The organism is Maribellus maritimus (assembly GCF_022267315.1).
GTDB lineage: Bacteria > Bacteroidota > Bacteroidia > Bacteroidales > Prolixibacteraceae > Draconibacterium > Draconibacterium maritimum.
The window spans coordinates 57,672-115,342 of record NZ_JAIKLE010000008.1; the positions used below are offsets into that span (position 1 = coordinate 57,672).

At 38.5% G+C, this 57,671-nt stretch carries 40 protein-coding genes (2 of these 40 cut by a window edge); 9 read left to right on the forward strand and 31 right to left on the reverse strand.

Annotation, left to right across the window (positions count from 1 at the left end; translation table 11 throughout):
* Positions 1-293, forward strand: partial view of a M14 family metallopeptidase gene (locus K5G00_RS09160; RefSeq protein ID WP_238765844.1) — the final stretch only. Its footprint begins 1,447 nt before the window's first position; the window shows 293 of its 1,740 coding nt (coding positions 1,448-1,740); its start codon lies beyond the left edge, outside the window; it ends in the stop codon at positions 291-293.
* A 130-nt stretch (positions 294-423) separates the two neighbouring features.
* On the opposite strand, the gene K5G00_RS09165 is transcribed toward K5G00_RS09160, so the two are convergent.
* Positions 424-561, reverse strand: a complete 138-nt coding sequence (locus K5G00_RS09165) for a hypothetical protein (protein WP_238765845.1) — start codon at positions 559-561, stop codon at positions 424-426.
* Between the two features lie 147 nt (positions 562-708).
* Between K5G00_RS09165 and K5G00_RS09170 the strand changes: the two genes are divergently transcribed.
* Positions 709-1,677 (forward strand): DUF4861 family protein, encoded by a 969-nt coding sequence (locus K5G00_RS09170; RefSeq protein ID WP_238765846.1) that lies wholly within the window; start codon positions 709-711, stop codon positions 1,675-1,677.
* 60 nt (positions 1,678-1,737) lie between these two features.
* On the opposite strand, the gene K5G00_RS09175 is transcribed toward K5G00_RS09170, so the two are convergent.
* The 10 genes from K5G00_RS09175 to K5G00_RS09220 all read right to left on the reverse strand — a co-directional run bounded on the left by K5G00_RS09175 (position 1,738) and on the right by K5G00_RS09220 (position 12,407).
* Entirely contained in the window at positions 1,738-2,199 is a 462-nt protein-coding gene (locus K5G00_RS09175; protein ID WP_238765847.1) for a magnesium-dependent phosphatase-1, read from the reverse strand.
* Between the two features lie 67 nt (positions 2,200-2,266).
* A complete protein-coding gene (locus K5G00_RS09180) occupies positions 2,267-3,730 on the reverse strand; it encodes a TRAP transporter large permease (RefSeq protein WP_238765849.1) in 1,464 nt (487 codons plus the stop codon).
* A gap of 5 nt (positions 3,731-3,735) precedes the next feature.
* Entirely contained in the window at positions 3,736-4,215 is a 480-nt protein-coding gene (locus K5G00_RS09185; RefSeq protein WP_238765850.1) for a TRAP transporter small permease, read from the reverse strand.
* An 11-nt stretch (positions 4,216-4,226) separates the two neighbouring features.
* Complete coding sequence (locus tag K5G00_RS09190) at positions 4,227-5,210, reverse strand: TRAP transporter substrate-binding protein (protein ID WP_238765851.1); 984 nt, start codon at positions 5,208-5,210, stop codon at positions 4,227-4,229.
* 10 nt (positions 5,211-5,220) lie between these two features.
* Positions 5,221-5,895 (reverse strand): bifunctional 4-hydroxy-2-oxoglutarate aldolase/2-dehydro-3-deoxy-phosphogluconate aldolase, encoded by a 675-nt coding sequence (locus K5G00_RS09195; RefSeq protein WP_238765852.1) that lies wholly within the window; start codon positions 5,893-5,895, stop codon positions 5,221-5,223.
* A 107-nt stretch (positions 5,896-6,002) separates the two neighbouring features.
* The gene (locus tag K5G00_RS09200) at positions 6,003-7,040 is read right to left on the reverse strand and encodes a sugar kinase (RefSeq protein WP_238765853.1); all 1,038 of its coding nucleotides are present in this window, start codon (positions 7,038-7,040) and stop codon (positions 6,003-6,005) included.
* A 97-nt stretch (positions 7,041-7,137) separates the two neighbouring features.
* A complete protein-coding gene (gene uxaC, locus K5G00_RS09205; protein WP_238765854.1) occupies positions 7,138-8,541 on the reverse strand; it encodes a glucuronate isomerase in 1,404 nt (467 codons plus the stop codon).
* 52 nt (positions 8,542-8,593) lie between these two features.
* Positions 8,594-9,916 carry a tagaturonate epimerase family protein gene (locus tag K5G00_RS09210; protein ID WP_317235537.1) on the reverse strand — a complete coding sequence of 441 codons (1,323 nt, stop codon included), beginning with the start codon at positions 9,914-9,916 and terminating at the stop codon, positions 8,594-8,596.
* Positions 9,917-9,964: 48 nt separating this feature from the next.
* Positions 9,965-11,320 carry an Nramp family divalent metal transporter gene (locus tag K5G00_RS09215; RefSeq protein ID WP_238765856.1) on the reverse strand — a complete coding sequence of 452 codons (1,356 nt, stop codon included), beginning with the start codon at positions 11,318-11,320 and terminating at the stop codon, positions 9,965-9,967.
* Positions 11,321-11,357: 37 nt separating this feature from the next.
* Entirely contained in the window at positions 11,358-12,407 is a 1,050-nt protein-coding gene (locus K5G00_RS09220; RefSeq protein ID WP_238765857.1) for a zinc-dependent alcohol dehydrogenase, read from the reverse strand.
* Between the two features lie 191 nt (positions 12,408-12,598).
* On the opposite strand from K5G00_RS09220, the gene K5G00_RS09225 reads away from it, so the two are divergent.
* On the forward strand, positions 12,599-15,763 hold the full coding sequence (locus tag K5G00_RS09225; protein WP_238765859.1) for a glycoside hydrolase family 2 TIM barrel-domain containing protein: 3,165 nt from the start codon (positions 12,599-12,601) through the stop codon (positions 15,761-15,763).
* A 77-nt stretch (positions 15,764-15,840) separates the two neighbouring features.
* Here K5G00_RS09225 and K5G00_RS09230 read toward each other — a convergent pair whose 3' ends face one another.
* Complete coding sequence (locus K5G00_RS09230) at positions 15,841-17,838, reverse strand: FG-GAP repeat domain-containing protein (RefSeq protein WP_238765860.1); 1,998 nt, start codon at positions 17,836-17,838, stop codon at positions 15,841-15,843.
* Between the two features lie 147 nt (positions 17,839-17,985).
* Positions 17,986-19,842 (reverse strand): right-handed parallel beta-helix repeat-containing protein, encoded by a 1,857-nt coding sequence (locus K5G00_RS09235; RefSeq protein WP_238765861.1) that lies wholly within the window; start codon positions 19,840-19,842, stop codon positions 17,986-17,988.
* A gap of 124 nt (positions 19,843-19,966) precedes the next feature.
* On the opposite strand from K5G00_RS09235, the gene K5G00_RS09240 reads away from it, so the two are divergent.
* Entirely contained in the window at positions 19,967-22,378 is a 2,412-nt protein-coding gene (locus K5G00_RS09240) for an alpha-ketoacid dehydrogenase subunit alpha/beta (protein WP_238765862.1), read from the forward strand.
* 254 nt (positions 22,379-22,632) lie between these two features.
* Here K5G00_RS09240 and K5G00_RS09245 read toward each other — a convergent pair whose 3' ends face one another.
* The 18 genes from K5G00_RS09245 to K5G00_RS09330 form a co-directional block, all read right to left on the reverse strand.
* Positions 22,633-24,615, reverse strand: a complete 1,983-nt coding sequence (locus K5G00_RS09245; protein WP_238765864.1) for a right-handed parallel beta-helix repeat-containing protein — start codon at positions 24,613-24,615, stop codon at positions 22,633-22,635.
* Between the two features lie 12 nt (positions 24,616-24,627).
* The gene (locus tag K5G00_RS09250; RefSeq protein ID WP_238765865.1) at positions 24,628-25,380 is read right to left on the reverse strand and encodes a glycoside hydrolase family protein; all 753 of its coding nucleotides are present in this window, start codon (positions 25,378-25,380) and stop codon (positions 24,628-24,630) included.
* Complete coding sequence (locus tag K5G00_RS09255) at positions 25,367-25,705, reverse strand: glycoside hydrolase family protein (RefSeq protein WP_238765867.1); 339 nt, start codon at positions 25,703-25,705, stop codon at positions 25,367-25,369. The genes K5G00_RS09250 and K5G00_RS09255 overlap by 14 nt, the downstream gene beginning before the upstream one ends.
* 55 nt (positions 25,706-25,760) lie before the next feature.
* Positions 25,761-27,209 (reverse strand): glycoside hydrolase family protein, encoded by a 1,449-nt coding sequence (locus K5G00_RS09260; protein WP_238765868.1) that lies wholly within the window; start codon positions 27,207-27,209, stop codon positions 25,761-25,763.
* Positions 27,210-27,223: 14 nt separating this feature from the next.
* A complete protein-coding gene (locus K5G00_RS09265) occupies positions 27,224-29,365 on the reverse strand; it encodes a right-handed parallel beta-helix repeat-containing protein (RefSeq protein ID WP_238765870.1) in 2,142 nt (713 codons plus the stop codon).
* A 24-nt stretch (positions 29,366-29,389) separates the two neighbouring features.
* Complete coding sequence (locus K5G00_RS09270; RefSeq protein WP_238765872.1) at positions 29,390-30,421, reverse strand: LamG-like jellyroll fold domain-containing protein; 1,032 nt, start codon at positions 30,419-30,421, stop codon at positions 29,390-29,392.
* Positions 30,422-30,871: 450 nt separating this feature from the next.
* On the reverse strand, positions 30,872-32,587 hold the full coding sequence (locus K5G00_RS09275) for a RagB/SusD family nutrient uptake outer membrane protein (protein ID WP_238765873.1): 1,716 nt from the start codon (positions 32,585-32,587) through the stop codon (positions 30,872-30,874).
* 11 nt (positions 32,588-32,598) lie between these two features.
* Positions 32,599-35,913 carry a SusC/RagA family TonB-linked outer membrane protein gene (locus K5G00_RS09280; protein WP_238765874.1) on the reverse strand — a complete coding sequence of 1,105 codons (3,315 nt, stop codon included), beginning with the start codon at positions 35,911-35,913 and terminating at the stop codon, positions 32,599-32,601.
* A gap of 140 nt (positions 35,914-36,053) precedes the next feature.
* Positions 36,054-37,001, reverse strand: a complete 948-nt coding sequence (locus K5G00_RS09285; RefSeq protein WP_238765875.1) for a FecR family protein — start codon at positions 36,999-37,001, stop codon at positions 36,054-36,056.
* A 92-nt stretch (positions 37,002-37,093) separates the two neighbouring features.
* Entirely contained in the window at positions 37,094-37,660 is a 567-nt protein-coding gene (locus tag K5G00_RS09290; RefSeq protein ID WP_238765877.1) for an RNA polymerase sigma-70 factor, read from the reverse strand.
* 511 nt (positions 37,661-38,171) lie between these two features.
* The gene (locus K5G00_RS09295) at positions 38,172-41,192 is read right to left on the reverse strand and encodes a glycosyl hydrolase (RefSeq protein WP_238765878.1); all 3,021 of its coding nucleotides are present in this window, start codon (positions 41,190-41,192) and stop codon (positions 38,172-38,174) included.
* A 48-nt stretch (positions 41,193-41,240) separates the two neighbouring features.
* Positions 41,241-43,034 carry a RagB/SusD family nutrient uptake outer membrane protein gene (locus K5G00_RS09300; protein WP_238765880.1) on the reverse strand — a complete coding sequence of 598 codons (1,794 nt, stop codon included), beginning with the start codon at positions 43,032-43,034 and terminating at the stop codon, positions 41,241-41,243.
* Positions 43,035-43,058: 24 nt separating this feature from the next.
* Positions 43,059-46,388, reverse strand: a complete 3,330-nt coding sequence (locus tag K5G00_RS09305) for a SusC/RagA family TonB-linked outer membrane protein (protein WP_238765881.1) — start codon at positions 46,386-46,388, stop codon at positions 43,059-43,061.
* A 208-nt stretch (positions 46,389-46,596) separates the two neighbouring features.
* A complete protein-coding gene (locus tag K5G00_RS09310) occupies positions 46,597-47,592 on the reverse strand; it encodes a FecR family protein (protein WP_238765883.1) in 996 nt (331 codons plus the stop codon).
* A gap of 54 nt (positions 47,593-47,646) precedes the next feature.
* On the reverse strand, positions 47,647-48,234 hold the full coding sequence (locus K5G00_RS09315) for an RNA polymerase sigma-70 factor (protein WP_238765884.1): 588 nt from the start codon (positions 48,232-48,234) through the stop codon (positions 47,647-47,649).
* 192 nt (positions 48,235-48,426) lie between these two features.
* Positions 48,427-49,482, reverse strand: a complete 1,056-nt coding sequence (locus K5G00_RS09320; protein WP_238765886.1) for a DUF6807 domain-containing protein — start codon at positions 49,480-49,482, stop codon at positions 48,427-48,429.
* 15 nt (positions 49,483-49,497) lie between these two features.
* Positions 49,498-50,655, reverse strand: a complete 1,158-nt coding sequence (locus K5G00_RS09325; RefSeq protein ID WP_238765888.1) for a uroporphyrinogen decarboxylase family protein — start codon at positions 50,653-50,655, stop codon at positions 49,498-49,500.
* On the reverse strand, positions 50,652-51,935 hold the full coding sequence (locus K5G00_RS09330; RefSeq protein ID WP_238765890.1) for an MFS transporter: 1,284 nt from the start codon (positions 51,933-51,935) through the stop codon (positions 50,652-50,654). Before K5G00_RS09330 ends, K5G00_RS09325 begins: the two co-directional genes overlap by 4 nt.
* A 396-nt stretch (positions 51,936-52,331) precedes the next feature.
* Here K5G00_RS09330 and K5G00_RS09335 point away from each other — a divergent pair, with 396 nt between their 5' ends.
* From K5G00_RS09335 to K5G00_RS09355, 5 genes are all read left to right on the forward strand, one after another.
* Positions 52,332-53,138: a 2-oxo acid dehydrogenase subunit E2 gene (locus tag K5G00_RS09335; RefSeq protein WP_238765891.1), complete on the forward strand. Its 807-nt coding sequence runs from the start codon at positions 52,332-52,334 to the stop codon at positions 53,136-53,138.
* Positions 53,139-53,306: 168 nt separating this feature from the next.
* Positions 53,307-54,335: a LacI family DNA-binding transcriptional regulator gene (locus tag K5G00_RS09340; RefSeq protein WP_317235538.1), complete on the forward strand. Its 1,029-nt coding sequence runs from the start codon at positions 53,307-53,309 to the stop codon at positions 54,333-54,335.
* Positions 54,336-54,340: 5 nt separating this feature from the next.
* Positions 54,341-55,192 (forward strand): SDR family oxidoreductase, encoded by an 852-nt coding sequence (locus K5G00_RS09345; protein ID WP_238765895.1) that lies wholly within the window; start codon positions 54,341-54,343, stop codon positions 55,190-55,192.
* Positions 55,193-55,220: 28 nt separating this feature from the next.
* Positions 55,221-56,294, forward strand: a complete 1,074-nt coding sequence (locus K5G00_RS09350) for a sugar kinase (protein WP_238765897.1) — start codon at positions 55,221-55,223, stop codon at positions 56,292-56,294.
* Between the two features lie 121 nt (positions 56,295-56,415).
* Positions 56,416-57,671: the 5' portion of a lactate racemase domain-containing protein gene (locus tag K5G00_RS09355; RefSeq protein WP_238765899.1), read on the forward strand. 31 nt of this gene lie beyond the right edge of the window; 1,256 of the gene's 1,287 nt are visible here — the first part of the coding sequence; its start codon is at positions 56,416-56,418; the stop codon falls past the right edge of the window.

Below are 57,671 nucleotides of genomic sequence, written 5' to 3' on the forward strand. Positions count from 1 at the left end.
GGCTAGTTAACAAAAACGGGCTACCATCGATGGCCAAAGAATCAGAAATTAACAAAACACACCGTCAGGATATTTTGAAAATAACTGGTGGAAAAGTTGTTGCGGGAGGAAAAATTAACGATATTCGTCTGGATAAAGTAAGTTATAAAGAGAAAAAACCAGAGATTCAATTCCTTTCTATTCCAAGTTACGGGAATGTTGAATATCAATTTTTGGTTGAAGGAAAAGGCGAGATAAAAATTAACTATGAATCGTTAAAGGCAAACAACCTGGAAACGTCTGTTAAACTATAAATGCTGTTTAATTATTATTTAAAAGAGATGCAAGGTTTTGTATCTCTTTTTTTATCTCTGAATAAAACGGACAAAACGATACGTGGCTGGAAGTCAGCAAAAAAGCCGGAACAGTTCTGAAACCGGGTATTCAAAATACTTCCGGAGCAGGGCCTAAAGTTGGTATATAATGGTGCTGGCTGACGTATTGGAAGTACTTTCTGAAATCATCAAAAAACCGAGCTACTCCCAGAGAAGGAAAATACATTGAAGCGTCGGAAAGTGTCATGATTATTTGTACTTTTACCAAAGCAGTAAAGACCGGGAAGGTAATTATTACGATTCCCCATGCGATAAACGATTAACAATGATTCCAAAGATGTTGCTTCGTTTGTTTTTTGCAGCCATTGAACTGGAAAAATAAAATAACAAAATAATGAAAAACCTGATTTTATCTTTTTTGCTTCTTCTTGCGATTTCCGTTCATGTAAACAGCCAAAATTCAAAAAATTTCAATACACAAGCCTATCTTGGAATTAAAGAAGGCGGCGAATGGACATGGGTTACTAAAAGTAGTGGAAAACAGCAATACGAATATCAGGGCGGAAAATTTAAAGCCGTTACTGAACTTACGGTTGATGAAAAACACACCGACCATTCTTTTGATATTCAATTTGAAGGTCCCGGATGGGAATCAGATAAAATCGGTTACCGGCTTTATCTCGACTGGCGAAATGCCATCGATATATTTGGAAAAAAAACTAATAAGATGGTTTTACACCATGTTGGTCTTGACGGATTTGATTCGTATCACGAAATGCAGGACTGGGGTGTTGATGTACTAAAAGTGGGAGATGCGCTGGGAATAGGCTCCATTGCATTTTGGGACGGCAAAAAAGCCATCCGCGTTGAAAAAACCGATAATATTTTTTGTGCGGTAAAATCAGGAAAAAAAAGCTCGGAAGTAAAGATAAACTATCAGGGATGGGAAATCGATAATAAAAAAACGGATTTAACAACCACCCTGAAAATAGAGGCAGGAAGTTATCTTACTCAATACTCCATTGATTTAACAAATGAGCTTTCCAACCTGGCAACGGGAATTGTTAAACTTCCTGATACGGAAATCAAAATTATCAACGAAATTAAACCGGGATGGAGTTGCATGATAACTTTTGGCAGGCAAACGTTACAAAACGACAACCTGGGAATGTGTATATTCTACAAAACCAACCAGCTACTCAAACAAACTGAAGACCCAAACAGCCATGTCCTGGTTTTAAAACCCAAAAATAACAAACTGACCTACTATTTTGGAGCTGCATGGGAACAAGATGCTTCCGGGATAAAAACGATGGACGATTTTGTAGTTTTACTTCAATCTCAAATAAAATATTTAAAATAAAGTATTGGAAAATTGCAGTTGCCTTAAACTCTGGCAATTTCATATAGAGCAGGATTATCTTCAAAGAAATTTATCAACTATTTTCAAATCTATTCCATTTCTTACAAAAATGGCTTCTACTCCCAACCCCGAAACATCTTGAATATTTCTGTACTCATCATCAAAAAACACCATGTGTTGATAGGGAACATCAAAAAAACGCCGGATTTTTTTGAAATGCGAAATTTTTGACGCCGGGTAAATTTCTTTTGTATCAAAATATTTATCGATGTCAAATAGTTTCAATAAATCCTGCGCCCATTCCGGCTCATAAGTCCGCGAAGCAGCTGCAATGAACTTATTCTGTTTTTTCAACTCTTCCAAAACCGCAATTACATCCGGATACAAACGTATCCATCTTCCGGATCGATCCAATAATTTGTTATTCCTCCAAACATAGGGTGGATTTGTGGCATCGCACCAGGTTCCGCCGGCATCCCAAAGTGTAAAATCCAAATCGAAAACAAAAACGTCAAAACTCATCTTCAAAAATTTCAAAAAAATAAGGGAGTAAGAATTACTCCCTTAAATATGTAATTAATTTATCAGGTTAGAATCCTAAACTTTTGGGTAACCAAAGCGAAATGTCCGGAATATAAGTTACCAACAACAAAACGATTACCATTGCAATAAACATTGGCAAAAGTGGTTTGATTACCTTGTCTATACTTAAACCGGCGACACTACAACCAATAAACAATACTGAACCAACCGGTGGAGTACAAAGACCAACGCTCAGGTTCAATACCATAATAATCCCGAAATGAATCGGGTCAACTCCCATTGCTGTAACAATTGGAAGAAATATTGGAGTAAAAATCAAAACTGCCGGAGTCATATCCATAAACACTCCCACAAAAAGCAAAATCATGTTAATGATAAGCAAAATCATAAACGGATTGCTTGTAACTGAAAGTAAACCTTCACTAACATTTTGCGGAATATTTTCATACGCCATAATCCACGACAAGCCCAAACAGGTAGCAACTAAAAGCATTACAACACCTGTAGTTTTTACAGAACGAAGAAAAATATCAGGCAAATCTTTGATTTTTATCTGACGATAGATAAACGACAAGACTAAGGCATATAAAACTGCAATTGCCGAAGCTTCAGTTGCTGTAAAAAATCCGGCAACAATACCACCGATCACAATTACCAACATCAACAAACTTGGTATAGCGTCGAGGAATTTTTTCGTGCCAACCTTTGCTTTTTCCTTGTTCCGAATGGTTTTTATAACGGCCCAAACTGCAAAAGCAGCCACTACCAAATACAGTAAAACCCGGTTTAACCCTACTGAGAAATTAGCACGTGAAAATGAAACGCCTTTATATACAGCGACGATCCCAACAGCAATTAAAGTAACAATCCCCAAAGCCCTCATTGCTGCTTTTGTTCCACTTCTTTTATAAATCAGCATGGTAATGGCAGTAATTATAATTCCCAGTCCGGTAAGAATTCCAGGTAAATAACCAGCCAGGAAAAGTGCGGTAATTGAAACCCCTCCACTGGCCAAAGAATATACAATGAGAATATTACTCGGCGGAATTGATAAACCTGTAGTTGCAGAAGTAATATTTACTGCAGCGCTAAAATTGTCAGGGTAACCTTCTTTTTTCATTTCCGGTTGCATGATACTTCCGATTGCAGAAGCAGACGCAGCCGCAGAACCGGAAATTGCACCAAACAACATATTGGCCAAAACGTTAACCATGGCAACACCTCCGGGAATTCCACCCACTAAAATACGCGCAAAATCAATCAGACGAATCGCTATTCCTCCACTGTTCATTATGTTCCCCGCGAGTATAAAAAACGGAATGGCAAGTAGTGCAAAACTGTCAAGCCCGGTGGCCATTCGTTGCGAAAAAGTAGTAAGTGCAGGAATCATGTCGATGCTTACCAACATGGTTAAGATTCCGGATATACCAATACTAAATGCAATCGGAACTCCAATTACAAGTAAAATTATAAAGCTAAATACAAGTACAAATATTTCAAAAAATTCCATAGCAGTTAGTTTTTCCGGTTAGCTTTAACCATGTTATACATATTGTCAATATCAAAGTAAGCGATTAAAATTCCGCTCAAAGGCAACACCAGATAAACGGCTCCCAGCGGCATTCCCAAAGCAGCTGATTTTACTGAAAGATAAAAGCGTGTATAAACCAGCCAGCTTCCGCCAACTATCATCACGGTAATGGCAAAAAGAATAACCACAACGCTGATAAAAATTTCAAGCTTGAACTTCCTTTTAGGTGAGCTTTTCTGAAGAAGTAAATCAATTGCCAGGTGCTCTCTTTTCCCCGCAACATAAGCAGCTCCGAGAAGTCCAACCCAAATAAGGAGATATCCGGCCAACTCATCAGTATAACTACTTGGTGAATTTAGAATGTATCTGCTGGCCACCTGCCAGAGTACATCCAGAACAAGGACACTGAGTAAAAATACCAGCACCCATTCCAAAGCTTTATCAATAGTTTTTCGTATACTCATAATGTTAGGTTTTATTTAACGGCCTGAATTCTTTTTATATAAGAATAGATAACTTCATTGTCTTTATAACTCTCCAAAAGCGGCTGAACTTTTTCAATAAAAGGCTCTTTGTCGGGATAAATCACTTCAACTCCTGCTTTTTGCACTTCTTCCAACGACTCTTTTTCTGAATCTGCCCAAAGTTTACGTTCCAACACAGCAGACTCATCAGCAGCTTGTTGCAACCATTTTTGTTCCTGTTCACTCAATTTATCCCAAATAATTTTACTTACTACCAGTACATCAGGAATCGTTGTGTGTTCATCCAAAGAATAGTATTTACAAACTTCGTAATGGCGGGATGTATAAAGACTTGGCGGATTATTTTCAGCTCCGTCAACCACGCCACTTTGCAACGCGGTGTATAATTCTCCCCATGAAATTGGTGTAGCTGAACCTCCAAGTGCCCGAATCATTTCCACAGCAGTAATACTTCGCATCACTCTGATCTTCAACCCCGCCAAATCGTCCGGTGTATGAATGGGTTTATCGATAGTATAAAAACTGCGTGAACCTGCATCGTAATAAGTTAATCCGCGAATCCATTTATCTTCCGTACTCAACAACAAATCCTTCCCAATTTCTCCGTCCATAATTTTGAAGGAGTGTTCTTTTGATTTAAAAATATAGGGAAGCCCAAACACTTTGTACGCGTCAGTAAAACTTTCCATAACCGCGGCAGAGACCTTGGTTATTGCCAGACTTCCAATTTGCACCAGTTCCACACATTGCTGTTCCGAACCAAGTTGTTCCGCCGGATAAACTTCAATGGTTAATTGTCCGTCAGACAGTTCTGAGCATCGCTGAGCCATAAACATCATGGCCTTGTGTACCGGATGATCTGTTGGCAGGCCATGTGCAAGCTTTAGTTCTGTTTTTTCTGAATGTGTACTGCAGGAAGTCACAAAAAACAATAAAACGACTCCCGCAACAAGTACTATTCTGTTGTATTTCATCAGCTTATGATTAATTAGTTTTATATTTTTTTATAATTTGTAATGCTTCCTTACATTTATCGGTAATATAGTTATAATTTTTCTCTGCCAAAATTTCTTTTGGAAAAAGCTGAGAGCCCATTCCAACACATGTTGAGCCGGCTTCAATCCATGCCTTCAAATTGTCTTCAGTCGGGGTTACGCCGCCTGTTGGCATTATACTTGTCCACGGCATCGGGCCTTTTACTGCTTTTACAAACGAAGGTCCTCCAACTTGAGAACCAGGAAATATTTTTACAACTTCAGCACCCAATTCGTGGGCTTTGCCAATTTCTGTAACCGAACCACAACCAGGGCTCCAGGCAATTTTGCGTTTATTACAAACTTTCGCTGTTCCTTCATCAATGAGCGGAGAAACAATAAAATTAGTTCCGAGTGCAATATACATTGCAGCGGTTGCTTCATCAACAACTGATCCCACACCCATAATCATCTCGGGGCAATTTTCTATTGCCCATTTGTTCAGTTCGGCAAAAACCAGAGTCGCAAAATCTCCACGATTGGTAAATTCAAAAACACGCACTCCCCCATCGTAACATGCTTTTACAACTGCTTTACAAACTTCAGGGTCTTTATTATAGAAAACCGGAACCATACCGGTTTCATTCATTTTTAATGCTACTTCTATTCTGGAAAATCTGGCCATAACTTAGTTTAAAGTTCAATATTCAAAGTTAAAAGCTACCCAATATTCTTAAAGATCTGGCAGCTCCAATATATTTTATCTATTTTTTTGAGGCGAGCAAAAATTATCTACCTCGCAACTCTTCCTGATGCGTCTCCGCCCATTAATTTTTCGACTTCATCAACAGTAACCTGGTTAAAATCGCCGTAAATGGTATGTTTCAAACAAGAAGCGGCAACCGCAAAATTCAATGCTTTTTGGTCGTCATCAGTATATGTCAACAATCCGTAAATGAGACCTCCCATAAAAGAATCGCCACCACCTACGCGATCGACAATGTGTGTAATCTGATAAGTTGGTGCTTCATACAATTTCTCTCCATCCCAAAGTACGCCCGACCAACTGTTGTGATTCGCATTAACAGAACCTCGCAGGGTTGTGATTACCTTTTTACATCTCGGAAACTGCGCCATAATCTGTTTTGAAACCGATTCGTAAGCAGCTCCTTCCACATGACCCCCGGTTACGTCAATTCCTTCCGGTTTTATTCCAAGAACTTTCTCGGCATCTTCTTCATTTCCTAAAATAACATCTGTTCCGGCAACCAGTTCCGGCATAATTTCGCCTGCAGATTTACCATATTTCCAAAGATTTTTGCGATAATTCAAATCACAGGAAACGGTTACTCCCAATTCATTTGCTTTTTTAATGGCTTCCAAACAAACATCGGCAGCACTTTGTGAAATAGCAGGTGTAATCCCTGTCCAGTGAAACCAATTTGCTCCGTCAAAAACCTGCTCCCAGTCAATCATTCCTGATTGAACCTCAGAAACAGCTGAATGCGCACGGTCGTAAACCACTTTGCTACCACGACTTACAGCACCGGTTTCCAAAAAATAAATTCCGAGACGTTCACCGCCCCAAACAATTTTATCGGTTCCTACTCCGTATTTTCTTAAATCCATCATACAGGCCCGACCAATATCATTTTTTGGGAGACGGGTTACAAAATCAACAGGAATACCATAGTTTGCCAGAGAAACAGCAACATTCGCTTCTCCTCCTCCAAAAGTGGCTGTCAGCTGAGGGCTTTGTGAAAAACGCAGATAATCAGGTGTTGCCAAACGCAACATAATTTCGCCAAAGGTTATTACTTTATTACTCATTCTTTAGTTTTTTGACTTGGATAATTAATGCAATCGATTGCAAAGATACATTTATCCAAATAAAAAGGAACACCGTTTCCTATAAGTCAATATGTTCTTATTCAAATTTAAAATACTCTTTTGCATTATTGAAACAAATATTTTCAACCATTTGTCCTAACAATTCCATATCGTGAGGAATTTCACCATTTTCGACATCGTTGCCCAACAAATTACACAGAGTTCTCCTGAAATATTCGTGGCGGGTGTACGACAAAAAGCTTCTTGAATCGGTTAACATTCCAACAAAGCGACTTAACAAACCAAGGTTGGAAAGCGCATTTATTTGTTTTTCCATTCCGTCTTTTTGGTCGAGGAACCACCAGCCGGAACCAAATTGCATTTTCCCCGGAACTGAACCATCCTGAAAGTTTCCAATCATCGTACCGATAAGTTCATTATCACGCGGGTTTAAATTATACAACACTGTTTTCGAAAGTTTATTTTCCTTATCAAGTCTGTCCAAAAATTTAGAAAGCGATTTTGCAATTTCAAAGTCCCCAATCGAATCAAAACCAGTATCGGCTCCCAATTTTTTGAACAAGCGGGTGTTATTGTTCCGCAGTGCGCCCAAATGAAATTGCTGCGTCCATCCGCGAGAATGATCCATTATTCCGAATTCGTACAACATACACGATTTGAATTTCAAAATCTCATCCGTATTCAAATCATTTCCTTTTCTTATTTTATTGAAAATCGCATTTATTTCAGCTTCGGTATAATCTTCTGCCATTGCTGTTTCCAAACCGTGGTCTGACAAACGGCAACCACTGTCGTGGAAAAACTGGTGACGACTGTCAAGTGCATCCATCAAAGCAGCAAACGAGCCGATATTCTCGCCGGCAGCTTCTTCCAGGGTATCCAAATAAGCGTTAAACGTTTTTGTATTTTCAACCGTCATTGCTTTGTCTGGTCTCCACGCCGGGAGCACTGCCACTTCAAAATCGTCTTCCTTTATTGCCTGGTGATGTTCCAGTGAATCAACAGGATCGTCGGTAGTACAAATGGTATGTACATTTGCCTTGCGAATAATATTTCGAACAGAATAATCGGATGTTTGTAATTTTTCATTACACTCTTCCCAAATTTCTTTCGCAGTGGCCGGGCTCAACAATTTATCAATTCCAAAGAATTTTTTCAGCTCTAAATGAGTCCAATGATACAATGGATTACGCAAAGTTTGAGGAACCGTTTCTGCCCACTTTTCAAATTTCTCCCAATCGGAAGCATCACCCGTACAATAACGCTCATTTACTCCGTTCGAACGCATGGCTCTCCATTTATAATGATCGCCGTATAACCAAATTTGAGTGATATTTTTAAACTGTTTATCTTCTGCAACTTCCTGAGGCGGAATGTGACAGTGATAATCAAAAATCGGCATCTTTGCCGCGTGATTATGATATAGTTCCTGTGCCGTTTCTGTCTGCAACAGGAAATTTTCGTCCATGAATTTTTTCATTACGAGGAAATTTATTGGTTCTGTCAAAAAAGGAACCGTTGTTTTTGGTTTATTATAAATCGAATAAGCGTTTCAGGTGGCGTTCGTAAATATTCTCTTCTACACAAGAACCTACTACTTCTGCATTTTCCTTTAACAAATCAGTGTATTTTTCACCCATTTCGGCAGCCACTTTATAACCCACGTGAATAAGCTGTCGGAAATTAGAATTGTAATCAGCGTGCCCCGGAATATGACGCAAGGCATTTGCATATTTTTCACCATCCCAACTATCCACTTCTTCCGGTGTTGGTAATTTTGAATCATCAATATCGATTACATCGGCATACGGAGCACACAATTCGTCTTTTCTTTCGAGTGCTTTTTTATAAATTTCTTTTGCAGCTTCCAAACCGGTATCCCCCGAAATAGAAAGTCCGATAACTTCTTCCAACCAGGTCGTACCGGCTGTTTTTACGTGAATACCTTTATCGTGTTTTTTAATGATTTCGGCCATTATCGGATAAATGGTAAATTTATCAGAACCGGAATGCACACTCAATTTTAAATCTTCAGGAAGACCAAATTCCTTCACAGCGTGCTCAATTACCAAAACATCTTCTTCAAATTCTTTGGCAAATTGAACGGTGTCGCCAACATAATCAACACCCTTGTTAAAACGACCTGTAAATTTTGGAGCGATTGTTTGTGCCGGAATTTTTTCATCGGCAATCATTTTCAGGATAAAAAACATATCCACCGGCGTTTGCGGTTCTTCCACTTCATCCATAGAAACTTCGGTAACAAAATTTCCAACTCCTTTTGACGACTCAATGTGACGATAAATTTTCGCTGCTTCTTTTACAGCTGCCAGGTATTTACCTGCAACAACATCCAAAAGTTCATCGGTAATTACAATTGGTTCAGGAATTCCGGCTATGGAAACTTCCGTGCCCAAGGCTTCGCATGATTTTTTAAATTTGAAAACATCTTCTTCGGCCGAGTCGTTTCCAATATACATTGCAACATCGAGTGTAAAGAAATTACAATGTTCAATAAAACGATCTACATTGGAGAGATTAATATGATCGGCATCGACAAAATAAGGGCCTTCCCAACCCAGATTTTTAACGGCCGCGTCGGCTTCTTTTCGCGTTCCTTCTGGCTCTGAGTGAACAATATTATGTTCTCTGTTTGACTTATTCCAAACAGGCGTAACTTCCACTCCTTCAGAAGTAGCTGTTATCAAAGCGCTTAACTGAGCTTCTCCTTCATGGTTAAACCGGTCTCCGGTTCCAAAACTGTATTTACCTAACTCCATTTTATTTGTTTGATTTATTATTTTTTTTGCTGTAAAGAAATACTTCCGTGTACGAACACGAAAATATAGATATATTTCTTTGTGGCAAAAGCTTTTTTGATGTTATACAAATATATTCTAATTCTAAATTAGAGATATCGCTCCGTAAAAACCGACCAGGAATATAACCAAACAACTCATCCACAAAGAAATATCATAAAATTTTGAGGATTCGAGGCCAAATTGTTTTTGTTTATATCTAAAATGTAAACCGGCATAAACAATTATCAGCAACATAAAAAATGTAATAATTCCACCAATGGTTACCATAAATACCGGTGATTTTACCCACAAAAGTGCAATTACCCATAAAAACGGAAACACCCAGGCTAAAATTGCCACTGTTCTTTTGCGTTGTTTTAGGTTGAAAAAATCTATCCAACCAAGTTGTCCAAACAAATCAGAGAAAATTCGTGTGCGGGCTGCCAGTGCAGAAAATAAAGTTGAAAATAAAACCACAAAAGAGCCAAAAAGAAAAAAGTCTTTTGCCCAGGGGCCAAATGAATGCGTGTACATTTTTGAAAGTGTTTCAATCATTTCGAAACCACCCGGAATCTCTCTTCTTTTATAAAGTACAGCTGCACCGAGTAAATAAAAAGCTGCTGTTACCAGCGTGTAAACGACCATCGATAAAATTGCATCCAGGTTCATAACTTTAATCCAGCCCCTGGCTCGTTTCCGCCATTCATCTGATTCTTCAAACGGACCGGTAAACCTTGCATATCCTTTTTCCAGACACCAATAATTGTAAGCCACAATTTCGTCACCGCCAACTCCTGTGAGTCCAAAAGCAGCAATTGCAAATCCAACTGCTGCAGGCGGAAGCTGAAACCTCAAGCCTTCCAAAACTTCGCTTTGGGTAAAAGCAAAATCGGTGTATTGAAGCATAAAAACAGCGACAACTGTAAATGTTGTAAATAACAGCATCAAAACCACCGATACTTTTTCAATAAAAAAGTAGTAGCCTTTAAAAACCATAGTGGCCACAATAATGCCAACAATAATCGCAAAACTTATGATGTTTACCGACGGGAAAGCCATATTTAACGTAATTGCCACGCCTCCAATAATTCCACCTAACTGAAGCGGTTTAAAAAGCCAAAGAAAAAACCATGTCCAAAGACTCCAATTCGCGTTTTGTTTTCCAAAGCGGGGACCGCCAATTTTATTCAGCGAAGTAAACACCGTTTCCCCGGTGCGGATGGCTTGTTTTCCAAATTCAAGCTGAATGGCAACTTTCACAGCACAACTTACCAGAATAACCCAAAACGTAACAAAACCGGCTTTTGCACCTAAAGTTGTTGTAGAAATTAACTCGCCGGAGCCAACAACCGACGCCGATAAAATAAATCCGGGGCCTAAATATCTGAATTTTCCTAACAAAGAAGTGGGGGCACTTTTTATACTGTCCATGGAGAGAATATACGGATCGGTTTGCATTGGCGTTTATTTTAGGTTTAGAAAAGGCAGCTCTGTTCTAACTGCCAAAATCAAGCAAAACTTTCAAATAATTCTGGCTTTCATTTTGAACCAGTTCAAATGCCTGTTGAATTTGAGAACCGTGCATCACTTTTGAGATAAGCGCTTCAGGCTTTAAGTCACCGGCATTTAAATGTTCAATAACTTCTGCAAATTCGCCATGACTCACACGTGAGGCCACAATTTTTGCTTCTTTCCAAATCAACTCCTTAAAAACAATAGGTGCCGGATCATCTCCCAATCCAAGAACAACAACTTTACCTGCACCACGAATACTCTGAATACACGCTCGAACAGGAGTTGGCACACCTTCAAATTCATGCGCATGTCCGATGGCTTCAAAAGCGATATCCACACCTTTTCCGTCGGTGTGCTTTTTAATCACATCAACCGGATTTTCTTTCGTTGGATTTATAGTGATTACATTTTCAAAATGACTTGCAGCAATTTCCAGGCGTTTATCCAAAGGATCAACCATAAAAATGGTGTTCTGTGTTTTTGTGCGGGCAGCCTGTAAAATTACCTGACCTACCCTGCCTGCTCCCCAAATGGCGATACTATCTCCGTCTTTTGTTTCGGCGCGGTTATTTGCATGAAACCCAATCCCGTAAATTTCAACCAATGCAACATGCTCGTTGGGCAAATGAGAAGCCGTTTTAAAAACCATATGTTGAGGAACTGAAATATATTCAGCAAAACCACCGTCCAAATCAACCCCCAACAATTTAAGACTTGTGCATGCAGGATAATGTCCCCGTTCACAAGCCGGACATTTTCCACACCAAATAATCGGGTCGATAGCAACTTTATCTCCTGCTTCGAAACCGGAAACTCCCTCACCAATATCTTCAATAACTCCACCCATTTCGTGTCCTGGTGTAAAAGGAATAGGCGTACGGGGATGAAAATCTCCCGGAAAAATATGCATATCAGAACCACAAATGCTGGCAAATTTTATACGAATCAGCACTTCTCCCGGCTTTACTTCCGGAGTGGTAACTTCTTTCCAAACAAAATTATTATAAGTTTCTAAAACCGCCGCTTTCATTTATATGTTAATTTAGATTTGAAGTCGCAAAATACACTTAAAAAAAATGATTTCAAACTTTGCCTGAATTTCAGAAGTAAAATATATTACTTCTTTCGTTTCTTTTCAATATCATTTCGAAAATCAAAGATTTTTCTACTTTTGAAAAAAATTAAGAACTATATATTTAATTGAAGATAATTTCGAAAATAATGAAGAAACTATTTATCGTCTTTTCTGTTTTAACCTGTTTTCACTCAATAAATCAATCTGTTAAAGCTCAACCCAAACAAGATTGGGAGAATCCGCTCATATTTAACCATAATAAGGAGGAGCCGCATGTTACACTGATGCCTTTCCGGACAGTTGATGAAGCACTCACTCAAAAACGAAACCAGTCAGTGTTTTACAAAAGCCTGAACGGAATATGGAAATTCAACTGGGTTCGAAAACCTGTTGATCGGCCGGTGGAATTTTACAAACCGGATTATGACGTTTCTCAATGGGATAATATTCCGGTGCCATCCAATTGGGAAATGGAAGGTTACGGTGTACCCATTTACGTAAACCATCAATACGAATTTGCAGATTACAAACACCCTGTTTCAACTGAGATAAAATTCACAGATGATATTTACCCTGCAAATCCGGGAAAAGTTCCGCATGATTACAACCCTGTTGGTTCTTATCGCAGAAATTTTACTGTCCCTAAAAATTGGGACGAACGCGAAGTTTTTATTCAGTTTGGCGCTGTAAAATCGGCTTTTTACATATGGGTAAATGGAGAAAAAGTAGGTTATAGCCAGGGCAGCAAAACTCCCGCCGAATGGAATATCACCAGCTATCTGAAACCCGGAAAAAATACGCTGGCTTTGGAAGTTTACCGCTGGTCAGATGGTTCATACCTCGAAGCGCAGGATTTTTGGCGCATCAGCGGAATTGAGCGCGATGTTTATCTCTACTCTGCGCCCAAAGTTCGAATTCGTGATTTTTTTGCCAAAGCAGATTTGGATTCTGAATACAAAAACGGAATCCTGAAACTGGATGTTGACATCAAAAATGATGTAGAAAAATACCGTTCAGGAAATTATTCTGTTGAATTTGAGCTCTATGATAAAAATAATGAGTTGGTTAGCAAGGATTTACAGGAAGCAAAAATCAACCGGAAGAGCGATTTTAAACTGACATTTTCAAAAGAAATCTTGAACCCTGAAAAATGGACGGCTGAAACACCAAATTTATATTCATTGGTCATCATCCTGAAAAATGAAGAAGGTAAAATTGTTGAAACTGTATCACACAAAATCGGATTCAGAAAAGTAGAGTTGATTGATACACTGTTTTGCATCAACGGTGTTCCGGTAACCATAAAAGGCGTTAATCGACACGAACACGACCAGTACAAAGGCCACGTAATAAGTGAGGAAAACATGATTAAGGAAATAGCGTTAATGAAACAGTCCAATATTAACGCGGTGCGCACGAGCCATTATCCGAACGATGAACGGTTTTATGAATTGTGTGATGAATATGGTTTGTATGTAACCGATGAAGCCAACATTGAATCGCATGGTATGTATTACGGCGAGCACTCTCTGGCCAAAAAACCGGAATGGGAAGCTGCTCACGTGGACAGAATGATGCGTATGGTGGAACGCGATAAAAATCATGCTTGTGTCATAGTTTGGTCAATGGGGAACGAAGCCGGAGACGGAGTGAATTTTACCGCCGGTTACAAAGCCATAAAAGAGCGCGATCCTTCCCGCCCTATACACTACGAACGTGCAATCATGGGCGACAATACCGATATTTTTTGTCCGCAGTATCCGGGCGTTAAAACACTGGAACGATATGCAGAGAAATGGCAGCCAAAGACCTTTATTTCAAGTGAATATTCACACGCCATGGGAAACAGCAATGGCAACCTGATGGATTTGTGGGAAGTGTTTTACCGCAAGAGAAACGACCAGCTTCAGGGAGGTTATATCTGGGACTGGATTGATCAGGCTTTGGTAAAAACCGATGAAAATGGAAATAAATTCTGGGCTTACGGTGGTGACTATGGCGAAAACATGCCTACCGATTACAATTTTGTCTGCAACGGTGTGATTTCAGCGGATTATACTCCGCATCCCGGACTTCGTGAAGTGAAATACGCATACCAGTATGTCCGTTTTAGCAAAACCAACAAAGGTTATCTGGTAACAAATTTCCACGATTTTATTGATTTAAACGATTATGAAATTTCCTGGACTATTTCAGATAACGGTATTAAAAAATTCTCCGGAACAATTGAAAATGTAAACCTGAAGCCTGGAGAGAGCCAGTCTCTGGTTATACCACTTCCATCAACAACTCTGATGCCGGGAATAGAGCGTTACATTGATTTTTCGGTAACATTAAAAAAAGACCGCTCTTTTATGCCGGTTGGATTCGAAGTAGCACACGACCAGTTTAAAATGGAAGGTAAACATATCAACTCTTTTGAAAAAGATGAACTTCCTGCATTATCATATTCCGAAAAAAATGGAAGAATTACGATAACAGGAGAAAATTTTATCATCGGTTTTGATTTGAGTGGAGGAACTATTTCATCGTATGAAATTAACGGAATGGAACTGATACAAGAGGGCCCAAAAATTAATTTCTGGCGACCATCCAACGATAACGACAAAGGCAGTCAGATGTTGAACCGGTTGGGTATATGGCGCGAAGTTTCGCGGGAAGCCTCACCTTCAGACATAAAAGTTTCGCAACCTGAAGCAGAAAAAGTGATTGTTTCAGTGGATTATAACCTGGAAAAAGTAAACTCTGTACAGACAGTAACTTACACTTTTTATGGCAGCGGATTAATTGAAGTAAAAAGCAGTTTTACAACCAATGAAGAAAAACTGCCCGATATGCCACGCTTTGGTCTTCGCTGGGAAATTCCGGTAAATTTTGATAATCTCAGTTATTTTGGACGCGGCCCCCACGAAAACTATATCGACCGAAACAGCAGCGCGTTCGTAGGTATTTATTCAGGCAAAGTAACCGACCAATATTTTAAATATGTACGTCCACAGGAAAATGGTTATAAAACTGATGTCCGGTGGTTTGAACTGCGGAACGAAAACGGACTGGGAGTTCGTGTAACTGGTGAGCCACTGGTTGGATTTTCTGCTTTACATAATCCTATTGAAGATTTTGATATGGAAACGACAGAGGACTACCGGCATACCAACGACATTGTTAAAAAAAATGGTGTTTTTATTTGTACCGATTTAAAAATGATGGGAATTGCAGGCGACGATTCCTGGGGAGCACGTCCCTACCCGGAATATTCAATTCCTGTAAAAGATTATGAGTTTAGCTTTACAATCGAGCCGGTGTTTTAGAAGGTAGTTCCCAAAATTGGATGGAAGAACGGATTCTGTAATAGGAATCCGTTCTTTTTATCATGCGATAATTAAGTCTACCTTTTAAAATACTTATAATCCGCCGGAGTTTGTTTTCCGGTAGTGGTCATGGTTGTGGTTATTTCATTTGAAGGGCGCTGCCAATAATAGAAAACGCCGGTTTCAGTGCCTACCAACAAATCAGAAACACCATCTTTATTAAAATCGGAAACAACAGGACCGTCGGTGTGTCCCATCAAAGTACGGGAAAGTACGCGCCCCATGTATTGCAACACCATTTTTCCATCTTTCATTCCCCTGTTTTTCATCCAATCCACTGCGGGCTTTGATGAAAAAACAAGATCTTCCATTCCGTCGCCGTCCCAATCAGCAAAAGTAATTTTTAAACGTCCGTGACTTGAACCGGTACGCTGATTTAATAAAACCGGTTCGCCATCAGGATAAATAAAATTGCGCTGCGGATGCCCCAGCAACAATTTATCCCCCTCTTTCATTCGTGGAAAAACAGCCAGGTATCCTTCATAATCGAGCATCACCAAATCGTTTAAGCCGTCGTTGTTAAAATCCATAATAAACGGAGAAGTTCTCCAGGGAGCCAGCAATTCATTTTCTTCCGAAAAGCCCGGAGTCCAGTCCGGTTTTTGCGGTTCTCCCTCCCATTCTACATACAAAGGCTGCGGATCCGAAAGTTCAGGAGCTTTTCTTTTTCCCTTATTTTTTAACCAAACAATATTTCCGTTGTGTTCATTTACCAAAATATCGGGAAGTCCATCCATATCCCAATCACCAACATCTATAGTACTATAACCCCAATGCGGATCTTCCGTGTTTGGAAGCACTTCTGTTTGTATAAATCGAATCGGGTTACCATCAATTTCCAAAATTTCAGGTGCATCCCATTTCGGGGCCTCTCCACCCAAATTCTTTACAAAACACACATTCCCTACACTATTTCCACACAAAATATCATCCAATCCGTCGCCGTCCCAATCAAAAACACGCGGGGCTGCCAGTGCTCCCAAATCCACAAAATGAGCTTCCTGCCGGAGAAAAACCGGTGGCAAAAATTCCGGTTTCCCATCCAAAACTTTTCCCGTATTTTTTAAGAACGAAATTTTTCCATCTTCATCTCCGGCCAAAACATCAACAAATCCGTCTCTGTTAAAATCAATCGTTCGTAACTTAATGGAACCTCCGTGGCGACAAACAAATTGAATCTTTTCACCATTGTATGTTAATGTATCGCCTTCTGCATAATTGTATTTTTGAGGAGTTCCCGTGTTTTCAAAATAAACCAGATGAGAAAAACTACTTGCTGCGAGATAATCCAAATCACCGTCATTGTCATAATCACCAAAAGCAACATCCATGTTTAATTTCCGATCAAAAGGTTTGGAAGCTGTTAAGATACTTTCAGGAGCCTCATACACCGGATTTTCATTGCTTTCGGAATTCTTAAAAAATATCAAAGAAGCACCTTTGGAAGAATTTGAACCGCAAAGCAAATCGACTTTTGAATCTGCATCGAAATCAATTAATTTCCATGTATTTCCTTTTGTTCCTTTTACATATTTATTTAAATGCCCGGGCATGTTTACTTTCTTCCAAAACACATTTTGTGGAACATCTTCATAAATCAGTAAGGATTCGTTCACACGGTCGGGAGTTAAAACATGCACATGTCCATCAACTTCGGAAGCTTCAAAAAATTTCCCGTCGTTGCCTAAACGAAAACGTTCAGAATTAACGCGCATACCATACCGAAATACGGGCATTTCAATATTGCCGCTTATATTTTCAAAATAAAACACTCCCGATTCAGCATAACTTCCCGATTCAGAAATAAGTAAATCATAATCGCCGTCGCCATCGAAATCCATAGGCATAGGAACCGATTTAAATCCCACGTCTAAATCGACCAGCAGATTGGGATTATTATATTCAAACTTGTGTAATTTGTTGTCGGCGTATTGATTGTTCGATTTTTCCTGCTGTGGAACACATGATAAAAGAAAAATTCCCAATAACAATCCAATTAAAATCTTTGCATCCATAAAAAATAGTTTTAGTCACAAAATCTCAGAAAACCTTTCAAACCGGTTTACCTTTTTGGAGATTCTGATTTTTCAAAGTTCTAAAACCCAAGCGATGAAGACTAATATTTTTTTGTCTGGTTTTTCACATTATTTCACCGCAAAGTACTATTTCCACAATTGAATTGCTTTTTTCAACTCTGCCTCATAATTATTGTTTTCTTCACTAAAAACCTTATTATTCACCTTTTCTATATCTTCTTCGTTGGTTCGATTGTAACGAATTGGTGGATTTTCGTTCTCGCAAAACAGGTAATTGTCTTTTACTAAATTTGTTGTTGCCCGGTGAAAACGAAGTGGTGATTTTGCAATATTATAAATCAGATTGTTGGCCACAACTACATTGGTTGTTCCTTCATCAAGAAACATCCCGTTGCTTTCTGCACGACCGGCATTTACCGTCACATCATGAATATGGTTGTTGATAATTTTACTTCCGGGTTGCAGGCCTAACATATAAATTCCACCACCATCGCTCAATATTTTCATAATATGATGAATGTGATTTCCATCCATTACATTGTCGCGGCAAGGTGTTGGCTCGGGGCTCCACATCCAGCCAATGGAAATTCCGCTGTAAGGCAAATCAAAAATCTGGTTGTCTTTTATTGTAGTTTCGGCTGTTAGTCCGCACCAAATACCAACTGCTCCAAAATACTGTGCTCCAATTTTGGTAACTATACAATTTTTTATTGTATTATTTAATGCTACTTGTTCCGGCGCTGTTTTCCACCATTTGCCGCCGGCAACTTCCCGGTCGCGGCCTTCTCCAATCATAATTCCATTGCCTGAAACATCTGCTACAACAACACTAGAAAACAAGTTATTTTTACAGGCCGTTCCAAACCAAATTCCTGAACCACCCATATTCTCAACCGTACAATTTTTAAAACTGCAGTCTTCTGTCCATCTGGCTGAAATAGCAGCAGGAACTACCGCCCAGCCTAAGTTATCGGGGCGAGGATCAAAATTACAGGCTTGTACTCCACAATACCCCTCTTCCGGGATATTCCATAAAGAATAACGAAAGGTAATTCCGTCAAAATGAATATTTTTCACCGGAGAATTTTCTTCTCCCTGAAATCCAATCAGTCCTTCCGAAACCGGAATAACCGTTTCTATCTGATTTGGATTTACATTTTCAGGAAACCGGGCAATTAATTTATTCTCATTGGCAACAAAACACCATTCATAATTTTCATCTATAAATTCAATTGCATTTTCGAGAAAATAGCGGGGATTTGCTTCCCAATGATCAATGTAAAAAAAGTCGGGATTCCTTGCACCAATTGAATCTTTTGTTGTCAATCTGTTCTCTTCGCTATCAATTTTCAGAATTGGATTTCTGGAAATCGACCAGTCATGTAAAAACACCAACTCGGCATCTTCCGCTGCTTCAGGAATTGGAAAGTCATTTTCTTCAAAAAGAAAATTGGTTCTGCGATCTTCACCCACCTGTTTTACTCGCAAATAGCCTTTATTCGGGAAACGAGACCTTGTTGCCCGCCGTCCTTGAACAAAAAATTCCCTCGGGCTAATTTCCTTTCCTTCTATTTTAGGAACCGCAGCTTCCGACAACCCGCGTGCATTTTTTGTCCATTCTGAAAGCCGGACTCCTCCTGAAATAACAGGACTACTCCCGGTTACTGCTTGAAACGTTATTGAAAAAGAACTTTGCGTCGTTTGCAACGGTTCAAAAACAACCGGACTATTTATTTGGTAATTTCCATTTTCGAGGAAAACTGTAACATCTGAGAACCCACCATTCTCTATTAATTTATATGCTTTTTCTTTGGCTTCAGAAAGACTTGCTAAAGGTTGTATTTTTGTTCCTTCATTTTTGTCATTTCCCAAAGGCGAAACATAAATTTCCTGCGCATCCAAAAAAACAGGGGCATTGAAAAAAAGGAAAATTGAACACAAAAAGACGAATGTTTTTTTGGAAGAGGTAATTCTTAATTTCATAATAATTGATTTAGGTTTTTCAAAAATACATGATTTTCCCGGAAGTCAGGCAGGATTAAACAAATCGTTTGCTGGAATGTTATTTTAGTGCAAAACAGACTTAAGTGTCCTTAATAAAAACCGCATGTACTTGGAAAAATCTGAGATTATAGCCAACGATCAGTTTTCTACGGAAGAAATACTAAATGACTACTATATTGCCTATTTGAGTCGACAGTTGAGTTTGCTTGGTCGCCGGGAAGTACACAACGGCAGAGCGCATTTTGGTATTTTTGGCGACGGCAAAGAGATTGCACAAATTGCTTATGCCAAAACCTTTAAAAAAGGCGATTGGCGTTCGGGATATTATCGTGATCAGACGTTTATGCTGGCACTGAATTTATTGCAGCCGGAGGAGTTTTTTGCAATGATTTACGGCGATACAAATGAAGAGAAAAACCCATCAACTGTGGGGCGAAACTTCAACAATCATTTTAGTACACAAAACATTAACGACGAGGGAGAAATAAAAGATTTGCTTCTTCAATACAATTCAGCATCTGATATTTCATCAACCGGAGGACAAATGCCGCGCCTGCTGGGGCTGGCGCAAGCTTCAAAAATTGTACGGGAAAAACCGGAGATGAAAAAAGCAATGAACAATAATGTAAACGGAGATGAAGTTGCCTTTGGAAGCATTGGCGATGCAAGCACTTCAGAAGGCGTTTTTTGGGAAACCATAAATGCAGCAGGTGTAATGCAGGTTCCGCTGGCCGTTGCCGTTTTCGACGATGGTTTTGGAATCAGTGTGCCGGTTGAATTGCAGACCACAAAATCGAGCATTTCGGAAGCACTAAAAGGCTTTCAAAAAGAAAAAGGTTCAAATGGAATTAAAATATATAAATCGAAAGGTTGGGATTACCCGGGTCTGGTAAAAACATTTAAAGAAGGAATTGATTTTTGCAGAAAAACCCACACTCCTGTTGTTTTTCATATTGAAGAAGTTACACAGCCACAAGGACATTCAACATCGGGTTCGCACGAACGTTACAAAACCAAAGAACGCTTGCAGTGGGAAGATGATTTCGACGGTTTAAATCAAATGCGAAAATGGCTGCTGGAAACCGGAGTTGCCGATATGGATATGCTGGTTGAAATTGAAAAATCGGCAAAACAAAAAGCCAAAGAAGCACGAAATAAAGCCTGGCAAAATTTCACAAACGGATATCAGAAAGAACAAAATGGATTGCTGGAGATTCTTCGTAAAATAGATGCAAAAACTGATCTTCAAAACGAGCGTAAATTTGAATTGGTACGTAATAGAATCTTTCCGACGAGACGTTCGCATTTTAGTTTTGCGAAACGGTTAAACCTGGAAATTCATTTAAACCCTGATTTACAGGATGAACGGGCTGAACTACAAGACTGGATTGACCGTTTTAAAACAAGAACAATTGATTTTTACAACACAAGTTTACACCGAACAGGTCCTGATTCTGCGCTAAAAGTAGAAGGACATCCGGTAAAATACGGTTCAAACACGGAAGATGTAAACGGCTCCCAAATCGTCAACAAAAATTTTAATGTTTTATTTGAAAAATACCCGAATCTGGTCACATTTGGTGAAGACACCGGAAAAATGGGCGATGTCAATCAAGGCATGAAAGGAATGCAGGAAAAGTACGGAAAAGAACGTGTTTCCGACACCGGCATTCGCGAGGCCACCATAATCGGGCAGGGAATTGGCCTGGCGTTGAGAGGCTTTCGTCCGATTGCTGAAATTCAATATTTGGATTACCTTATTTATGCCCATTCGCAATTAAGCGACGATTTGGCGACATTACAATACAGAACGAAAGGGAAACAGGCGGCGCCACTCATTATTCGTACCCGCGGACATCAGTTGCAGGGAATCTGGCACGCCGGTTCGCCCATGCAAATGTTATTAGGTTCACTAAGAGGAATCTATTTGTGTGTTCCAAGAAATCTAACGCAGGCTGCAGGCTTTTACAATACATTGCTTGAAGCCAACGATCCGGCCATCGTAATTGAGCCATTAAAAGGTTACAACGTAAAAGAAAAACTTCCTGAAAACCACGGTGAATATAAAGTACCGCTGGGCATTCCGGAAATAATGAGGGAAGGAACTGATGTTACGGTTGTTACCTACGCATGGAACGTACACCACGCACTCAAGGCAGCCAGTTTACTTCAAAAATTTAAAGAAATATCCATCGAGGTGATTGATGTCCAGACTTTAATGCCGTTTGACGTAAACCACACTATTTTAGAATCGGTGAAAAAAACCAACAAAGTACTTTTTATGGACGAAGATGTACCCGGAGGTGCCACGGCTTATATGATGCAAAAAGTGTTGCAGGAACAAAAAGCGTTCGACTATTTAGACACTGCGCCACGTACTCTTTCAGGAATGGAACATCGACCGGCCTACGGAATTGACGGGGAATATTTCTCGAAACCTAATGTTGAGCTTCTTTTTAAAAATGTTTATGAAATGATGCGGGAAACGGATGAGAAAAAATATCCTAAACTGTAACGTTGATTCATGTCGTATAAAAATCAACGACATTAAGATAACTCAGCACTATCTCATAAACACTGTAAACAGTGTCAATAACTTCTTTTCACAAATGACAAGAATTACTCTTTATTAAACTGAACAGATAGGAGTTGCATAGCAAATGCAATTTCATAATTAACTTCCATACTATCAGATATTCGTCCGCATTTCCTCTTATTTTTGGAACAATATAAGGAAACTCTTGGGGAAAGCCGCGAGGAATTATTTGATTAAAATATATTTATGCAAGGTAATTCCCCACGTTTTCCGGGAGGGATCCCATCGTAAATAATATAGCTATGGGAACCTGTTTCCAATTCACCAAAAGGGCCGGGAAAAGATTCACTTCTCAGATCAAAACGAAGCTTGTAATTTTCATTCCACCTTGCATTTTTTCGTGGTTTCAATTCCTCAGGAATCGTCATTGTTACAGAGTGTTTTTCGGGGATGTAACAAACTTTCATATTTTCAATTTTGCGGGCATCCTGATCGAAATGCATTGAATGAAGTTCCCAAAACTTTTGCCACTGATTCAGACTCAATTCGACTCTTCCATCATTGCCAAAAACATCGGCACCTGTCTCTTTTGAGATTTTTTCTGCAAGATATGATTCATCTATTGGTTTAGGAATATCGGAAGCTGAATTTATATAAAAACCTTTTTGATATTCGGGATAAATATTTCCTAAAAATCGCTGCTCACCGCTCCTCCACATCGGGTAATTGATGTCGTAATTTATATCATTATCGATAAAAATATTGTTGTAAAATGAATGGTGGTAAGTTTTTGTCCGGGAACCAACCTGACGGATATAAACAGCCTGACCATAAGCTTCTTTAATTCTTCCCGGACCAGTTCCTCCGGTATTGCTCATTTTACGTGTTCCGGCAATCAAATTATTCACAAAAAGCCCACCTGACGCATCATGGATATAAATTTGATTTTCTTTATTGTCCATCAGGATATTGTAATCGACCAGCACTGTTCCGAAATCATAATCGCCCATTTCCAGAAAAAAACCACTTCGGAGGTTATTGACAATTACATTTTTTGATACCCTGGCATTTGGGTATTTATTGTCGAACCAGATTCCGTAGCTAAAATTATCAGAAACCAGATTTTCTGCAACAATACAATCTATATTGTTATGGAATTTGATCCCTGCTGATTCATAGCGTTTGTAACCACGGTACATTTGATTATTATTGTACATTACCACATTACCTTTCACAACCATCTCTTTCGACCCCCAACCAATGATTCCTGTACAACCATTGTCAAGGATATAATTATTCTCAATTCGGTTACCAATCACTTCTTCAGGATCATAAATTCTTTGATTGATTCGTTCATTATCAGGTCCTTCAGCGCCACAGTCCAGACCTATATTAGCTGCATACCTGACTACATTATTCATGACAGACCAGTGGTGTCCACTCCTTGTGCTTAGTGCCCCGGCCTGTGCATTTTCTTTTGTTTCCCAGAAATTACGAGGATACTGGTTGCCACAATGCTCCATTATAAAACCAATTACATGAATGTATCCCAACCCGCGCTGATGTGGAGCAAAAATTCGCCTTCTGGTAGTAAGTTCTATTTGAGATTTTTTGGGTTGATGCTTATTTGCAAAATGGATCAAAACAGCATTTTTTTCTTCGTTGTACCACCAGCTTGCCTCATGCTCTTTCATTTCATTTTTCAGAGGATATTGCCGGTACATTTCTCCATTAACGAAAACTTGTCCAAGCGTGAAAACAATTCCTTCTTTCCCTTCAGGTTCCCCATCCCGTTCCCATGGAGTGGAAGCTACCGGGACTTTAAACGGATTGGCATTATCAAAATAACAATCATCGGTAAATTCCATTGTCGAAAGACTGCATGAAAAAACCTTATTTCCTTCAGGTTTAAGCTTTCCTGTGTAAACATCCGATCCCTTGATGAAAACCCTTTTACCGGGTTCGGCAATATAAACAATTGGGGCTTGTTTTGATCCACCACGCACAGGGGAAACACGCTCGCGATAAACGCCTCCCATTACCAATACCGTATCGCCGGCTTGAGCCAAATCTGCACCCTTTTGTATGGTACGAAAGGGTGAATCCAAATTGCCTTTGTTTTGGTTATTACCGATTGTAGATACATAATACTTTTTGGCAATTGCACAATTAAAAACAAACAATGCCAAGCATAAAAGAAGAAGTTTTCTGAACATAAAAAATAGTCTTTATTTTCTTTTGGAATTTAGTGGTTTTACCATATTAAAGATCTCTAAATTGCTATTGGTACAGGCAAAAAACACATGAGTAGGTATTCCATTTTCCATCAGTATCTGGGGTCGTTCCAGTTTTTTCATTGTTTCGAAATCTCCATCTGTGTACGTAATATACCTGCTGTAAGCCTTTGGACTGTCAGGAATCTGCCAGTTTATTCCATCTTTTGAGCTTGCTACAAAACCTGCCCCGTCTTCTCCGGTAATGGATTCATTCATACACTTTGCCAACATCACATACCTGAATCCATCGTACCAAACATAGGGATCTTCCACATCAGTGTCGATTGGGGTTATTTTAATCTGGTTATTTTCTCCGTGACGCTTGTATTCTCCCAGATAATGGTCTGCAACTGCGACACCAAATCTCATTTCCCTGTTTTGGTTACGCTCCGGATATGGAACAGGAGCACTTTTATAGACAAGCAAAACACTGCCATCTTTGTGAATAACCGGAGCAGGATTACTTGTAATTGCCCCATCCCACTGCCCAGGTCTTGGCGAAATAATTGGATTGTCCATTCGTTCCCAGGGTCCCAGAGGAGAATCAGAGGTAGCAATTCCGATGCGCTTATGGTTCCAGGCCTCCTCGTACATCGCCCTTGTTGGAACAGAATCTGATGGTTGATCAAAATTATAAGTCACACCAATGTAATAGAGGATATATTTCCCATCATGATATTGGATATTTGGGTTATGGGTAGCCATACCAGTAACTTTTTCCACGAACAGGTAAAATAACCTGTTGAAATTTATAGGGTCCTTCTGGATTATCTGCCACAGCGAGCACGATTTCTGAATTGGTAACCCATGCACTCATCGAAAGCTTTTTAGGCCACCTGCTTGCAAACATGTAGTATTTCCCATCATCTGATTTAATTACAGATCCTCCCCAAACAATGTAATCTTCCATTCTAAATGCCCCCTCTCGCGGAGATTCCTTCCAGTTCTGAGAAAAAACATTAACAGGTCCCTGTGACGACTGGCATCCAAACAAGATGAGCAAAACAAAAAATAAACCGATATACCTCATAATTTAATTATCAATTTTATAAATTCAAGCAAATCCGATAGTAACTTAATGAACCTCACCTTTTAAGACCAGTCATATCTGATTCAGTATTAATATTACCTTTCCCTTTTTTAATGATGGCTTTAAAATTATTTGAAACCTCTATGTTATTAGATGTTTTTAAAATAATATTTTTCCCGGGGACTCTATTCTCCAAAAAAAGCATTTCGCCGTCTTTATTTAGAATGTTGCCGTAAAAATTTATTTGTGTGGTTCCATAATCTGGTACATAACCTTTTTTGCCATGAAAAAGTATTCCTGAATTCCTTAGGCTACAATTTGTAATGGTAAACACATCAACCGGAGTATTCACTTTTACAAAAGGAAGTTTCCCATCGTGCAATACTGTTACATTATCAAACAACAGTTTCTTTTGTTCAGGTATTTCGGCACCCGGGTAATACGAACGGCTCCAGCTGCTGTTATCAAAATGAATGGAAAAGGTACTACGTGGCTTTTCTAAAAATATGTCTCTGAAAACCACATTTCTTACTCCGGCAGTATATTGCACATCATCCTGCATCATCACCCATTTTATACCATCCAGAACAACAGTTCCTTCTTTATGTGCTGGACGCGTTTTGGTTACCCATTTTTTCTTTAAAGGTTTCCCATCATCTCCTATTCCATCTACCCGGTAGATTCTACCCCCGGAAACAACTGCATCTGCATTTTGAAGCTCCAGCCCCTCTTTCCAATCAACCCATCCTCCTGCAAGTATCCGGCAGAAATATCCGACTAAAGGCTGGCCTTCCAAACTTAAATCATAACAATTTTCAATTACTCCATTTTCAATCCAGCCAACTTCAGGATTGGATGTGGCATAATCATGCGCATTCAGCGCCAGTGCATCATCAAGTGTTTTAAAAACAGCGTTGGATATTTTAAAACGGTTTCCCCGGCCTAAATGAATCCCATCCTTATCTCCCTCAAGAATAGTGTCGTCAATCAGCAAATCTTCGAAAGTACAAACATGAATGCTAAATTGAACACCTTCAATATCGTAACACCTAAATCCTTCTATTCTCAAATCTTTCACATAAAAAAATGCCAGCTGCCCTCTTAGCCCAAAAATCTGGTCAAAGCGTTTCACAACGCCATTCACACTAATATGAAGACCTTTTATTGTAATGTGCTCATCCCAGGTTCGGGTAAGTGCACCTTTATTAAGGATTACATGGGAAAATGAACCAACTTCATCAACCTTTTGAAGAATAACTCCTTTGCCAAATTCCACAGAGGTATTGCTCCCAATATAGGTGGTCCCAGCTACTTTGTAGGTGCCAGGCTGATTCACGATGATTGTTCCGGTTTGGTCTACTGCTTTTTGCAATGCCTTTACATTCTCCACTCCGCTTGCATCTGGCGAAAAGCCAAATTCCGAAGCATTGGAAAAACCTTTGGACTGGGGCCGGGCATATATACCCAGACTGATTAATATTACGATTAAATAGAACTTTTTCATTTTTGTATTTGACTTTACAATCCACAATCGTTACCCGATTCAGAATAAGAATAGTAAGGAATAGAAAACCATGGATTCTCTGGTACTTTTGGTAAATTATAATTTTGTTCCAATGATGTATTTTGGGAAGAATAATTGTCGTTGACATTGATGTAGACACCAAACTGACCGGTATTCATAATGTTATTAAAAGCAAATGTATTTGCAGCATAACGAATATTCATTCCATTGGGGCCTGTACAATTATTACATACCAAAATATTGTTCTTGCATTGACCTCCTATAGAACTATACAGAGATATCGCATTCCCGCCTGATCCGGTCATTGTATTACCCAACAAAAAATTGTTCGACGCTTTTTCCTCAATAAAAATCCCGGTTCTTTTTTCATTTTCACACTGACTAAACAAAACAGAATTATAATTGGCTCCGGCATCAATATCAACAAAGTCAGCATAGTGATTGAGAGATGCACAATTAATTACATGGATGTTATCACAAAGATGCATCCATATTGCCCGGTTGGTTTCTCCATTTCCATCAAAATGACAGTCTCTGATAAATGCAGGTGTAGTAGCTCCGCTATGATAAAGTACCCCGATGTTATTGTATTCTGCATTTTTTACTGTTACTCCGTCAATTATGGCAACATTATTTCCGGGGGCATAAATACCGTATGCACTAAGATCTTTGGAGTCAAGTATACCTCCTGAAAACGATGCATATCCACCTGATTTCATTAGTACCAACTGGGTACCTCCGGTTGTAGGCTCTTTAACATTATGAGACTCATCACTATTTGCATCCATCCCACTCCCTTCCGGATATATAGTCCCATCAAGTATCACACATGTATTGGAAGGAACATCTAATCCTGTATGATCGCCTTTCGCAACAAAGCTTCCGTTAAGCCACACAACCAAAACATCTCCCGAATGTGTTTGACGTGCTTCATTTACAGCAACCTGCACTTCCGCCAAGTCTACATCCGGTTCCCCATCACCCTGGCTAATGGTAATATCGTATCGTCCCATACCATTAACAATCATAGGATCATCATGAGGATTATCCTTGGTTGGAGGATTGAAATATGACATATTGGCTCCCCCTGCAATCTCAGATCCTAATACTTTACGATGACCTGCAACCACATTTCCTGAACCGTTAATTTCAAACTGTTCGCCACCGGTAATATCATTATTGAAAATTTGGTTTTCCTGACCTCCGATGATCATTCCTTTGGTATTTTGTGAAAACTCATTCTCTGTAACCAGTATTTTTTTTGTATTGCTTCCAAGCTCCAGCCCAATATTGTTGTCCTTCATTACATTTCTGGCAACAACTCCACCTGGTCCATCAATTCCAGCAGTCACATTAACGAATATTCCTGTTTGATTATTAAGGCTGAAATTGCCAGCTACCGTGGCCGATTGAGAGATCAGATTAACACCAAAAGAACTATGATTTGCAACAATATTATCGATCAATACAAAACGAGCAGAACTTTTAACCAATATGCCATTCTCTCCTGTCCCGGATAGAATACACCGGGTGATAGAACCTGCATCATTTAACTGGTCGTTCCCCCTCCCCTGGTAAAAGATACCGTAGTTTTTATAACCCGAAATGTTTACATTGTCGATATTCACTTTCCCACTATTTGTTACTGAAATCCCCCTCTCAGCAATGCCTCCGCCATCCAGTTCGGCAATTGCAGTATTATTTACTGCTCCAATGGATACATATTCAGCATCTTTAATGTGGATCAGGGCAGGACAATTGCTGGTATTTTCTGCTACCATACTGCCGCAAGACTCAAAACTCAAACAGGTTTTATCTCCTAAAACAAGTGGCGTATCGCCTACTGTTATTTTTCCTCTTATATGAACAATAATTACAGACTCAGAATGAGAAGAACGCATATTATTGATCAAAACCTGCAACTCTTCAACAGCACCTCCGGGGAAAATAACTTCCTGGGTATTTTCATCAGTACTTGTTATAAAATGGGTTATTTGTCGTTGAAAAATCGGATCGGTTATCAGGTTTTCAGCTGTAAAAACAGGATCATTGTCATCTGATTTTAAATCATCCTTCCTACAGGAGATTAAGATCATTAATCCAATTAAAAAACAAATTAATTTGTCTGGTTTCATATTCAATCCCTTTTCTAGGAAAATCTATCTATGGATAATAAACTTACTTTGCTTGGTCTCACCTTCAGAAACTATTGAGATAAAATAAATCCCATTAACTAAGTCAACTACAGAAATATTATAATTTTCCATATTTCCGTTAAAAATCTTCTCTCTAACTAATTGTCCGTTTTGGTTGTACAACCTGGCTTTAGCCTGTTTGATTGGAACATTTTCAAATTTTAGTTTGATAACTGATTGGGCAGGGTTCGGAAATACAAATAAATCATCCATCTTTTTTTGCAAATCACCCACGGAAGTGGCATTCCCAGCATCATAAAGTGCGTTCCAAGGTTTTCCTTCATTTCCAATAGCATACAATTTCTCAATATCTACCGAATCCAAAGCAACTTTAAACATAGTCACCTCATCCAGATAACCTTTTAAAACGCGATCCCTATAATCTTCCTTGCCCAGCCACCAAAAGTTATGGGTTAAAAACTCCGTCACATTAGAGCTTCCTTCATTATCAAGTTTCCCATTCATATAAAGTTTTTTGTCACCTGTATTTTCCCACGTTATAGCAACATGATACCATTGAGCTGTAAGTAATTTAGTATTTGAATCAAGTTGATTATTATCCCAGCGTGCATCAACATGATCAGACTCAGCTGCAAATCCCCAATTCCTGCGCTCGGAAGAACCTTCATTATGGTTGCGGGTGGCGATCAAGCCCATATTCCCTCCCAGCTCATCCATCTTGAACCAGGCAGATATTGTAAATTCTGTGCAGCCGGCCAAAGGATCTCCTTCTACAAAAAAGTTATCATTCACACCGCCTTTGAACTGACAAGCTCCTCCTACTTTACCTGTCGTCCACGTCGGCGAACCAGATTCATCCTGCCATACTCCGTCTAAACCGCCAATCTGATCATTAACTGTTTTGCCCGATATTTCATCAAAGCCCCAGTAGACAACAGGACGGGCTTGTAAAGTATCAACCCCTACTTCCCTTGCATATAGATTATTCGCAAATAAAATTGCTAGTAAATAAATAAATAAAGTTTTAACATTCATAATGTATAGTTTTTTGATTTACAATATTTTAAACTTTTTAACACAAAAAAGATCAATAACAGGTAAGTGTTATTTGACTATTTTATTAATTCATTGAATCATTATTTATAATCAGATTCAATACAGATCAATATTAACTGCGTTATAAAAACTCATGAGGAGATATAAATGATTTAGAATCTACAGTTCAACTTTAGCCAAATAATATTTATCTAATTCTTAATCATGACCATCCTCAATAAAACAAACTGATTGAGGTACTTATTTCAAATGAGAATCAAAAAAACTCAACAAAGTGTTTTGCAATCAGTCAAATTGTTAACAGATTAGAGTTTAAAAAACCATTGGAATAAGTTTAATGGGAATTTTTAAACAACCTCCTAAAACCTTTTACATTAAAAAGTAAGGAGATAATGGAATCGAAATAAATTCCATTATCTCTAAAACAATTTAGTACCCTGGATTCTGTTCCAACTGAACTTCAGAGTTTGCTTCAATTTCTGCGCTTGGGATTGGTAATTTATTTAAATGATCACCTAATGCATATCCATTTTGAACAACTACCGGATTGTATCTCATGAGTCGCTCAACCAAGGTCCCGGTTCTAGTTAAAGTATTAAATCGGAATTCCTCCATATAGAGCTCGCGGGCGCGCTCATCCATGATTAAATCTATATCTACATCTCCATCTGTTACAGGCGTTGCCTGTGCCCGATTTCTCACCTCATTAATATCTTTTGCAGCATTTGCTTTGTCTCCCTTACGAAGGTAAGCTTCTGCCCTTAACAGAAAAGTTTCAGCAAGCCGCATGATGTACCAATCTTTATATATTCGTCCATTATCGTGCCCTTGCCCACTGCTTGAATCCTGAAATTGATTGTGATGTACTGCTGAAACCCCTTTCTTAAAAGAAGTTGAAATATGTCTATACAAATCACCTTTGTTACCACAATTATCAATGGTGATAGGTTGTCCATAGAACTCACTCGATGGGTTCGTCCAATAATAGGTCCGTTGAATGTTATACTTTGAATTTCGTATATCACGGTCCCAATCATCTTTGTATTCCCATATTTGTATATCTGCATAAGGAGTTACATACATTCCTCCATTAGGACGTCCACTTAAGGTATCCATTAACCAATTGGAGACACCATTTTTATCTTTTTGTCTCCACCAATCCGGGTGCCACCATCTTTCCAGTCCAAAATTACCTCCCCATTGTCCGACATTTCCACCTCCAATCATGGTTAAATCCATCTCAATATTCCAAATAGCCTCACGGTTTCCTTCCTGCCAGTTCATATTATTTTCCCTGAAAAGGTCCCAATACACATCTCCCCATGCTTCATATTCTCCCAGATAGTCATATCCATTAAACTGGAAATTAGTCCACTGTCCAAAACGTTCGGTCATCAGGTGATAATTTTGATCATCAATCACTTTACTTGCAGCAGCAATGGCCCCGTCATAATCTGCTAGAGAAATATTAACTTCAGCCAGCAAATGATATGCGGCAGCACGCGGTGCCCTTCCTCCAGGCAATTGATCTACTGTTGGCATCCACTGAACAGCAAATTCAAGATCTTCCTTACATTGCTGATAAACAGCTAATTGAGATACCTGAGTATAGTCAAATTTGGCAGCGGCAGTTTCTTCCAATACCAGTGGAACATCTCCCCACATATTTGCCAAAAAATGATAAGCAAATGCGCGCAGGAATTTTGCTTCCCCAACAATGGCATTTTTTTCTTCATCCGATTCCCAATTAACGCCATCCTCTTCTGCTCTTCCAATAATTACATTGGCGTGATAGACCCAGGCATAAAACCTTGTCCACCATTTATTCACAAATCCTTTATCCTCATTAAAAATATTCCATTGAAAATAATCTGTATATGCCGTATTATTAGCTCTATTACATGCAAGATCCAATCCCATGCCAAGCATATCAAAATTATCCCGGCTATCTGAATTTGCATACATATGTGTCCTTATTGTAAGGTAAATGTGAGCCAAAGCAGATTCAAAACCGGCTTTATCGGTAAATGAATTTTCCGGGCTTAAAAAATCCTTTGGCTGCTCTTCCAGGATTTCGTCCAGATCACAGGAAATTGTTCCTCCAATAAAAAAGAGGATAATTAATATATATTTATAGGTTTTCATCTTCATCTATTTTAAAAGTTTAATGCAATTGAAAATAACCATGTACGGATTGAAGGCGTCGCATTGTCTTTTAGTCCATTATTGGTTTCAGGATCCAAACCACTCCAATACGGAGCGAACGTTCCGATGTTATCAGCACTTAGTGAAAAGCTAAGACCATTAATGCCCCATGGTTTTACCATGCTGCTTGCATCATATGTTAGTGATACTTTTTGTAATTTAATAAAACTACGGTCGATGTACTTTGTTCCACCGTAAGCGGTAGGCCCGTTGTAGGGGGCAGGAAACTCAGCATCGGTATTGGTTGGTGTCCAGTAATCATAAACCGGACGGTTTATATTTTCAACAGAAGAATATGCATCCAAATAAGGCGTGTTATTACCTGACAAATACCATCCATTTCCTCCCCAAATAGAATATAGATAAAACATCAGGGAAAAGTTTTTATATTGGAGTGTATTCGTCCAGCTCCAACGGAAGTTCGGATTTGAATTCCCAATTATTTGTCTGTCCTTATCCTGGGACATAGCTCCATCTCCGTCAATATCCTCCAGTTTGTAATCACCAGGGAACAATCCGGTCATGATGGTGCCATTATCTGCATCTTCCTGCTGCCACATACCGATAACCTTATAACCATAAATGGTACCCAGTGACTCTCCAATAAAATAACCATCATTTACCAGGTCATCTTCTTTTCCGTCTCCATCATCATCTTTCCCCAAAATTGAAGCAACTTCATTTCTATTCAATGAAAAAGCAAAATCAGAATACCATTTGAAATTCTCGCTATCAATGTTCAATGTACTTAAGTTAAGTTCAATTCCCTTATTCCTAATCTCACCGATATTGGAGTTGATACTACTTTTACCAGATGCTCCAGGAAGCGAAAGATTAAAAATCAGATCGTTGGTTTTTGTCATGTAGCCATCAACTGATCCACTGATACGGTTATCCAAAAGGATAAAATCAATACCCATGTTTGTTCCGGTAGTTGTTTCCCAGCTCAAGTCATTATTTGCCAGAGAGGAAATGTATTGAGTAATGGTAAATGAATCATCCCCATAAAAGACATATTCACTTGAAGAAATACGAGCCAGAGTACTGTATGGATTAATGGATTGATTTCCGTTTTTTCCGTAGGAAATTCGCAGCGCCAGGTTATTAATCACATCAACATTTTCCATAAAACCTTCCCTGGAAATGTTCCAGTTAAAGCCGGCGGACGGAAACACTCCCCATTTTTTATTTTTACTGAAAGCAGAGTACCCATCCCGGCGAATCGTTCCCGTCAACGAATACCTGTTTTTGAATGTATAGGTTCCACGGGCCATCATACCAATTGCATCGCTTTCCCCACCACCTGTATCTACAGTTTGAGTAGTTCCCTGCTCAAGTGCATAATGTCCTAATGTTGTATTTTGAAAATCTTCAGCGTACGCTGTCATATTTTCCCAGGCAGCATGTTCCCTGGAAAAAAGTAGGGTAACGTCAACCCTGTGATCCTCTGTAAAAGCGTGATTGTATTTTAAGAAATTATCAAGTAACATATTATAATTACGGGTATAACGGCGCCTACCAATTCCATTCTTACCTTTTCCATCAATAGTATTCACATCGAAAAACTCACCCCGCTCATTCCAGCGCATCGAATTCGAAAACGTTGTATGAAATGACAGACCGTTGACCCAGGGAACCTTAATAACACTTGAAACCACACCTGTAAGGTTGTTTCGAATGTCGGTATCCTGCGTTGCCATTTCCCAGAAAGGACTGTTAAAACTGGTAGTTGTTTGAGGAAATTGTTTATACGTGCCATCTTCATTATATACAGAAGCATAAGGACTAAAGTGTGTTGCTCTGTACATCCCGGGTGAATCCCCTGAATAATCTTTCAGGCTATAAAAACTTTTTATCCCCAGATTAAACCAATCAGTCAGGTCACTATCGATATTTACACGTGCCGATATATGCTTGAAATCATCATTAATTACAACACCTTTTTGTTTTATTAGAGAAGTTGAAATATAATAATTCGTTTTTTCTGTACTGTTAGAAACGCTGACAGTTGTATTAAGTGTATGCCCCAACTGACTTACCAAACTAAAGGGATCTTCCAGTGTTGGTCTGTGATCTTCTGTGGCATCATAATTCTTTTGTTCTTCCTCTGTGAGGTAAAACCTTATTCGATCCGGATCTGCCTCCAGGTCTCTGCTTTGTCTAATATCCAGTAACCGTTTAATATATCCTTCGGCATCATAAACCTCAAGTGGTTTCAATTGATCACTGACTCCATAATTCATTTTTACATCAAACTTGGGCTTTCCGCTTATTCCTTTTCCTTTTTTTGTATCGATGATAATTACTCCATTAGCAGACCTTGAACCATAAACTGCAGCTGCACTGGCATCTTTTAATACGGTAAAGTTTTCAATATCATTGGGAGCGATGTCAGCAAGTGAACCAGAAAAAATTACACCATCAACAACGACTAATGGTGAATTACCGGCAGTTGAATTCTGCCCCCTGATAACCAGGGAAGGAACAGCACCAGCTGTATTGGTTCCACCAACATTTAACCCTGCTACCGTACCTTTAATTCGTTCGAGTACATTATTAACCGCTACCTTTTCGTAGGGTTCCATTTTTGCCTGAGCAACTGCCCCGGTAACTTCCTGTCTTTTCATTGTACCGTACCCAATTGCTATTACTTCCTCAATACCGATCGCATCTTCTTCTAATACCACATTAATAGAAGTTTTACCAGCAACAAGTATTTCCTGTGTTTTCATCCCCACAAAAGAAAAAACCAAAGTTGCATCTTCTTCTACATTTGAAAGAGAAAATTCTCCATCGGCGTTGGTGATTGTTCCTTTGGTAGTACCTTTTACTAATACAGTTACACCTGGTAAAGGAACATTATCATAGTCAGTAACCATGCCGGTTACTGTTTTCTGCTGTTGTCCAAAATCGGGCATAAGAATAATACTTGTGCCTAATTTCTTAAATGTAAAATTTGTATTCTTTAAAATATCCAGAAGAACTTCATCGACCGGTTGATTTGAAGCATGAATATTTACCTTTCGGTCCAGATTAATTTCTTCCTTATCATATACAAATAAATAGTCGGTTTGTGTTTCAATAGCATCAAGAACTTCTTTTACAGGAGCATTTTTAAAAGCAATATTAATTTTATCAACCTGCGATCTTGCGTTTATCGCATATAATGAAGAGCTAAATATCAAAAAAACCAGAAGTGTTATTTTCATTTTTCTTAATAATGGTTTCATTAAGTCAAAGTAGTCCTTTGACAAATAATTTTTCATAAATTTGTTTTTTATGTTAATACTTTAGTTTGTTTTAGCGAACACGATCAGTATTGACCATTAGCCGGAAAGTGTGAGCGCACTTACCGGCTTTTTTTAGAATTTCATTTTATCATAAGCCTTAGTTCTTTTAAAGTTTATTATTCGATTATTATTTTATTGGTTTTCTCGTCAATCCAATAGTTAAAATTTTCTTTTAATTGTACCACTTTCAAAATATGTTCAACACCATCTTTCATTCTGAATTTTCCTGAATAGCGTGAATTGAACTTTTGCGTATTTTTAACTTCTATAATTATATCAAAATACAATTCCAAATTATGGACCAGTTCAGTAAATGAAATATTGTCAAAACTGATGATTCCTTCACGCCATAGAAAATGATCCGGATTTTCAATCGCAGAAACAATCATTTTCCCGTCTCTTAATACGGCTTCCTTATTGGGAGATAAGCTCATTCCCGAACTTTCACCTTGTTTTATTATTTCAACTGCCCCCTCTAACAACGAAGTTTCAAATTCTTCTGTTTCAGAGTATGCAATCAAATTAAATTTTGTACCCAAAACCTTTACATCATATTTACTGGTGTTAACAACAAATGGCTTTTTCATTTTATGTGTTACCTCAAAAAAGCCCTCACCATCTAATTCAACATTACGTTCCTTATTGGCAAATTGGGAGGGAAACTTAAAAGTAGTTTTTGCATTGAGCCAAACTTTCGTACTATCTGCCAAAATAATTTCAGCCCGTTGTCCGGCCGGAACATGTATGGTTTGCATTTGGGAAGACAACCTGGAAAAGGAGTGAGTTGGGAAAACGAATCGAGCTACAAAAAAAGCAAAAACAAAAACAGCTGCAATTTTTGAAACTTCCCAATACCATTTGCTATTAAACGGTATCAGAAATTTCATTTTCTTTTGATTCGAGTTTATTTCAATATCTGAATGCCAAATTGAAATATCATTCAATTTCCTTAGTGCAAAATATTCTTGCATATTTTTGGGATCAGCATCAAGCCAATGGGTAATTTTTACCTTTTCTTCTTCTGTGACGTCCCCATTTATATATTTCAAAAGTAGATCGTTCATATCCCAGTTCATAAAAAAATAAAACCGAATTTTCCTTTATAACCAGAATACGATTTGAAATACCAGAGCCCTAGTATATTTTTTGATTTTTTTTACAATTTAAGAAGAACCAATGCTCCCAAAAGAGGAAGATAATCTTTCAAAGACACCCTTAATTCTCTCACTGCCTGACCGATATGATACTCTACTCCTTTATTGGAAATATTATAAAATTTTGCAATTTCTTTGTGCGATTTATGTTCAAACCTACTCATTATAAATATTTCTCTTGTTCTCGGCTGAAGTTTCTTAAGCGTTTCCTCAATTATAAAATGAATTTCTTTTGCAAAAACTTCCTGAGGATTGCTTGATTCGAGAGAAGCGGTTCTTATCGCCAGTTCCCGTTCCAGAGTTGTAACTATTTTATCGTGAACACCGCGTTTTACTGACTGGTGTTTTAAATAATCAAGCGCCCGATTTTTTAGGATTGAAAATAAATAGGGAGCTATCGGGTCGATGGTTTCCATTTTCAATTGTTGCCATAACTTTATTAATGAATCAGAAACAATATCTTCTGCAACCATGTCATCGTGCACATACGATTTTACAAATAGGTAGGATTTTTTGTAAAAAGCCGTATATATTTCGTTGAAACCATGTAAAAGAATATCTACTCCCATTTGGTAAAGTTTAACTTGGCGCCAAAATTAAAAAAATTATAATTCTGCAAAAACAGGATACAAACTCTTATTTTTCAGATGTTCAATTTGTTTCTCTGAAATTTTCAGGTTTCATCCTGTATATTCATTTTTTAATTTTAGAATCAACAAACGACATTTCGAAATCACCGTTTTCTTTTTTACTGTATAAACGATGATTTTCTGAAAACAAAGGGCAGTTCAAAATAATTTGACCAGTTTATTCCATATACAATTAAAATTATGTTTGTATATGTTGTAGTTATTTATAACGAAAGACTAACAAACTTTTTTCTCTACATTCATATTGAACAAACACGATGAAACAGGAGCGAGTTACTTTTATTACACTGAACATAAAAGAGTTGCATAGCAAAAATGGTTTCATATATAATTTCCATATTACTAGATATTCACCCGGTATTTCCGCTTATTTTCTGGAACAACGAAGGAAGCCTTTTGGTAAGCCACTAGGAATTATTTGATTAAAATATTATTCCACTGTTTTTTTAATAGTTACCGGGCCTAATAATCCGGAAGATTCCAAAGGAATTTCCGTTCTTGGTTTTCCCCTGTAGTCATTTATCAGCATAATATTAGTTTTTGTATATCGTTTTTTACCCGGAAACATTTCGTCTCCTGCCACGCGATTATACCATGAATTTACTACCTCAATTTCAAGATTATTTTGATCTTTCTTTAACTCACTGGTTATCTCGACCCGGAACGGTTTTGTCCAAAGTATTCCCTTGTCATTCCCATTTATTTTCACACGTACAATTCCCACATCTTTTACATTTTCCAATTGTAAAAAATATTCTTTATCCTTCTGAGGTTCAAAATCAACATTAAATGTTTTGCGATAAACGGCGCTGCCCGAATAATACCTGATACCGTCATCAGTCGATTTTGTCCAATCCATCAATCCAGGAAATGTAACTGAGGCAGGCCCTCCCCACAAGGTATCAAAATTTAATTCCCATTCACCGATAATATTTTGCACTGTTGTATAATCCGCATAATTACGCGGCGTTGTGCCCTGCCTGTTTTTATTGATTTTATTATTAAAAACAACCATAATAGAACCATAAGGCTCAAAAGTTAACGGAACGGTTGTTGTATTTTCGTTCTGAATAAAGGCTTTTGCTTCGCGTATTTCACCAGTCAGTGCATCCCATAACTCAGGTTGCAATCCTGTTACCCGGAACTCACAATTTACTTTTTGCCGTTGAGTTGTTTGATTGGTCACAAAATAAACATCGCTTTCATTAATGGTATAATGGATATAATCGAAATCTGTTTTACTATCGTTTTCTCTAACTTTAAAATCAGCCGGGATTTCTTTTGACAAAAGATGCTCGCGGGCTGAGACTCCCCAAGCAACCCTTCCGTTTCGATATTGCCTTTCTCCTTTCTCTGTTTCTGCATTCCCCCATATTTTGTCAGCCATTTCTGAAAATTCTTGGAGGGCTTGCCCGCCACCAACGAGACTTACTGTTTTTTCCGGTTTATAGCCTATAATTTCCGCTCCCTTTTGAAGCAATTCTTCTACTTTTTTCAAAACTGCAAACGATATTACTTTATGGTCGGGCAGTACCAATACACGATATTTTCTTCCTCCCGGAACAACAAATTTCCCGTCTTCCATATCCAACTGAAGAAAAATATCTTCATCGGTTACATCGTAATCAAAACCGGGCATAGTACCAGCCGGATCAGAATGTTTGTAAGGAAATACATTAGGAACATGGTCTCCATAATAGTATAAAACATCAGCAACAAATTTCCCGTTTTGAACCACTGATTGAACACGATGCATGTAATTTATAAAAGGCCCTGAATGGTCCCACCATGTTACCTGTGGGTTAACATGAGTGCCCGCAAAATATTCCTGCCCCGGCACTCCCATTTCTGGTGGTGAACTTGTGAACGTATGAAAATACAGACGATTTAAACCTGCACAAATTTCATGGTCGAAAGCCGATTTTTGGTCGTGCCACAATTCGTCATTCCAATGCGGACCAATTGTGGTAAATGATTCTGCACCAACAATCCTCTTCCCGTAAATATGTGCAGCGGAAGAAGCCTGTTTCAGAAAAAAACGATTTTCAGGCATGGGACGGTGAGGTGACGGTGACCAGAATTCACTCATTACGATATCACTAAATCCATAATTTTTTATTCCGTCCAGCGGGCCTGCATGAGGTCCGGCTGATTCTGGCTGAATCCCAATATTATACTTATGGGCTAATTCTGCAAAACGGGCATAATGATTATAAGCCACCAAATCACCCAGTGTTTTTCTAAAATCAGCCAAAAAAGCATTTGAGGTTTCAATATCTTCAATCACATAACCTGCAACTATTGGCAGGTATTTTAGTAAATTATACCCCCTGTATGTTTCAAATTCTTCTGAAAAGCCATCAGTCCAGTTCATTCCTCCGCACTCCCAACTATCCGTCTCCATGTATTTTAGTGTAGTCCCCACATGATCGCCTGCTGCTTTAAATATCGGAACAACAACATCGTTCCAGTAAAAATCAAAAGCGTCCTTACTCATATAATCCAGAACATTTCCCTGCCAATCACCACTGGAAGTAGAAACATAGGAATCTGTACAAGTGTATCCGATTCGCAATATTGACCATTCTCCGCCCGGGACTTCCCAGGTTAGGTTTCCCTCGCTATCCATCAGGGATGTAAGGTTTTGAATATCTTCTTTTTTTACTGCAAAACCAGGGGCATTTTGCATTCGCCTGTTGTTTTCTGGTAAATTGGATAACAGAAACCGGGTATCGGGAGCCGAGCCACCAAGTTCATGGTACCCCAATTTCAAATCTAAATCAGAAATAAACTCCCCTGTCTTTTGTTCAGGTTTTAACGGAAAGGCAAGTAATGCAATATCTTTGTAAAAATCATCTCTAAACTCAGGAGTTTTCAATCTCATTTTAACTTTTTCACCTCCCAAAATTTTTGTTTCGGAATAAACAATTTGCTTGGCAGTATACTGAGGAGTTACCCTTGGGCCACCTAAATTCCAACCACTTTGAATATTGAAACCAATCTGCAAATCCAATCTTTTTGCTTCGTCCAGAGCAAAAACAAATAATTGATTCCACTCATCTGAACCAAAGAGAGGTCCTGCGGGAATATCTTTGTTTCCGCGTTGATTATGACCACCGGCATCAAAAACCATTGCACCCTGAAAATTTTTGGTTTTCATCGCTTCCAAATCTTTGGTAATAGCTGCCTTGTTTACATTTCCGTTAAGCCACCACCACCAGCAATTTACTCCATACTCAACAGGAGGATTCTGAAAATTTACTTTCAGGGAATCATAACTTATTGATTGCTGGTCATCTTGGGCTTTATTTCGATGATTTGTACATGAAAATAAAAACAGCAAAAAAATTAAAAACAGAATGATATTTATCTTCATCGCTAAATTGTTATTGGCTTCAAATTCAATTAATTTACAGGAAGGTACTTGCATAACAAAGAAAAATGTTACCATAAATAATTTAGAAAAAATTCATGGTAACATTTTATTAGGGTGTAATGATTATCTATTTTCCCATCCTGAATTCTGGTCTATATTAACATCCTTATTGGTATCAATTATTGTTTGTGGAATAGGCCACAAATTGTAATTAAATGTTAAAGTAGCTTTTGTTTCAGGCCAGTGAGCATATTCCCTGATACGTTCTACAGCAATTGTTCCGCCCATTCGGAGAAGCGTATTCCAGCGACATTCCTCATAGACCAACTCACGGGCACGTTCGTCGAGGATCGTATTAAAACTATCGTCCATATCAGCGGCTGTTACCATGTAGCTGCATTGTGCGCGTTCCCGAAGTAAATTTACATCTGCAGCAGCTCCTGCTTTATCACCTAGTCGTTGTTTTGCCTCGGCTCTAAGCAGAATAGTTTCCGGAAGGCGAATAATGTAGTCATCACGGAAAAGATTACTACGGTTTTCACCATCTTCAACTCCGGTATAATTGTCAGTTGCAATTTTACATGAAACAGGATAAATTTCACTACGATTATTGAGATTTGTTGTTGCATCGAGATTTGTACCATACATCTCATCCCATGGAACTATTTGCTTATAATATGGCGAAGATTCGACATTTCCTTTGTACCTTCTGCGTAAAACAATTTCAGAGTTACGCATATCATCCCCCCATTTATCAGCATAAATAAGATCGCGGGCATACATCGTAATATTAACCTGAGAAATTCCTCTTCCTCCTACATTTTCCAATGTACCTGTAAGGTGTTTACTTGCAATGTCGCGAAAAACAGGTCCGTAAGTACGCGAATAATTTAGTTTTGACTTTCCGTCTTCAGCCCTGTAAGTATCATAATCAACCTGCAAAGCCCATATACATTCCGGATTTCCATCCTGATAATTCACGTTTTCCTCCTGAAATAAATCCCAATAATAGTTAGGTGTAAATTGCACTGTATCAATTTTTTCACTTTCGCTAAAAACACCACTTTTATACACGTCAATTACAACACTTTGTTCATCGGTACGTGCACCAAATCGTGAATTTACAAGGCCATACGTTCCGCCATCAATAACTTTATTTCCATAACTCACTGATTCATTAAATGCTGCCTGTGCCTCACCTGTATTCCCATCTTCAGCAAGTTGCGTTCCCAAAGCAAGATATAATTCACAAAGATTATGCTGAGCAACTCCACGAACTAACCGGCCACCTGAAGATGTTGTTTCCGGCAGGTCGTTTTCAATAGCTTCCATTTCATCAATTGCAAACTGGTAAGTTTCGGAGCGGCTGGCAGGTTCAAAATCATACCTCGGTGTCGTGGATATATCAGTAACGAGCGGTACTCCACCAAAAAGTTCAGCTAAATTCCGATATGCAAATGCCCTGAAAAAACGAGCCTGGGCCAACACATATGCTTTTTCTTCTTCTGACCCCCATGATATTTCGGGTAATTCTGCTGCATAAATGGCGAGATTAGCCCTGGAAATAACATAATACCACGTTGAATAAACCTGATAAAATGTTTCATGATCAGGATTAATAATACTGTAATCACTAAAAGTATTTCCTCTCCTAATTACGGGAACGTCATACATATCCGTTCCTTTACCTTTAAAATTAAATATCCATCCTGTTTCATCCGGATTAGCCCACAAATCCCTTATGTGAGAATAAATAGATACCAATACCTGGTCAACCTGGGCAGATGTGGAAAATGCATTATCAGTTGTATAAAAAGTAACTGGTTTTTCCTTGAGGAACACATCATCTGATTCACAGCCAGACAGAGTGACAAATATTATCAAAAGTGCTACACTTATATATTTAATCTTTTTCATTATGTTAACTCTTTAAAATTGAAACTAAAAACTAATAGCTGCCCCAATTGAATATGTCGAAAGAACAGGGAATGTATTTGACATATAAGTCGCACCTGTTTCAGGATCTCCTCCATCCCAATTGGTGATAGTGAACACATTTTTCGCAGCAAGAAAAACTTTGAGCGAATTTATATTTGCATCTTTCATCCATTGCTGGCTAAAAGTATATGATACAGTTATATCCTGCAGACGAACAAACCCACGAGATTGTAAACCTCTAAACCGTCCATCTCCTGAGAAAGGAGCTGACGGGTATACGTTGCTCTTGTTTTCAGGTGTCCAATAGGGTTTATAAGTCATGTTCGCATTAAACAACCCTGTACCTGACGTGAGATAGGCTTGTGTATTATCCAGTAGATAATTGTTATTTCCTCCAAATACTCCTGTTAACAGTGCATAAAATTCAAAGTTCTTGTAGGTTACACTGTTGCTCATATTTAAGCGGAAATTCTCTTTTTTGTAACCTAAGATAACACGATCTTCTGCAGTAATCCCATCTACTCCGTCTGTATCTACATACTTGGGAGCACCGGGAGCTGCTCCGGTTAAAGAGATATATTCAGTATCATCTTCCTGGACAATGCCATCTTGTTTATACCCGTAAATTGCATCTAACGATTTCCCTATAAACAGGCTATTTGCTATATCATCATCTTCAACTCCGTCTCCGTCGTTATCTTCACCATAAAGTTTCACCAGTTTATTTTTGTTTTTCCAAAAAGTTATTTGTGTCGTCCAATTTAGGTTGTCTCTCTGCATATTAATACTTCGCACTGTCATTTCAATTCCTGCGTTGTTTACTTGTCCCATCGAAGCAAACACAGTTTTAAAGCCTGTCATAACCGGAATATTTCTCTCAAAGATCTGATCAGTCGTTTTCGAAAAATAAAGGTCAACATCAACATACAAACGATTTTTCAACCATGCTGATTCAAATCCTGTATTCCACGATTCCGTGCTTTCCCATCCAAGGGATTGATTTCCAAGAGAACTCTGTATTAGGCCATAATAAATAATACCTGGTTTATCAGAAAATTCATAACGAATACCTCCTGAAGAACCATTGGCAACTTGCGAGAGAGTAGTGTACGGGGCAATTCCCTGGTTTCCATTTTGTCCCCAGGAAACCTTTAATTTTAGTTCATCCAAAGAAGTTACTCCCGACATAAAATCTTCTTTTGAGATCCTCCAGGCTAAACCTGCCGCCGCAAAATCTGCCCATTTATTTTCTGATCCAAATACAGAGGCTCCATCACGACGATAAGAACCCGTAACATAATATTTATCAGCAAAAGAATAGCTTGCCCGACCTAAATAACCAATATTTGCTTGTTCGTAAGCATCCAAATTCACCTTCTGTACCGTAGCTTTGGAAAGTCCCCATTTTCCAAGGGTAGTACTTCCGTTGGCAGCAAAATCACTTCCTGTACTATTAATCTCTTCATATCGCAAGAAATCACGCGTAGCAACCAATGTTCCTTCAATGCTATGCTTGTCAAATTTGTTTTTATAGGTAATTATATTGTCCCAAACGTAACTGTACCTGCGGCTATTAAAAAGATTTCCGTTAGCATTTGAAAGAAATCCGACCAGAACGGAAGGTTCATAACGATATAAACCTTCACCTTCGGCTACAAAATAATCTTCATAATAAAATTCTCCTGAGCGGTTCTGGTCGAGATTTAACGAATAATTGATCCGATAATTTAATCCTTTTACCCAGGGAACCTCGACCACAGCATAAGAATTTAAACGATAGCTATGAAGAATGTCCATATTATCACGAGTATTATCATTTACCCCCCACAAAGGGTTTACCCCCGATTGTGTGTAAGGATATTTCTCCAGGTTCCCGTTATCATCCCTATACATTACACCATAAGGCGACATCATCTGGGCAGTGCCAATATCTGCCGCAAAACCAGAATAATCTCTCCGGGAATAACCTGCATCAACACCAATCTTTAACCAGCTGGTAATATCGGTATTAATTTTTCCTAAGATAGAAATCCGATTAAATTCATCGCCAAGTACTACTCCTTTATTGTCATTATACGAGCTTGACAAATAATAATTTAATCCTTTGGCCGCGCCTGAAACTGACAGTTGGTAATCCTGCACTACTCCAGTTTGCGTAACTGCATCCAGCCAATTGGTTTCCCTTCCGGCAGCCAAATTCTCCAGTTCACCGGTTTTCATCCAGGTTGTAGAACCTTCAGGGTATTGGTTACGGGCATTGACCACTTCAATCCACTGTTCGCCTTTCATCATAACAGGGCGATTTTGCCAGGTTTGAATCCCGGCAGAAGTATTAAATGTAATTACTGGTTTGGAAGAACTTCCTCTTTTTGTTGTTATGGCTATTACACCATTCGCAGACCTCGACCCATAAACAGCCGCTGAAACTGCATCTTTTAAGATATCATAACTTGCAATATCATTGGGATTAATATCGCTTAGACTTCCCATATAAATAACACCATCCAAAACAATTAACGGGTCATTATCACCATTAATTGAATTTTGTCCGCGTATTATCATACTTGGTTGACCTCCCGCTGAGTTGGAGGCGCCAATATTCAATCCTGAAATATTTCCCTTTAAAGATTCCAGCGCATTTAAGTTTGGCAAATTAGAAACAGGTGAATTTTCCATTTTAATAGAACTAACCGAGCCGGTAAAGTCTTGTCGTCTGGCTGTTCCATAGCCAATAACAATCACTTCATCCAGGCCTAAACTTTGTTCTATTAATGTTACATCAATATTCTGCCTTCCTGATACCGAAATCTCCTGTGTTTGTAATCCTACAAACGAAAATACCAGTACCGCGTCATCTGAAATGTTATTTAAAGTATAATCACCATCTGCATTTGTGATGGTGCCTCCTGATGTTCCTTTTACTGCAACAGTCACACCAGGCAATGGTAGTCCTGACTCATCAACAATTTTCCCGGTAACAGTTTTATTCTGTTGCTGAATATTAAACAAGTCTCCTCTTCCTGAATCCGAATTTTCACCTTTTGTTATTACAATATCTTTGTTTAAAACACGATAGATTAAACCTGTTCCGTCCAGAACATTATCCAAAACTATATCAACTCTTTCGTTGACAAAAGACTCATTATAAATTTTGGTTGCCGGAAGGTGTTCGTTTTTATAAAAGAAATCGAAATCAGTTTGATTCTGAATATCCTGAAAAACCTCTTCTAGAGTAGCATTTTTTAAATCCAGGTTTACCCTCACGGCTTGCGAATAAACACTGGCTGCAGTACTTAAAAAGGTTGCAAAAATTAAAATTAATGATAACCTCATAATAAGTAATAATTTTTTACATTTTCTTCCTAAAGGAAAAAAATACGTAATTGATTTTTTTTTCATAGTTTAGCTACGATTTTAATTAATAAATCAAATTTTTAATAAGAATTTAAGCGGGGAATGTGTGGTGCGTTTCCCGTTTTTTAGTTAATCAGAGTTTATGTTTCATTGGCAATTTATTTTTCAAAAGTTTTAGATTAAAATTTTATTGTTCAGTTATTGTTATTTCATCGGAATCAATCTCATAATCTATTGGTAACAACTGCTCTATTAACTCAAAATGTTGCTCCAAAGGTTTGTATCTTCGTAATACACCCGATATTCTTTCATTTTTTAACTTTTCGGGGTAATCTATTCTTACGTCCCACCAACGTTCAACAATCTGAAAAATCTTACTCAAAGGTTCATTTCTAAATTCATACCTGCCTTCTTTCCAAGTAGTAAATATCTCAAGGTCGGCTTCGCCTATTCTCACCTTTGAGGTTTCAGTATTAAAACTTGATTGTTCTCCGGGGAGTAAATCATGAACGATATTCCCTGTAATAATTTTCACTTTCCCCTCCTCAAGTGTGGTTTCGATGATATGGCTTTCAGGATACTCACAAACATTAAATCGGGTTCCCACCACTTTTACTGTATGACTTTTTGTTTTCACGTAAAAAGGCTTCTCCTCGTTGGCTTTAACTTCAAAATAGGCTTCGCCGGTGAGTTCAACTCTTCTGTTACTGGCATCGAAACGGGAAGGAAAAGAAAGCTCTGAATCGGAATTTATCCAAACATGTGTACCATCAGCCAGGAAAACTTCTTTCAGCTGTCCTTTTGTAGCTTCAACCGTTTTCATTTCAACCGTTTTGTATATAAGCGATTGCTGTGCATACAAATACCTGCCAAACCATCCTAATCCCAGTGAGATTACTATAATGGCTGCAACTTTCAAAAAATCCGCTATTCCTGAAAACCGCAATTTTCGTGAAATAGTTCGTTCCTGAAGCGACAACCACTGGTCCAGTTCCAAATCATTCATCTGTTTTGTTCCCAACTTAGCACTTTCCCAAATATCTTTTTCCTGAAACAAACGTTTACGGTTTCCTGGATCTTCTTTAATCCAGCTATAGAGCAATTTTTCGTCTTCAACAGAAGCTTGCCCCTGCACGAAACGTTGAATTACCAACTCAATATTTGAAAATTTTTGACTTTCCATTTTTAATACGAGTATTTACGGAGATAGAAACCCTACCTCCATATTTATTTATTTTTAAAATTTATTGAATAAAAGAATAAAGAGAATTGACAACATATCTTTAAATTCCTCTCTGAACAGCTGTAACGCTTTGGAAATATGTTTTTCAACGGCTTTCACTGAAATATTAAAAACGTCGGCAATTTCTTTATTAGTGAGTCCTTCCCGGCGGCTTTTTTCGAATACCTGGCGACACTTTTCAGGCAACTGATCGATCACCTTTTCAATTCTGTCTTTTGTGGCAAACTCCAGAATACTTTTTTCGGATTGAGTATAATATAGCAACTCTTCCTGTTTTAACAGTAAACCAAAATTGTCATGATGTATTCTTTTTTTCTGTTCATTTTTTAAATATTTGAAGCACCGGTTTTTAACAATCGTAAAAAGATAGGCAGATACTGAAGTTGTAATTTCTGTTTTTCTTCTATTTTGCCATAATTCATAAAAACAATCCTGAACAATATCTTTTGCCTGCTCTTCGTCGACAAATTTAGAGGCAAAAAGAAAAAGTGACTGAAAATATTTTTGAAACAAAATCCGGAAGGCTAAACGATCGCCGTTCTTTACTTTGTGAATGATAGTATTTTCAGCAAGGTTGTTCATGTTAAAAAGGCCGTTTAATCGAACCTCATTTTTTTAAAGATGAAATAGAATTAAATGGTGAAAAAATTATGTAAAAGTAATATTTCGATTTTTACATAAAATGAAAAGTAATAAATAACATAAAATTCTTTCCTGATTTAAATTCGAAAAGAGAGCTACCACTTATTTCTATAACTACCGTTAATTCACAGCTTATTCAGAAGCAAATTCATCAGCAAGCTGATTTATTTTGTCAATTGACAATTGCTCTCCGGAATTAATAATAACCCGGTACCCGAAAGTTGACGACTGACCGGCCGGAATGAAAAAATCAAATGTTTCTGCACCGTTTGTAAAATCTTTCACACCAAAAGGATTTGCGGCAAACAATCCATAACCACGGGCATGCCAGTAAGTAGGATAGTTTGGGTTCTGAGGATGATCGCAGATGATTACAGAAATATTTTCACCATCTGTTTTGCCCTGTAATCTTACCCACCGGGCCCGGGTTCCCCAAACTTCCAAACCAGTTATCCCCTCGCTGCTTGTGTAATTACCTGTAATATTAATATTTAGTGTGTCTCTCGTCCTTGTTGTTGTTCCGTCTTCGTTGTACAAAAGAATGCTTCCATTATCAGGCAACTCAAGCGAGCGTGCTACCCTGATTCCAAACATTCCCTCTTTCGTGTCCGGCATTTGAACGTCGTTTTCGCCGGCAGTTAACGTGGTCATCCTATCGATTATCCGATTTTCTCCCTGCGCAATAAAATGATATTTAGTCTTTTCAAGCAATATTTCTACTCCGGTGGTGTCTTGCCAGCTTTCTTCCGAAATAAAAGAACCTTCTCCTTTTCCTTCTTTTAGTTCACTGGTTTCGACGTGTTTTATAATTCCGCCATTCGGATTGGTGGTTCCCAAGCCCTGTGAACCATTTCCCCAGAAATCGAGACCATTCACATTTCCATACGTAAACCACATTCCTATCTGATGGGGATGATCGGCTCTTTCTCCTGCCCTTGGTTCAAGGGGAAATCCTCGGGTAACGTCGTAACAATCTGCTGTGAGAATAGGATAAAATACAGGTTTTGTTAAATTCTCTGACCAGCGAAATGTAGTCAGCAGTTGCTTATCAACCCATACTTCCAACGTTTTTGCATCTGCGTCTTTTTCAAAGGTAACACCCGGTTTTTCCGACTCATTTTGTTTTGCTGATTTACTGTTACAGGAATACGCAAAAACGATAACAACGATGAATAAACAATATCTCATTTTTTCCATTTTTAATTAATATTTACCAAACTCCTTCCAGGCAGAATGCATTGCCATGATATTTTCAGGCGGGACTTCAGCCTGAATGTTATGCACTGCACTAAAAACAAAGCCTCCGCCAGGTGCAAGTGCATCAATATTTCTTTTTACATCATCTTTTACTTCCTGAATCAATCCCGAGGGCAAAACTTTTTGAGTATCGACACCGCCACCCCAAAAAACAATTTCTTGTCCAAAATCTTTTTTCAGTTGAAACGGTTCCATCCCGGCAGCTGTGACATGCACCGGATTCAGAATATCCACTCCCATTTCAATCAAATCGGGAATAATTGAACGCACATTTCCACAAGAATGAAACATCAGTTTTACATGAGGCGCTTTCTTTTTTATTAACTTTAAAACCCGAATAAAATGTGGTTTGTAGTGCTCCCGAAAATGTTCGGGGCTGATGAGTTGCGATTGTTGTGTTCCATAATCATCACCTTCACCCACAATATCAACAACATCACCAACTTCATCCAGCAAAGCGTCCCAAAATTCAATTTTTAAATCAGCCAATTTTCCTACTAATTTATCAGAGTTTACCGGAAACAGAAACGGATCAACCATCGCATTTTCCATTCCCCGCACACGTTGATGCATTTCAAATAGCCCGGCACAAAAACCTTTGGTTATAACAACTTTATCCAATTCCCGAATCTTTATTGCTTTTTCCCGCAACCCGGCAAACCGCTCTGAATTTGAAGGACAGGGCCAGTTAAAATCCGCTACAATATCTTCTTCCTCAAAATTTACCTCTTTCATTGGATTTTTAACCAGCGAAAACCAATATCCGTTTTTTGGAAAGTGGTGAGTAAAGCTCCATTCATCAACATATTCAAAATATTTTCCACGATCATTTAATTTTGAATACACATCCCAATTGTGACTTGTAAGTGGAAAAACACCGCGTGTGTCCACTCCCAGTTTATCCAGAATTTCTTCAGGAGGAACAACAATTTGCTGAATTACATCCGACCATTCCGGCGATGTTTCATCCTTTCCTAAATATTTTCGCAAATTTTGACAGGCCGTATTTGTTATCCCCGTCCATGTAGTGCCTGCCAAATCAAATGGCACGTGGTCGGGTTCCTCGTGGTTTAAAGTTTTTAATATTCGTTCTCTTGAGTTCATTTCAGATTTGTTAAAGGTTCCATTTTAGGTGCCAGTATATGAATGACAGCGATTGCAATTAAATAACCAAATGAAGCCACGGCAAACGCTACTTTGTAACCATCGGTTCCGGATTCGTTTAAAACATATCCCACCAGCAAAGCCATAAGCATACCTCCCAAAGTACTAATGGTTGTGGCAAAACCCGTAACGGTTGCAACCACATTTTTTGGAAAAAGGTCGGAAGCAACGGTAAAAATATTTGCCGACCACGAACAGTGAGCTGCTGCCGCCAATGCAATAAAACCAACACTCGCAACGATTGAAGAATAGTTTGGAACTGTCATAACCGGAAGAACCAGCAGTGCAGAACCAAACATGGTGATTTTCCTCGAAAAATTTATTGACTTTCCCTTTTTAATCAGTAAGGATGAGATTGCGCCGCCGGCAATTCCCCCCAAATCGGCAATAACATAAATGGTTACCAGTGGTAGTGCCAATTCCTTTAAATCAACTCCAAATTTAGAGTTTAAAAATTTGGCGCCCCAATACAGGTAAAACCACCAAACCGGGTCGGCAAATAATTTCCCGAGTGCTACTGCCCAGGTTTGCCGGTATTTTATTAATTGATACCAACTCATTTTTATTTTCCCTGAGTCGGTCTCTCCGTCTTTAATAAAATCAATTTCAGCCTGGTTTACATACCTGCTTTTTTCGGGAACCCGGTATAAAATCAACCAAAAAACCAACCAAAAAACACCGAGGAAACCAGACAAAATAAACACCCACTTCCATGAGCCAAATTGGGCAATAATTAATGGTATTAAGATTGGAGCCAAAATAGCCCCCACATTTGAACCACCGTTAAAAAGTCCGGTTGCAAAAGCCCTTTCTTTTTTTGGAAACCATTCAGCTACCGTTTTTATAGCTGCCGGGAAATTACCTGCTTCACTCAAACCTAACCCTACACGGGCCATTGCAAATCCCAACCAAGTTCGGGCTGCGGAGTGTAACATACTGGCTATACTCCACAATCCAACCGCAAGGGTAAAGCCCCACCGTGTGCCAAGTCGGTCGATAACATAACCTGCCAACAACGTACCGGCAGCATATGCAAACTGAAATGAAGAAACGATATAACCGTACTGTAATTCTGTCCAGCCAATTTCCTTTTCCAGTAAAGGAGCTAAAATTCCCATCAAAAACCGGTCGAAATAATTTACGGTGGTGGCGAAAAACAAAAGTGCAACAATTGCCCATCGAAAATTTGTTTTTCCCTTAGAACAAGCGGAATCAGTCATTTAGTTTAGCTTTTGGTTGGTTGTTAAAAATAAGGAAATAAAACTGTATATACATCAATTTTACAAATAAACCAACGAGCATTGAAAACACACAGGGTTAGAGATCGCAAATAAAATTCAAAAAGAAATACTAGATATTTGCCCGGAAGGCCAACAACGGCAGTCTGAAATAACTACTTTCTCCAGTTTTCTAACTTCATACTTTTTATTGAAACTCAAGTATCTGTAATGAAACCAATAAGGTTTAACCTCCAACTGAATAAAAACTACAAACTATTGATTTCATAATGGATTCCTGTAAAAAAAACTACTTTTGTGAACGAAAGCCAAAAGAATTGCAGCAACCGATGTAAGAACGTAAGAAAACGTTTGATAATAAATAATAAAAAACGTTTTATGGATTCACCACAAAATTTCAACACCAACTGGAGAAAAGTAGCTTCAACTATTTACAGAAAACCTGTTGATTCAAAAATATACGGCTCAGTGGAACTCGATGTTACTGAGCTAGAAAAATATATTTCTTCCAAAAGAAAAGAGGGAATCAAAATAACCTTAACACATGTTATTACACTTATTATTGGTCGTGCAATTAAGCTCGAAGTGCCGGAACTAAACACATTTGTAAAAAGAGGAAAAATTGTAAACCGACCGCAAATTGACGCGATGGTGAGCGTTTTGCTTCAGGGGGGGGAGATGGGCTCAGTAAAAATTGAAAATATAGACACGCTGAATATTACTGAGCTGTCAGAAGAAATAGCAAAAAAAATAAAAGCATCAAGAAAGGGGAATGAAAACAACACGATGCAATCCAAAGATTCTCTTTCAAAAATTCCCTGGCCATTCCGTTCCTGGGTATTCTATTTATACCGCCTTTTCACCATTCACTGGGGTTTTTCGTTTCCGGTAATTAAACTCTCTGCAAATAGTTTTGGCTCTTACGTTGTATCCAACATTGGGACCCTGGGGTTAGACAGCGGCTATGGAGCGCTGCTACCCTCTGCAAATGTTTCTATCGTAATGATTTTGGGTGGTGTAAACAAAAAACCGACTGTTGTTAACGATAAAATCGTTCCGCGAAAAATACTTTCTTTATCTGCTACCCTTGACCACCGTGTAGTAGATGGCTCACACGGCGGAAAACTTTTCAGGGTTATTAAACAGATGATAAAAAATCCATATTTACTCGACGAACATATTTAATCTGTCGTCACGAATATCATCATAAAATGTTCTGAAACATTTTATAAAATATTTCTCCGTGTACGAACACGAAAAATCAAAAAAAACTGTAATTTTGTAGCGCAAACTAATTAATCACCTATAAATCAAAATACTATCAAAGGGAAAGACCAAATACGGATTAAAGATATCGCAGAAAAAGCAAAAGTATCTATTGGGACAGTAGATCGGGTATTGCATAACCGGGGAGAAGTAGCTGAATCTACCAAGAAAAAAATTCTTAAAATAATTGAAGAGCTAGACTACCAGCCCAATTTTCTTGCAAGTACCCTGGCATCAAAAAAATCGGCTGTTTTTGCCACGCTTTTTCCTGAACCTCCGTCAGCAGAAGGATATTGGAACAAACCTTTTATTGGAGTAAAAAAAAGAATTAGCGAACTTAAACCTTACGGGATTCAAATTAAACATTTTACGTTTAATCAGCCTGATTCTAAAAGCTTTGAGACGGAAGCAAAAAGGATTCTTAAACTCCAGCCCGATGGTGTTGTTCTCGCTCCGTTTTTTAAAAAAGAATCAATACGTTTTATTGAACAACTCAAAGAGAACAACATTCCATTTGTTTTCATCGATTCTGAAATTAAAAACGCGGGACATTTAAGTTATATTGGGCAAAACTCTTACCAGAGTGGATTCGTGTCGGCAAAACTTCTAGATCTTTCACTCCGAACAGGAAACATTCTTGTCATTCATTTTGCCAAAGAAATGGATAACCAGAACCACCTTGTTCAACGTGAAAGAGGATTTTATGACTGGTTTCAGGTTAGCAACAAAGAAAACCACGAGATTTTCACCACTGAAATAGCGGATACTGACACCGACCAGTGGATGCAAAAAGTCAAAAAAGAAATAACCGAAAAAAATATCCGGGGAATTTTTGTTACCAATTCCAAAGTGTTTTATGTAGGTCGGATGGTGGAAAAATATAAACTTTCCGATTTAAAAATCATCGGTCATGATTTATTAAAAGAAAATACCGACTTTCTGAAAAAAGGTATTGTTCAATTCTTAATTTGTCAAAGACCTGAAGAACAGGGATATAACGCAATCAATAAACTATTTCGCAACGTAGTGCAAAAAAGAAAAGTATCTGAGGAGAACTATACTTCAATTGATATCGTAATTAGAGAAAATATAGAATATTACAAAGAATTTAAGTAGAAATTATGAAAACAATGTCGTTTGATGACTTGAGTGGAAAAGTATGTGTAATTACTGGTGGTGCAGGTGTTTTGGGAAGTGCAATGGTAAAAGCCATGGCATCTGTTGGTATGAAAATAGCAATTGCCGACATTAACAAACAAGTTGCTGAAAAAGTAGCTGCTGAAATAGCTACCGAATTTAACACTGAAGTAATTGGTGTTGAAGCCAACGTTTTGGACAAACCATCACTTGAAGAAGCAAAAAAAGAAATCAATCAAAAACTTGGTGAAATTAGTATTTTAGTGAATGGAGCTGGTGGAAACAGTCCGCAGGCTACCACCAAAGTTGAACAAATGACCGAAAATGATTTGGATAAACTGGAAGATACATTTTATGGTCTTGAAATGGAAGGTTTTGATAAAGTTTATGCACTAAATTTTAAAGGAACTTTGCTCCCGACAATGGTTTTTACAAAAGACATGTTAAAAAACAAAAGTGGGGTTGTATTAAATATTTCATCGATGAATTCATACAAACCATTGACAAAAATACCTGCTTACTCTGCCGCAAAAGCATCAGTAAATAACTTTACAGAATGGCTTTCCGTACACCTCGCTAAAGTTGGGATTCGGGTCAATGCAATTGCTCCGGGCTTTTTTATTACACATCAAAATCGTTTTTTGGTTATGGATGAAAAAACCGGAAACTATTCACCACGCGGACAAAAAATTGTTGACAATACTCCCATGGGAAAATTTGGAGAACCGGAAGATTTACAGGGAGCTACACTTTTCCTTCTTTCAAATGTTTCCTCTTTTATTACAGGGATAGTTATTCCGGTTGACGGCGGATATAGTGCCTTTGGTGGAGTTTAATCTTGAAATAAAATCAACAAATATAAACATGGAACTAAAAAAGAATTGTAAATACGCATTACTGGTTCCCACAAGTATGGGAATAAGAATTACTCCTGTTAACGGTCAGCCGGTACACAGCAGCGACACGTATAAAATGCAGGCAACAAGCGCTGAAACAAACGTAGCAAGCATTTCTTCGTACCTGGGTTTACCGGTAAAAGTGCTCACAACATTTGTTAAAGGAAGCCCGATTGCTCAATTTATAAAAAGCAATCTGAAAGCCCGTCATATGGATTATGAAGGCCCGGAAGTGGAACAGGGTACTCCGTGGGGATTTCGTCACCAGATAAATATAGCCGACAGTGGATTCGGTTCGCGGGGGCCACGGGTATTTAATGATCGCGCAGGTGAAGTGGGGCGAACGCTTAATGTAAAAGATTTTGATTTAGAACGAATTTTTGGAGAAGAAGGCGTTCAGGTAGTTCATCTTTCAGGTTTAATTGGAGCGCTTTCGCCGGAAACCTCGGAATTTTGTCTTGAGATAGCAAGAGCTGCAAAAAAACATGGGACAAAAATCTCATTCGATTTAAACCACCGCGCTTCGTTTTGGAAAGGAAGAGAAAAAGAACTGCGTGAAAACTTTACCGAAATTGCTTCTGTTTCTGACGTTTTAATTGGAAACGAAGAAGATTTCCAACTATGTTTTGGAATTGAAGGTCCGGAAGCTGGTGGTGAGGGTATAAAAGCCAAAATTGATGGGTTTAAAGGATTGATAAAAAGAGTAAAGGAAACATTTCCCAATGCATCTGTTTTTGCTACTACTCTTCGTGAAGTTGTGAGTGTTAACGAACATCTTTGGGGGGCAATTATGTTGGAAGGTGAAAACTGGCATGTAATTGAGCCGCGTACCATTAATGTGCTTGACAGAATTGGTGGTGGTGACGGATTTGTAGGTGGAATGCTATACGGCGTTTTACGTGGTTGGGAACCGGAGAAATGGCCGCAGTTTGGCTGGGCAACCGGTGCAATGGCAGCAACTTTCCTCACCGATTATGCCCAACCTGCTGATGAAGAAATGGTATGGAGTATTTGGAAAGGAAATGCAAGAGTAAAAAGATAATTCAATATTAAAAACCTTTTGCAAAGATTTAAATTTTGAGCACTAATCCCCGGCTTTTGGTCGGGGACTTTTTCTCTACAAATGTATTTCTGATTTTTTAGAAACTACTTTTATTAAAACGATGATTTATTACGAAAAAGGCACTACTGATGCAGCACTTTCGGCTGAAGATTTAAAAAAGGGACTTTTTGAGGCCCTGGAGAAAATGGGACAAAAACAAAAAGTGCTGGCTGTTCCTCCCGATTATACAAGACTTCCGTCGCGGGCCGGCGAATTAACTGAATTTGTATGGGAATATTTTGGGGAACGATTAACTGATATTCTGCCTGCACTGGGGACGCATACTCCAATGACAGAAAAACAGATTAGCCATATGTTTGGAGCAACACCAAAACATCTGTTTCGTGAACACGATTGGAGAAACGATGTGGTTACACTGGGAACAGTCCCCGCAGAATTTGTAAAAGAAGTATCAGATGGAGCGGTTAATTACGATTGGCCGGTACAGGTTAACAAATTACTGGTTGAAGGCGGTTTCGATCTTATACTGTCCATTGGTCAGGTTGTACCTCACGAGGTAGTCGGCATGGCCAACTATAACAAAAACATCTTTGTTGGAACAGGTGGTTCCGAAGGAATAAACAAAAGTCATTTTATAGGCGCTGCTTACGGAATGGAAAAAATGATGGGCCGGGCAGATACCCCGGTTCGAAAAATCTTTAACTACGCGTCAGAAAAAGTAAGCGCCGATCTCCCGATTGTTTATGTACAAACGGTAGTTGGTTTAAATAAACAAGGCAGGCTGCAAACTTACGGGCTTTTTGTCGGCGATGATTACAGTGTTTTTGACAAAGCAGCAAAACTTTCTTTGCTTGTGAATTTTGAAATGGTAAATAAACCGCTAAAAAAAGTAGTGGTTTGGTTAGACCCCACAGAATTTAAAAGTACATGGCTTGGAAACAAAAGCGTTTACAGAACACGAATGGCACTGGCCGACGATGGTGAATTAATTGTTTTGGCCCCTGCTTTAAAAGAATTTGGAGAAGATGCCCAAATTGATGCATTGATTAGAAAATACGGATATCATGGAACGCCACATACCTTAAAAATGGTAAAAGAAAACGAAGACCTTCAAAAAAATCTTGGAGCTGCGGCGCATCTCATCCATGGTTCATCTGAAGGAAGATTCAGCATCACTTATTGCCCGGGAAAAGAAAAAGAGAATTTAACACGCAGGGAAATTGAAAGTGTCGGTTTTATTTACGGCGACTTTGATGAGATTACCGCTCGTTATAATCCCGAAACACTAAAAGACGGATTTAACACTTTGCCCGACGGTGAAGAAATATTCTATATTTCTAATCCTGCGATAGGTTT

What these genes read in the sequence shown, in the direction of transcription:
- K5G00_RS09300 (WP_238765880.1), bottom strand. Translation starts at nt 43,034, where the DNA reads ATGAAAAAGATTAAATATATAAGTGTAGCACTTTTGATAATATTTGTC.
- K5G00_RS09255 (WP_238765867.1), bottom strand. Translation starts at nt 25,705, where the DNA reads ATGAGGTATATCGGTTTATTTTTTGTTTTGCTCATCTTGTTTGGATGC.
- K5G00_RS09345 (WP_238765895.1), top strand. Translation starts at nt 54,341, where the DNA reads ATGAAAACAATGTCGTTTGATGACTTGAGTGGAAAAGTATGTGTAATT.
- K5G00_RS09170 (WP_238765846.1), top strand. Translation starts at nt 709, where the DNA reads ATGAAAAACCTGATTTTATCTTTTTTGCTTCTTCTTGCGATTTCCGTT.
- K5G00_RS09165 (WP_238765845.1), bottom strand. Translation starts at nt 561, where the DNA reads ATGACACTTTCCGACGCTTCAATGTATTTTCCTTCTCTGGGAGTAGCT.
- K5G00_RS09240 (WP_238765862.1), top strand. Translation starts at nt 19,967, where the DNA reads ATGTACTTGGAAAAATCTGAGATTATAGCCAACGATCAGTTTTCTACG.
- K5G00_RS09220 (WP_238765857.1), bottom strand. Translation starts at nt 12,407, where the DNA reads ATGAAAGCGGCGGTTTTAGAAACTTATAATAATTTTGTTTGGAAAGAA.
- K5G00_RS09280 (WP_238765874.1), bottom strand. Translation starts at nt 35,913, where the DNA reads ATGAAAAATTATTTGTCAAAGGACTACTTTGACTTAATGAAACCATTA.
- K5G00_RS09225 (WP_238765859.1), top strand. Translation starts at nt 12,599, where the DNA reads ATGAAGAAACTATTTATCGTCTTTTCTGTTTTAACCTGTTTTCACTCA.
- K5G00_RS09190 (WP_238765851.1), bottom strand. Translation starts at nt 5,210, where the DNA reads ATGAAATACAACAGAATAGTACTTGTTGCGGGAGTCGTTTTATTGTTT.
- K5G00_RS09180 (WP_238765849.1), bottom strand. Translation starts at nt 3,730, where the DNA reads ATGGAATTTTTTGAAATATTTGTACTTGTATTTAGCTTTATAATTTTA.
- K5G00_RS09185 (WP_238765850.1), bottom strand. Translation starts at nt 4,215, where the DNA reads ATGAGTATACGAAAAACTATTGATAAAGCTTTGGAATGGGTGCTGGTA.
- K5G00_RS09275 (WP_238765873.1), bottom strand. Translation starts at nt 32,587, where the DNA reads ATGAAAACCTATAAATATATATTAATTATCCTCTTTTTTATTGGAGGA.
- K5G00_RS09235 (WP_238765861.1), bottom strand. Translation starts at nt 19,842, where the DNA reads ATGAAATTAAGAATTACCTCTTCCAAAAAAACATTCGTCTTTTTGTGT.
- K5G00_RS09260 (WP_238765868.1), bottom strand. Translation starts at nt 27,209, where the DNA reads ATGAAAAAGTTCTATTTAATCGTAATATTAATCAGTCTGGGTATATAT.
- K5G00_RS09200 (WP_238765853.1), bottom strand. Translation starts at nt 7,040, where the DNA reads ATGAGTAATAAAGTAATAACCTTTGGCGAAATTATGTTGCGTTTGGCA.
- K5G00_RS09250 (WP_238765865.1), bottom strand. Translation starts at nt 25,380, where the DNA reads ATGGCTACCCATAACCCAAATATCCAATATCATGATGGGAAATATATC.
- K5G00_RS09295 (WP_238765878.1), bottom strand. Translation starts at nt 41,192, where the DNA reads ATGGTAACATTTTTCTTTGTTATGCAAGTACCTTCCTGTAAATTAATT.
- K5G00_RS09195 (WP_238765852.1), bottom strand. Translation starts at nt 5,895, where the DNA reads ATGGCCAGATTTTCCAGAATAGAAGTAGCATTAAAAATGAATGAAACC.
- K5G00_RS09335 (WP_238765891.1), top strand. Translation starts at nt 52,332, where the DNA reads ATGGATTCACCACAAAATTTCAACACCAACTGGAGAAAAGTAGCTTCA.
- K5G00_RS09350 (WP_238765897.1), top strand. Translation starts at nt 55,221, where the DNA reads ATGGAACTAAAAAAGAATTGTAAATACGCATTACTGGTTCCCACAAGT.
- K5G00_RS09330 (WP_238765890.1), bottom strand. Translation starts at nt 51,935, where the DNA reads ATGACTGATTCCGCTTGTTCTAAGGGAAAAACAAATTTTCGATGGGCA.
- K5G00_RS09320 (WP_238765886.1), bottom strand. Translation starts at nt 49,482, where the DNA reads ATGAGATATTGTTTATTCATCGTTGTTATCGTTTTTGCGTATTCCTGT.
- K5G00_RS09265 (WP_238765870.1), bottom strand. Translation starts at nt 29,365, where the DNA reads ATGAAACCAGACAAATTAATTTGTTTTTTAATTGGATTAATGATCTTA.
- K5G00_RS09230 (WP_238765860.1), bottom strand. Translation starts at nt 17,838, where the DNA reads ATGGATGCAAAGATTTTAATTGGATTGTTATTGGGAATTTTTCTTTTA.
- K5G00_RS09285 (WP_238765875.1), bottom strand. Translation starts at nt 37,001, where the DNA reads ATGAACGATCTACTTTTGAAATATATAAATGGGGACGTCACAGAAGAA.
- K5G00_RS09325 (WP_238765888.1), bottom strand. Translation starts at nt 50,655, where the DNA reads ATGAACTCAAGAGAACGAATATTAAAAACTTTAAACCACGAGGAACCC.
- uxaC (WP_238765854.1), bottom strand. Translation starts at nt 8,541, where the DNA reads ATGAAAAAATTCATGGACGAAAATTTCCTGTTGCAGACAGAAACGGCA.
- K5G00_RS09215 (WP_238765856.1), bottom strand. Translation starts at nt 11,320, where the DNA reads ATGCAAACCGATCCGTATATTCTCTCCATGGACAGTATAAAAAGTGCC.
- K5G00_RS09290 (WP_238765877.1), bottom strand. Translation starts at nt 37,660, where the DNA reads ATGGGAGTAGATATTCTTTTACATGGTTTCAACGAAATATATACGGCT.
- K5G00_RS09315 (WP_238765884.1), bottom strand. Translation starts at nt 48,234, where the DNA reads ATGAACAACCTTGCTGAAAATACTATCATTCACAAAGTAAAGAACGGC.
- K5G00_RS09310 (WP_238765883.1), bottom strand. Translation starts at nt 47,592, where the DNA reads ATGGAAAGTCAAAAATTTTCAAATATTGAGTTGGTAATTCAACGTTTC.
- K5G00_RS09245 (WP_238765864.1), bottom strand. Translation starts at nt 24,615, where the DNA reads ATGTTCAGAAAACTTCTTCTTTTATGCTTGGCATTGTTTGTTTTTAAT.
- K5G00_RS09270 (WP_238765872.1), bottom strand. Translation starts at nt 30,421, where the DNA reads ATGAATGTTAAAACTTTATTTATTTATTTACTAGCAATTTTATTTGCG.
- K5G00_RS09305 (WP_238765881.1), bottom strand. Translation starts at nt 46,388, where the DNA reads ATGAGGTTATCATTAATTTTAATTTTTGCAACCTTTTTAAGTACTGCA.
- K5G00_RS09175 (WP_238765847.1), bottom strand. Translation starts at nt 2,199, where the DNA reads ATGAGTTTTGACGTTTTTGTTTTCGATTTGGATTTTACACTTTGGGAT.